52 protein-coding genes (2 of these 52 running past the window's edge) are annotated in these 56417 nt (G+C 66.3%); 23 read left to right on the top strand and 29 right to left on the bottom strand.

Annotation, left to right across the window (positions count from 1 at the left end; all coding sequences use genetic code 11):
- The 4 genes from ACQR1X_RS14570 to ACQR1X_RS14555 form a co-directional block, all read left to right on the top strand.
- A protein-coding gene (locus ACQR1X_RS14570; RefSeq protein WP_316216209.1) for a PepSY domain-containing protein crosses the window boundary here: on the top strand, positions 1 to 357 show its 3' portion. It extends 1074 nt beyond the left edge of the window; 357 of the gene's 1431 nt are visible here — the last part of the coding sequence; its start codon lies off the left edge, out of view; the stop codon is at positions 355 to 357.
- A gap of 137 nt (positions 358 to 494) precedes the next feature.
- Positions 495 to 2090 (top strand): sensor histidine kinase, encoded by a 1596-nt coding sequence (locus tag ACQR1X_RS14565; RefSeq protein WP_316216208.1) that lies wholly within the window; start codon positions 495 to 497, stop codon positions 2088 to 2090.
- 47 nt (positions 2091 to 2137) lie between these two features.
- A complete protein-coding gene (locus tag ACQR1X_RS14560; RefSeq protein WP_316216207.1) occupies positions 2138 to 2335 on the top strand; it encodes a DUF1289 domain-containing protein in 198 nt (65 codons plus the stop codon).
- Between the two features lie 28 nt (positions 2336 to 2363).
- Positions 2364 to 2900 (top strand): TIGR02281 family clan AA aspartic protease, encoded by a 537-nt coding sequence (locus ACQR1X_RS14555; protein WP_434899080.1) that lies wholly within the window; start codon positions 2364 to 2366, stop codon positions 2898 to 2900.
- 75 nt (positions 2901 to 2975) lie between these two features.
- Here the strand turns inward: ACQR1X_RS14555 and dusA are convergent, their stop codons facing one another.
- From dusA to ACQR1X_RS14525, 6 genes are all read right to left on the bottom strand, one after another.
- Positions 2976 to 3995, bottom strand: coding sequence for a tRNA dihydrouridine(20/20a) synthase DusA (gene dusA, locus ACQR1X_RS14550; protein ID WP_434899079.1), 1020 nt, complete (start codon positions 3993 to 3995; stop codon positions 2976 to 2978).
- A 295-nt stretch (positions 3996 to 4290) separates the two neighbouring features.
- Positions 4291 to 6150, bottom strand: coding sequence for a TRAP transporter large permease (locus tag ACQR1X_RS14545; protein WP_434892556.1), 1860 nt, complete (start codon positions 6148 to 6150; stop codon positions 4291 to 4293).
- Entirely contained in the window at positions 6147 to 7163 is a 1017-nt protein-coding gene (locus ACQR1X_RS14540) for a TRAP transporter substrate-binding protein (protein WP_434889836.1), read from the bottom strand. The genes ACQR1X_RS14545 and ACQR1X_RS14540 overlap by 4 nt, the downstream gene beginning before the upstream one ends.
- Before the next feature lie 78 nt (positions 7164 to 7241).
- Positions 7242 to 8255 carry a transketolase family protein gene (locus tag ACQR1X_RS14535; RefSeq protein ID WP_315802999.1) on the bottom strand — a complete coding sequence of 338 codons (1014 nt, stop codon included), beginning with the start codon at positions 8253 to 8255 and terminating at the stop codon, positions 7242 to 7244.
- Positions 8255 to 9103 (bottom strand): transketolase, encoded by an 849-nt coding sequence (locus ACQR1X_RS14530; RefSeq protein WP_434895537.1) that lies wholly within the window; start codon positions 9101 to 9103, stop codon positions 8255 to 8257. Before ACQR1X_RS14530 ends, ACQR1X_RS14535 begins: the two co-directional genes overlap by 1 nt.
- Before the next feature lie 15 nt (positions 9104 to 9118).
- Positions 9119 to 9868 carry an SDR family NAD(P)-dependent oxidoreductase gene (locus ACQR1X_RS14525; protein WP_434895536.1) on the bottom strand — a complete coding sequence of 250 codons (750 nt, stop codon included), beginning with the start codon at positions 9866 to 9868 and terminating at the stop codon, positions 9119 to 9121.
- A gap of 108 nt (positions 9869 to 9976) precedes the next feature.
- Here ACQR1X_RS14525 and ACQR1X_RS14520 point away from each other — a divergent pair, with 108 nt between their 5' ends.
- The 3 genes from ACQR1X_RS14520 (at position 9977) to ACQR1X_RS14510 (ending at position 15407) form a co-directional block, all read left to right on the top strand.
- On the top strand, positions 9977 to 10879 hold the full coding sequence (locus ACQR1X_RS14520; protein WP_316216200.1) for a LysR substrate-binding domain-containing protein: 903 nt from the start codon (positions 9977 to 9979) through the stop codon (positions 10877 to 10879).
- A 178-nt stretch (positions 10880 to 11057) separates the two neighbouring features.
- Positions 11058 to 12533: a tetratricopeptide repeat protein gene (locus ACQR1X_RS14515; protein WP_434895535.1), complete on the top strand. Its 1476-nt coding sequence runs from the start codon at positions 11058 to 11060 to the stop codon at positions 12531 to 12533.
- Between the two features lie 246 nt (positions 12534 to 12779).
- Positions 12780 to 15407 (top strand): spermidine synthase, encoded by a 2628-nt coding sequence (locus tag ACQR1X_RS14510; protein ID WP_434895534.1) that lies wholly within the window; start codon positions 12780 to 12782, stop codon positions 15405 to 15407.
- Between the two features lie 4 nt (positions 15408 to 15411).
- Here the strand turns inward: ACQR1X_RS14510 and ACQR1X_RS14505 are convergent, their stop codons facing one another.
- From ACQR1X_RS14505 to ACQR1X_RS14495, 3 genes are all read right to left on the bottom strand, one after another.
- On the bottom strand, positions 15412 to 16035 hold the full coding sequence (locus tag ACQR1X_RS14505; RefSeq protein ID WP_315802993.1) for a 2OG-Fe(II) oxygenase family protein: 624 nt from the start codon (positions 16033 to 16035) through the stop codon (positions 15412 to 15414).
- A gap of 92 nt (positions 16036 to 16127) precedes the next feature.
- The gene (locus tag ACQR1X_RS14500; RefSeq protein WP_315802992.1) at positions 16128 to 16457 is read right to left on the bottom strand and encodes a hypothetical protein; all 330 of its coding nucleotides are present in this window, start codon (positions 16455 to 16457) and stop codon (positions 16128 to 16130) included.
- 121 nt (positions 16458 to 16578) lie between these two features.
- Positions 16579 to 18603: a hypothetical protein gene (locus ACQR1X_RS14495; RefSeq protein ID WP_316180617.1), complete on the bottom strand. Its 2025-nt coding sequence runs from the start codon at positions 18601 to 18603 to the stop codon at positions 16579 to 16581.
- Between the two features lie 281 nt (positions 18604 to 18884).
- Between ACQR1X_RS14495 and ACQR1X_RS14490 the strand changes: the two genes are divergently transcribed.
- From ACQR1X_RS14490 to ACQR1X_RS14470, 5 genes are read left to right on the top strand one after another with little or no spacing between them, the layout of a single operon-like run.
- Positions 18885 to 19769 (top strand): peptidylprolyl isomerase, encoded by an 885-nt coding sequence (locus ACQR1X_RS14490; protein WP_315803165.1) that lies wholly within the window; start codon positions 18885 to 18887, stop codon positions 19767 to 19769.
- Complete coding sequence (locus tag ACQR1X_RS14485) at positions 19766 to 20746, top strand: HupE/UreJ family protein (RefSeq protein ID WP_434895533.1); 981 nt, start codon at positions 19766 to 19768, stop codon at positions 20744 to 20746. Before ACQR1X_RS14490 ends, ACQR1X_RS14485 begins: the two co-directional genes overlap by 4 nt.
- A 17-nt stretch (positions 20747 to 20763) precedes the next feature.
- Positions 20764 to 21375, top strand: a complete 612-nt coding sequence (locus ACQR1X_RS14480; RefSeq protein WP_434873034.1) for a HupE/UreJ family protein — start codon at positions 20764 to 20766, stop codon at positions 21373 to 21375.
- Positions 21372 to 21992 carry a HupE/UreJ family protein gene (locus tag ACQR1X_RS14475; protein WP_316180613.1) on the top strand — a complete coding sequence of 207 codons (621 nt, stop codon included), beginning with the start codon at positions 21372 to 21374 and terminating at the stop codon, positions 21990 to 21992. The genes ACQR1X_RS14480 and ACQR1X_RS14475 overlap by 4 nt, the downstream gene beginning before the upstream one ends.
- Before the next feature lie 46 nt (positions 21993 to 22038).
- On the top strand, positions 22039 to 22530 hold the full coding sequence (locus ACQR1X_RS14470) for a prepilin peptidase (protein ID WP_434899078.1): 492 nt from the start codon (positions 22039 to 22041) through the stop codon (positions 22528 to 22530).
- A gap of 19 nt (positions 22531 to 22549) precedes the next feature.
- Here the strand turns inward: ACQR1X_RS14470 and ACQR1X_RS14465 are convergent, their stop codons facing one another.
- From ACQR1X_RS14465 to ACQR1X_RS14420, 10 genes are read right to left on the bottom strand one after another with little or no spacing between them, the layout of a single operon-like run.
- Positions 22550 to 23188 carry a hypothetical protein gene (locus tag ACQR1X_RS14465; RefSeq protein WP_434899077.1) on the bottom strand — a complete coding sequence of 213 codons (639 nt, stop codon included), beginning with the start codon at positions 23186 to 23188 and terminating at the stop codon, positions 22550 to 22552.
- Entirely contained in the window at positions 23188 to 23751 is a 564-nt protein-coding gene (gene gspM, locus ACQR1X_RS14460; RefSeq protein ID WP_315802985.1) for a type II secretion system protein GspM, read from the bottom strand. Before gspM ends, ACQR1X_RS14465 begins: the two co-directional genes overlap by 1 nt.
- Complete coding sequence (locus tag ACQR1X_RS14455; protein WP_434899076.1) at positions 23748 to 24818, bottom strand: PilN domain-containing protein; 1071 nt, start codon at positions 24816 to 24818, stop codon at positions 23748 to 23750. Before ACQR1X_RS14455 ends, gspM begins: the two co-directional genes overlap by 4 nt.
- Entirely contained in the window at positions 24815 to 25759 is a 945-nt protein-coding gene (locus ACQR1X_RS14450; RefSeq protein WP_434899075.1) for a general secretion pathway protein GspK, read from the bottom strand. Before ACQR1X_RS14450 ends, ACQR1X_RS14455 begins: the two co-directional genes overlap by 4 nt.
- Complete coding sequence (locus ACQR1X_RS14445) at positions 25759 to 26481, bottom strand: PulJ/GspJ family protein (RefSeq protein ID WP_316180605.1); 723 nt, start codon at positions 26479 to 26481, stop codon at positions 25759 to 25761. Before ACQR1X_RS14445 ends, ACQR1X_RS14450 begins: the two co-directional genes overlap by 1 nt.
- Positions 26481 to 26879, bottom strand: coding sequence for a PulJ/GspJ family protein (locus tag ACQR1X_RS14440; protein ID WP_316180603.1), 399 nt, complete (start codon positions 26877 to 26879; stop codon positions 26481 to 26483). The genes ACQR1X_RS14445 and ACQR1X_RS14440 overlap by 1 nt, the downstream gene beginning before the upstream one ends.
- Positions 26872 to 27336, bottom strand: a complete 465-nt coding sequence (locus ACQR1X_RS14435; protein ID WP_315802980.1) for a prepilin-type N-terminal cleavage/methylation domain-containing protein — start codon at positions 27334 to 27336, stop codon at positions 26872 to 26874. The genes ACQR1X_RS14440 and ACQR1X_RS14435 overlap by 8 nt, the downstream gene beginning before the upstream one ends.
- On the bottom strand, positions 27329 to 27811 hold the full coding sequence (gspG, locus tag ACQR1X_RS14430; RefSeq protein ID WP_315802979.1) for a type II secretion system major pseudopilin GspG: 483 nt from the start codon (positions 27809 to 27811) through the stop codon (positions 27329 to 27331). The genes ACQR1X_RS14435 and gspG overlap by 8 nt, the downstream gene beginning before the upstream one ends.
- Positions 27812 to 27831: 20 nt before the next feature.
- Positions 27832 to 29043, bottom strand: a complete 1212-nt coding sequence (locus ACQR1X_RS14425; protein ID WP_316180601.1) for a type II secretion system F family protein — start codon at positions 29041 to 29043, stop codon at positions 27832 to 27834.
- 8 nt (positions 29044 to 29051) lie between these two features.
- Positions 29052 to 30707, bottom strand: a complete 1656-nt coding sequence (locus ACQR1X_RS14420) for a GspE/PulE family protein (protein ID WP_434899074.1) — start codon at positions 30705 to 30707, stop codon at positions 29052 to 29054.
- Positions 30708 to 30962: 255 nt separating this feature from the next.
- Here ACQR1X_RS14420 and gspD point away from each other — a divergent pair, with 255 nt between their 5' ends.
- The 4 genes from gspD to ACQR1X_RS14400 all read left to right on the top strand — a co-directional run bounded on the left by gspD (position 30963) and on the right by ACQR1X_RS14400 (position 37263).
- The gene (gspD, locus tag ACQR1X_RS14415) at positions 30963 to 33266 is read left to right on the top strand and encodes a type II secretion system secretin GspD (RefSeq protein ID WP_434899073.1); all 2304 of its coding nucleotides are present in this window, start codon (positions 30963 to 30965) and stop codon (positions 33264 to 33266) included.
- The gene (locus ACQR1X_RS14410; protein WP_434899072.1) at positions 33238 to 33786 is read left to right on the top strand and encodes a tetratricopeptide repeat protein; all 549 of its coding nucleotides are present in this window, start codon (positions 33238 to 33240) and stop codon (positions 33784 to 33786) included. The genes gspD and ACQR1X_RS14410 overlap by 29 nt, the downstream gene beginning before the upstream one ends.
- 243 nt (positions 33787 to 34029) lie before the next feature.
- A complete protein-coding gene (locus ACQR1X_RS14405) occupies positions 34030 to 35901 on the top strand; it encodes an alkaline phosphatase family protein (protein ID WP_434899071.1) in 1872 nt (623 codons plus the stop codon).
- A gap of 243 nt (positions 35902 to 36144) precedes the next feature.
- Positions 36145 to 37263, top strand: coding sequence for a hypothetical protein (locus ACQR1X_RS14400; protein ID WP_316216184.1), 1119 nt, complete (start codon positions 36145 to 36147; stop codon positions 37261 to 37263).
- Positions 37264 to 37336: 73 nt separating this feature from the next.
- Here the strand turns inward: ACQR1X_RS14400 and ACQR1X_RS14395 are convergent, their stop codons facing one another.
- Complete coding sequence (locus ACQR1X_RS14395; RefSeq protein ID WP_434899182.1) at positions 37337 to 38206, bottom strand: ferritin-like domain-containing protein; 870 nt, start codon at positions 38204 to 38206, stop codon at positions 37337 to 37339.
- Between the two features lie 205 nt (positions 38207 to 38411).
- Here ACQR1X_RS14395 and ACQR1X_RS14390 point away from each other — a divergent pair, with 205 nt between their 5' ends.
- From ACQR1X_RS14390 to ACQR1X_RS14360, 7 genes are read left to right on the top strand one after another with little or no spacing between them, the layout of a single operon-like run.
- On the top strand, positions 38412 to 40712 hold the full coding sequence (locus ACQR1X_RS14390) for a 4Fe-4S binding protein (protein WP_410051413.1): 2301 nt from the start codon (positions 38412 to 38414) through the stop codon (positions 40710 to 40712).
- Positions 40713 to 40722: 10 nt separating this feature from the next.
- Positions 40723 to 42648 carry a TAT-dependent nitrous-oxide reductase gene (gene nosZ / locus ACQR1X_RS14385; protein WP_316216182.1) on the top strand — a complete coding sequence of 642 codons (1926 nt, stop codon included), beginning with the start codon at positions 40723 to 40725 and terminating at the stop codon, positions 42646 to 42648.
- Positions 42649 to 42651: 3 nt separating this feature from the next.
- The gene (locus ACQR1X_RS14380; RefSeq protein WP_434899070.1) at positions 42652 to 44043 is read left to right on the top strand and encodes a nitrous oxide reductase family maturation protein NosD; all 1392 of its coding nucleotides are present in this window, start codon (positions 42652 to 42654) and stop codon (positions 44041 to 44043) included.
- Positions 44040 to 44960, top strand: coding sequence for an ATP-binding cassette domain-containing protein (locus ACQR1X_RS14375; RefSeq protein ID WP_434899069.1), 921 nt, complete (start codon positions 44040 to 44042; stop codon positions 44958 to 44960). The genes ACQR1X_RS14380 and ACQR1X_RS14375 overlap by 4 nt, the downstream gene beginning before the upstream one ends.
- On the top strand, positions 44957 to 45787 hold the full coding sequence (locus ACQR1X_RS14370; protein WP_434899068.1) for an ABC transporter permease subunit: 831 nt from the start codon (positions 44957 to 44959) through the stop codon (positions 45785 to 45787). The genes ACQR1X_RS14375 and ACQR1X_RS14370 overlap by 4 nt, the downstream gene beginning before the upstream one ends.
- Complete coding sequence (locus ACQR1X_RS14365) at positions 45784 to 46341, top strand: nitrous oxide reductase accessory protein NosL (protein WP_316216179.1); 558 nt, start codon at positions 45784 to 45786, stop codon at positions 46339 to 46341. The genes ACQR1X_RS14370 and ACQR1X_RS14365 overlap by 4 nt, the downstream gene beginning before the upstream one ends.
- Positions 46338 to 47336 (top strand): FAD:protein FMN transferase, encoded by a 999-nt coding sequence (locus ACQR1X_RS14360; RefSeq protein ID WP_434899067.1) that lies wholly within the window; start codon positions 46338 to 46340, stop codon positions 47334 to 47336. Before ACQR1X_RS14365 ends, ACQR1X_RS14360 begins: the two co-directional genes overlap by 4 nt.
- Positions 47337 to 47382: 46 nt before the next feature.
- Here the strand turns inward: ACQR1X_RS14360 and ACQR1X_RS14355 are convergent, their stop codons facing one another.
- The 9 genes in view from ACQR1X_RS14355 to ACQR1X_RS14315 are tightly spaced (at most 39 nt apart) and all read right to left on the bottom strand, a layout consistent with a single transcriptional unit that may run on beyond the window.
- Positions 47383 to 48009, bottom strand: coding sequence for an FMN-dependent NADH-azoreductase (locus ACQR1X_RS14355; protein WP_316216177.1), 627 nt, complete (start codon positions 48007 to 48009; stop codon positions 47383 to 47385).
- A gap of 3 nt (positions 48010 to 48012) precedes the next feature.
- Positions 48013 to 49587 (bottom strand): isochorismatase family protein, encoded by a 1575-nt coding sequence (locus tag ACQR1X_RS14350; protein WP_434881137.1) that lies wholly within the window; start codon positions 49585 to 49587, stop codon positions 48013 to 48015.
- Positions 49588 to 49605: 18 nt separating this feature from the next.
- The gene (locus tag ACQR1X_RS14345; RefSeq protein ID WP_434899066.1) at positions 49606 to 50454 is read right to left on the bottom strand and encodes an MBL fold metallo-hydrolase; all 849 of its coding nucleotides are present in this window, start codon (positions 50452 to 50454) and stop codon (positions 49606 to 49608) included.
- Between the two features lie 39 nt (positions 50455 to 50493).
- A complete protein-coding gene (locus tag ACQR1X_RS14340; protein WP_434899065.1) occupies positions 50494 to 51381 on the bottom strand; it encodes an amidohydrolase family protein in 888 nt (295 codons plus the stop codon).
- Positions 51378 to 52496: a VWA domain-containing protein gene (locus ACQR1X_RS14335; protein ID WP_434899064.1), complete on the bottom strand. Its 1119-nt coding sequence runs from the start codon at positions 52494 to 52496 to the stop codon at positions 51378 to 51380. Before ACQR1X_RS14335 ends, ACQR1X_RS14340 begins: the two co-directional genes overlap by 4 nt.
- On the bottom strand, positions 52493 to 53374 hold the full coding sequence (locus tag ACQR1X_RS14330) for an AAA family ATPase (protein ID WP_315802959.1): 882 nt from the start codon (positions 53372 to 53374) through the stop codon (positions 52493 to 52495). Before ACQR1X_RS14330 ends, ACQR1X_RS14335 begins: the two co-directional genes overlap by 4 nt.
- Positions 53375 to 53380: 6 nt before the next feature.
- Positions 53381 to 54403 carry a xanthine dehydrogenase family protein molybdopterin-binding subunit gene (locus ACQR1X_RS14325; RefSeq protein WP_315802958.1) on the bottom strand — a complete coding sequence of 341 codons (1023 nt, stop codon included), beginning with the start codon at positions 54401 to 54403 and terminating at the stop codon, positions 53381 to 53383.
- Position 54404: 1 nt separating this feature from the next.
- Positions 54405 to 55979, bottom strand: a complete 1575-nt coding sequence (locus tag ACQR1X_RS14320; RefSeq protein ID WP_434899063.1) for a xanthine dehydrogenase family protein molybdopterin-binding subunit — start codon at positions 55977 to 55979, stop codon at positions 54405 to 54407.
- A gap of 12 nt (positions 55980 to 55991) precedes the next feature.
- Positions 55992 to 56417, bottom strand: partial view of a (2Fe-2S)-binding protein gene (locus ACQR1X_RS14315; protein ID WP_316216171.1) — the 3' portion only. The gene runs 54 nt beyond the window's last position; 426 of the gene's 480 nt are visible here — the last part of the coding sequence; its start codon lies beyond the right edge, outside the window; its stop codon occupies positions 55992 to 55994.

Genomic DNA, 56417 nt, shown 5'->3' with positions numbered 1-56417 from the left:
GTCAATGCCGCGGCGTCCCGCCTGCGCGGCGACTGCGCGCGCTCGTCCGAAGTCGAGCCGGGCGACGACTATCCGTTTGTTTCCGATGTGCCGGGCGCGCCGGTCCATCGCGTGATCTGCGGCGACACCTGGTATCAGGTCGACGCCGCCTCCGGCGCAGTGCTCGAGAAGCTCGACCCATCCCGGCGCGCCTATCGGTGGCTCTATCAGGCGCTGCACACGCTCGACTTTCCGGCCCTGCTTGCGCAGGCGGCGCTGCGCACGTTTCTCATCGTCGGCCTCTGCGCGATCGGCCTCGTCTTCAGCATCACCGGCGTGGTGATCGGCTGGCGCCGCCTGCGCATGCAGCTCCGCTGAGCCTCGCCACAATGGTTAATTTAACGCGCGGTTAACGCAAATTTTTCGTTGTCTATAATCCGTCTTAAGGATTTGGGCCCAGTTATAGACAATGCAGAAAGCAGCCCGTACCTCGCGGGCAGGATTTGTGTTGTTTGATGAGTAAACCCGCTGAAAAGCCTGAGGTCGTCGAGCTTCCGGCAGATCCGCCGGCGCTTGCACCAGCAAGCCAGCGCCGGGCCGCGCAGCAGCGGGTGCGCGAGGCGCGCGACCGGTTAACGTCGACATCGGGAACGCGTCCGGCCTTCGACCGCGAGCTGCTGCGCCAATACGCGCAGACCCGCATCTCCGCCTCCTACATCGTCGTGCTGCTGGTGGTGGCAACCGGCCTGATGCTCAGCGTGTGGCTGCATACGATCGCGGCCGGCGCCTGGACGCTCGGCGTGCTCTGCATTCATGCGGCGATCGTGCGCAACTGCTCGAACTTCCTCGCCGACCAGCCGTCGCTGGCGGCGACGCGGCGCTGGCGCACGCGCTTCGTGCTGCTCGACCTGCTCTACGGCGTGTGCTGGATGGCGATCCTGATCCATCCGGCGCTCGCGGCGGTGTCGGGCACGCTGATGATGTTCCTGATGCTGCTGGTGATCGCGGTCTCCAGCATGCTCGCCGCCAACCTGCCGATCGCAGCCGTCGCCGTCACCGCGCCGGTGACGGTCGCGATCACGCTGAGCCTCGCGCTGTCGGGCACGTTCGACAACTACCTGCTCGCCGGGTTCGCCGTCGCGGCCGAAGGCTATTTCGTGCTGCTCGCCCATCAGCTGCACGCGACGACGCTCGCCACGCTCGAAGCACGCGCCGAGAAGGACGCCCTGATCGGCGAGCTCGAGCAGGCGAAGGCGATCTCCGACGAGGCGCGCTACCGTGCGGAGGCCGCCAACGTCGCGAAGTCGCGATTCCTCGCGCAGATGAGCCACGAGCTGCGAACGCCGCTGAACGCCATCCTCGGCTTTTCCGAGGTGATGAAGAGCGAGATCTTCGGCGTGCATGCGGTGCCGGTCTACAAGGAATATTCGGCCGACATCCACAATTCGGGCGTCCACCTGCTCAACCTCATCAACGAGATCCTCGATCTCTCGCGCATCGAGGCCGGCCGCTACGAGCTGAACGAGGAAGCCGTGGCGCTGGTGCACGTGATCGCCGACTGCCACCATTTGCTGAAGCTGCGCGCCACGAGCCGCGGCATCACCATCCACGAAGTGTTCGAGCAGAAGATGCCGCGGCTGTGGGCCGACGAGCGCGCGATCCGCCAGGTGGTGCTCAACCTGCTCTCCAACGCCATCAAGTTCACGCCGCAGGGCGGCGAAATCTGGCTGAAGGCCGGCTGGACGGCCTCGGGCGGACAATATCTCAGCGTCAAGGATACCGGCTCGGGCATTCCCGAGAACGAGATTCCGATCGTGCTCGCCTCGTTCGGCCAGGGCTCCAACTCGATCAAGTCGGCCGAACAGGGTGCGGGATTAGGCCTGCCGATCGCCAAGAACCTGATCGAAATGCATGGCGGCACGTTCACGCTGAAATCGAAGGTCCGCATCGGCACCGAGGTGATCGTCACCTTCCCGCCGGAGCGGGTGATGTCGGCGCTCGCTCCGCTGTCGGACGAGGCGCCGCCGTTGCAGCCGGAGCACGCGATCACCCCCGCTCAGGAGAAGCGCCGGGTGCGCAAGCCGATCATGAATGCCGGAACGGGACTGTGAGATGATTGCACTTGCACGACAGTGGCAGAACCTTTCAAACTCGCGCCATGAGCCAGGATACGCCCTGCATCGCCGTCTGCATGATCGACCCGAAGACGAAGCTCTGCTTCGGCTGCGGACGCACGCTGCCGGAGATCGCCCGCTGGGGCCGCATGTCGCCCGACGAGCGGCTGGCGCTGATGGACGGGCTGCCGTCCCGCATGCACGACGCCGGCCTGCCCGCGCTGGCGCGCCGCCGCGACTGAGCGCCTCCGTGCCAACGGGAGGCGCGGCATGAACAAGGTCGCGCTCGTTTTCGTCACCATGGTGCTCACCGCGGGCGCCGTGATCGTCTACAAGGATCCCGAGCAGGCGGCGCTCGCGAGCGACACCGTGTCGGAGGTTCTGCGCAGCCGCGCGCTCCGCGCCAAGGCGAGCCCTCCGACCAACGCGGTCGAGATCGAGCGCACCAGAGGCGGCGAGTTCGCGCTGCGCGCCAAGATCAACGGCGTCACCGCGCCGATGGTGGTCGACACCGGCGCCACATCGGTGGTGCTGACCTACGAGACCGCCAAGGCCGCAGGCCTGCCGCTCGAACTGCTCGCCTACGACGTCGACGTCGAAACTGCCGGCGGCCATACCAAGGCGGCGCGGCTGACGTTGGATCGGCTCGCGATCGGCAAACTGGTGGAGCGCTCGGTGCCGGCGCTGGTGGTGCCGCACGGCCAGATGAAGACCAACCTGCTCGGCATGAGCTTCCTCGACCGGCTGGAGCGCTGGGAAGTGCGCTCCGACCGGCTGATGCTGCACGGCTTTCCCGACCGCAGCTGAGGAGCTGGGCCTCGTCGCAGCCAGCAGAGAGATCGCGCGCCAGGCCGTCGCCGAACTGCCGCTGGCCTGAGCCGCTCAGGCCAGCGCAGCAACCGCTGGGCGCTCCTCGACCATCGCGACCGCCTCGCGCAGTACCTCGATGCCGGCGTCTGGCTTGACGCCACGCTCGGCGAGATGACGGCGGAATGCGCGTGCGCCGGGCACCGCGTGATAGGCGCCGACGAGATGCCGCGTGATCGCGTGCAGCCGCGCGCCCTGCCCGAGCTGGCGCACGATGTAGGGCTCGAGCGCCGCCAACGCATCCTTCATGGTCCGATGCGGCGCGACCTCGCCGAACAGGACGGGATCGACATCGAGCAGCCGCCACGGCTCCTGATAGGCCGCTCGCCCAAGCATCACGCCATCGACATGCGCGAGATGACCTTGCGCAGCTTCGATGCTGCCGATGCCGCCATTGATGATGACGGGCACGTGCGGCAGCCTCGCCTTCAACCGGTACACCCTGTCGTAGTCGAGCGGCGGAACGTCACGGTTCTCCTTTGGCGACAAGCCGTTCAGCCACGCCTTGCGCGCGTGCACGATCAACGCGTCGGCGCCGCTATCGACGACCGCGTCCGCCAGCGCATCGAGCGCGACCTCCGGATCCTGATCGTCGATGCCGATGCGGCACTTCACGGTGACGGGAATGCGAACGGCGTGCTTCATCGCGGCGACGCAGGCGGCCACGAGCGCGGGCTCGGCCATCAAACAGGCGCCGAAGCGGCCGTCCTTCACCCGGTCCGACGGACAGCCGACATTGAGGTTGATCTCATCGTAGCCGAAATCCTCGCCGATCCTGGCCGACGTCGCGAGATCGCCGGGGTCGGAGCCGCCGAGCTGCAGCGCCACCGGATGCTCGCTGGCATCGAAGCCGAGCAGCCGCTGCCGGTCGCCATGAATGACGGCGCCGGTCGTGACCATCTCGGTATAGAGCAACGCCCGGCGCGACAGCAGCCGATGGAACACCCGGCAGTGCCGATCGGTCCAGTCCATCATGGGGGCGACGGAGAAACGCCAAGCGTTTGATTTTGCAATTTTATCTGAGATATCAGTCATTCAGAAGTCGCGCCGGAAGCATCCCATCAGCGTCCATTTACGCCGATTTCCGCTGATTTCGACCCATTTTTGGTCTCCCGGTAAAACAATGTTGTACCGGAGATCGATCAGGCAGCCGTCGATTGGTGCCGCTGCGGGAGATCCATTGCCGCCCAGCAGAGCGTGGATCTCGCCGGAACGAATCCGCAGGTTGGCGCCGCGCAGGACGTGGGTGCACCGAAGCTCTTTTCGATGTCCTGGGCCTCGAGCTCGCGACTGGCATCTCGGTCCTCACGTTTTCAGCCGACCCGGGGGGTCAGAGAAAGCCGATCGACAGCCACGGCACGAAGGCAACCAGCAGCAGGCCGAGCACGAGCGCGCCGAGATAGGGCCAGATGCGGGTCAGTCCGGCGTTGGGATGGATCTGTCCGATCGAGCACGCCGCGTAGTACCCAAGGCCGAAGGGCGGCGCGAACAGGCCGATGCCCATCGCGAGGATGATCACCATCGCGTAGTGCACCTCGTGCACGCCGAGCAGCTTGGCCGCCGGAAACAGCAGCGGGCCGAACAGCACCATGGCCGGCAGGCCTTCGAGGATGCTGCCGAGCAGGATGAACACGGCGATCGAGATCAGCAGGAAGCCGTATTTGCCACCGGGCACCGAAACCATCATCGCCGCGAGCGCGTGCGAGAAGTTCGACTGCGTCAGCGCCCAGGCCATCGCGGTGGCCGCACCGATGATGAACAGGATCGCCCCCGACAAAGCGGCAGTATGCACCAGCGCCGGATAGAGCCTGCGCCAGTCGAAGCGGCGATAGACGAGCAGTCCGACCAGGATCGTGTAGGCGATGCCGACGGTCGAGACTTCGGTCGCGGTGGCGACGCCCTCGGTGACCGCGGTGCGGATCAGCACCGGCAGCAGCAGTGCCGGCAGCGCCGTGATGAGCGCCGAGCGAATGGTGGCCCAGGTCGGCCGCGGTCGGATCACGCCCTCCGGCTCGACCATGCGGCGCTTGGCGACCACCGCCAGCGCGGCGGCCAGCACCAGGCCGGGCAGGATGCCGCCGGTGAACAAGGCCGAAATCGAGACGCCGGCGACGGAGCCGATAATGATCAGCACGATCGAGGGCGGAATGGTCTCGGCCATCGCGCCCGAGGCTGCGAGCAGCGACACCAGCTCGCCGTCATGAATGCCGCGGCGCTTCATGTCCGGAAACAGCACCGGCGCGACCGCCGCCATGTCGGCCGTCTTGGCGCCGGAAATGCCCGAGACCAGCAGGATCGCGCCGAGCAGCACGTAGGACAGGCCGCCTCTGACATGGCCAACCAGCGACACCAGGAAGCCGACCATCGCTGCCGCCATGCCGGTCATGACGACGAGATGGCCGAGCAGAATGAACAAGGGAATCGCGAGCAAAACGAGGGATGAGACGCCCTCGTCAATGCGGCTGGTGACGACTTCGAGCGGCGCCGAGGTGACCGTGAGGAGATAAGCCACCGTGGCGAGCCCGAAGCAGAATGCGATCGGGACGCCGGCGAGCACGGCCGCGCCGAGCAGGATCGCGAAGAAGACGATCAGATTCCAGTTGCCGAGCGCCTTGAGCGCCGGCGCCGCGCCCCACAACACGAGCGCCGTGGCCGCCAGGATCACCAGCGTGATCGCGATGTCGCGCGAGCCGTGGCGCGCCATGCGCAGCAGGGCGGTGGCCAGCATGAGGCCGATGCCGACCGGCACCGCGCCGGCCCGCACGCTGTCGGGCAGGCCGAGCGCCGGCGTCTCCGCGAACGCCTGTCCGCTCGCATAGTCGATCGCAGGATGCAGCAGGATCGCCAGGAACAGCGCCGGCGCCATCAGCGCCGCGCTCTCCAGCACCGCGCGGGTGCGCGGTGCGACGCGGTCGATCAGCGCGGTCATCCGCATGTGCTCGCCGCGGCTGAGCGCGAGCACGGCGCCCAGCATCGCGAGCCAGAGAAAGGTGATCGACGCGAGCTCGTCAGCCCAGGTCAGCGGCCGGTTGAAGGCGAAGCGCGCCGTCACACCGGTGAAGAGGATTCCGACTTCCGCGACCAGCGCGACGATCGCGGGAATCTCGATCAGCTTCGTCAGCGCCCGCTCGAGGCTTTCGACGACGCCGTGCTTCGTGGAGGCTGCCAGAGACGCGTCGACCGAGTTCATCCGAGCTCTCCCACATTCGACTGCAGGATCTTCCAGGCTTCCTCGCCGAACTTGCCGCGCCAGTCCTTGTAGAAGCTGCTCTTGCCGAGCGCGCCACGGAACGCCTCCTTGTCGACATCCACGAAGGTGAAGCCCTTGGCGGCGAGATCGGCGCGCAGGCTCTGGCTGAGCGCGGCAATGTCGGATCGCTCGTCATCCGCCGACTTGTTGAATTCCTTCGTGACCAGCGTCTGCAGGTCGGACGGCAGTTTGCCGAAGGCAGCGCGGTTGCCAAGAATCCAGTAGGCATCCCAGACGTGGCTGGTCAGCGAGCAGTATTTCTGGACCTCGTAGAGCTTGGCGGTGGCGATGATCGGCAGCGGGTTCTCCTGGCCCTCGACCACCTTGGTCTGCAGCGACGTATAGACCTCATTGAAGTTGATCGGTGTCGGACCGGCACCGAGCGCCTGGAACAGGCTGGTCAGGATCGGCGCCGCCGGCACGCGGATCTTGAAGCTCTTGAGATCGTCCGGCGTCTTGATCTCGCGGGTCGAGGACGTGACCTGGCGAAATCCGTTGTCCCAGGGCTTGGAGAGCGCGATGACGCCGGTCTTCTCGATGTCCTTGCGGATGTGATCACCAAGGCTGCCGTCCATCGCCTTCCAGACCTGGTCGTAGGACGTGAAGGCGAAGCCGGTGTTGACGATGCCGGCGAGCGGCACGCGGGTGGCAAGCACGGAGCTCGCGATGTTGATCGCATCGACGGCGCCGACGCGGACCTGCGAGATCAGATCGGTGTCGGAGCCGAGCTGGTTGGCCGGGTAGAGATTGATATCGAGCCGGCCGCCGCTCGCCTCCTTGATGCGATCGGCCGCCTGCTGCGCCCGCTTGTTGACCGGATGCGACGGATCCTGTCCGGTCGCGAGCTTCATCGTGAACTCCGCTGCCTTGGCGAATCGCCCGGTGAACGGCAGCACCGCAGCCCCCACCATTGCTCCTGCCATGAATCGCCGACGCGTCATTGCCTTGCGCATTCCCGTCCCTCCAGTATGAAATTGTTGTTATGGTCCGGCGCGTCCGCGCGCCGGCGGGTCATGTCAGCGGCTGGTCCGCTATTTGAGCCAGCCCTTGACCTGCTTGACGACTTCCGACAACGAGATGCCGTAGCGATCGTGCAAGGTCGGCAGCGCGCCGGCGTCGAGGAATTCGTCGGGCAAGCCGATCTGCCGGAACGGTACGTGCACGCCTGCGCGCATCAGCACCCCGGCGACCGCCTCCCCCAGTCCGCCGATCACCGTATGGTTCTCGGCGACGACGACGAGACGGCCGGAGCGGCCGGATTCGCGCACGATGGTCTCGGCATCGAGCGGCTTGATCGTCGGCACGTGCAGCACGCCGACGTCGACGCGATCATCGGACAGCGCCTTGGCGGCCTCGAGCGCGCGCATCGTCATCAGCCCGGACGAGATCATCAGCACGTCCCGGCCGTCGCGCAGCAGCTTGGCCTTGCCGAGCTCGAATGTGTAGTCGTACTCGTCGAGCACCAGCGGCACCTGGCCGCGCAGCAGCCGCATGTAGACCGGGCCTTGATGGGCGGCCATCGCCGGCACGACCTGCTCGATCTCATGCGCATCGCAGGGGTCGATCACCGTCATGTTCGGCATCGCGCGCATCAGCGCGAGATCCTCGGCCGCCTGGTGGCTCGGGCCGTAGCCGGAGGTCAGGCCGGGCAGCGCGCAGGCGATCTTCACGTTGCGATCTTCCTCGGCGATGGTCTGGTGGATGAAGTCGTAGGCGCGGCGCGAGGCGAACACGGCATAGGTCGTGGTGAACGGCATGAAGCCTTCAGCCGCCATGCCGGATGCGGCACCGAATAGCAGCTGCTCGGCCATGCCCATCTGGTAGGTGCGCTCGGGGAATTCCTTCGCGAAGATGTGCAGGTCGGTATACTTGCCGAGATCGGCGGTCATGCCGACCACCTCCGGCCGGCTGCGCGCCAGCGCGACCAGCGCGTGGCCGAACGGCGCCGGCCTGGTGCGCTGGCCCTCGGAAGCGATCGAGGCGATCATCGCCGAGGTCGTCAGGCGCGGCTTGCTCAGATCCGGTGCGGGTCTCGTCGATTTCATCACGGCCTCCCGGCGTCGAGTGCGGCAATCGCGAGCTGCCACTCGTGCGGCTCGACGCGAATGAAGTGGTTCTTCTCGCGCTGTTCGAGGAAGGGCACGCCCTTGCCCATCAGCGTGTCCGCCACGATCATGCGCGGCTTCGGCGCCGCGTGGGTCTTGGCGGCATCGAAGGCGGCGACCACGGCGTCGAGGTCGTTGCCGTCGACGCGCTGCACGAACCAGCCGAACGCTTCCAGCCGATCCACCAAAGGCTCGAAGCCCATGACCTGGGTCGAAGGGCCATCGGCCTGCTGATTGTTGACGTCGACGATGCCGATGAGGTTGTCGAGCTTGTGGTGGCTGGCGGACGAGATCGCCTCCCAGACCGAGCCCTCGTCGAGCTCGCCGTCGGAGAACAGCGTGTAGACGCGCGAGCTCGACGTCTTGCGCTTCAGTCCGAGGCCCATGCCGACGGCGATGCTGAGGCCGAGGCCGAGCGAGCCGCCCGACATCTCCATGCCCGGCGTGTAGGACGCCATGCCGGACATCGGCAACCGGCTGTCGTCGCTGCCATAGGTTTCCAGCTCGGCCTCGGGAACGATGCCGGCCTCGATCAGCGCGGCGTACAGGGCGATCGCATAGTGTCCGTTCGACAGCAGGAAACGGTCGCGCTCCGCCCAGTTGGGATCTTCGGGCCGGTAGCGCATGGCGTGGAAGTAGGCGACTGCCAGCACGTCGGAGATGTCGAGAGCCTGGGCGATGTAGCCCTGCCCTTGCACCTCGCCCATGCGAAGCGCGTTGCGCCGGATGTTGTAGGCGCGCTGCGCCAATGTCGGCGCGTTGGCGAGCCGGCTGGTTGCGGTGTCCATCTCTTGAGACCTTGGTTAGTGGATCAGCATGCCGCCATTGACGTCGATGACCGCGCCCGTGACATAGGCGGAGAGGTCCGACGCCAGAAAGGTGTAGATGCCGGCGACGTCGTCGGCGGTGCCGAGCCGGTTGAGCGGAATGCCCTCGAGGATCTTGGCCTTCATCTCGTCGGTCAGCTTGCCGGCCGTGATGTCGGTGCCGATCAAGCCCGGCGTGACGCAGTTGACGCGAATGCCGTCGATGCCGAATTCGCGCGCCATCGCCTTGGCGAGACCGAGAACGCCGGCCTTGGCCGCGGAATAATGCGGCCCGCCGAAGATGCCGCCGCCGCGCTGTGCCGAAACCGACGACATGCAGGCGATCGAGCCCCGCTTGCGCGCGCGCATGTGGGGGATCACCGCTTGCGACAGGAACAGCACGCCCTTGAGATTGACGTCCTGGATGCGATCCCAGTCGTTGGGCGTGATGTCGAGCAGCTTGACCGGCTGGGTGATGCCGGCGTTGTTGATGAGGATGTCGATGACGCCGAATGTGGCGATGACTTGCGCGACGGCGTCGTTGCAGGAGTTGTTGTCGGCGACGTTGCAGCCGATCCCGAGATGCTGGTGGCCGAGCGTGGCCGCCGCGTCGGCGGCCGCCGCCGCATCGAGGTCGAGGATGGCGACGCGCGCCCCTTCGGCGGCGAACCGTCGCGCAGTGGCCAGCCCAATACCGCGCCTGGAAGCTGCGCCCGAGATGATCGCCGTCTTGCCGCTGAGCAGCATCCTTGGTCCTCCCAAAGTGTCGTTGTGTTGGGCTTGACCATGGCGGGCCTGACCGGCGGGGACAAACGCGCAGTTGTCACGGATAGATGAATCTGGTTCACTCATCCGATGCTGTCCAACGTCCCGATTTCGTCAATCAAAGCGTTTGAGGCCGCTGCACGGACTGGCTCGTTTCGCGATGCAGCGAATGAGCTTCACCTGACCCCGAGCGCAGTCAGCCACGCCATCCGCAAGCTGGAGACGACCCTGCGCACGGTGCTGTTCGAGCGCACCGCCCGCTCGGTGCGGCTGACACCTGCCGGCGAGAACCTGATGCGCCATGCCGGCGCCGCCTTCGACCAGTTGCGCCGCGGCCTGGAGGAGGTCGCCGCGCGCGGTCCCCAATTGGTCCGCGTCCATTCGGCGCCGAGCTTCGCTGCGCAGTGGCTGACGCCGCGATTGGCGCGATTTCTCGCCGCCCACCCCAAGCTCGAGGTGCGGCTTGCGGCGAACACCGACTATGCGCGATTCAAGAACGACGATTTCGACATCGATATCGTCTATGGCCAGCCGCATGCGGAAGGTGTCGAAATCGTTCCGCTGGCCGAGGAAACGGTGACGCCGCTCTGCTCGCCGGCACTGGCGGCCACGATCAAGCGGCCTGCCGACCTGCTGGAACGAACGCTGATCCGCTCCGATGTCAAGCAGATCCAGTGGCATCAATGGTTCGCCGCCAACGGTCTCGAGCCTCCCGCTCTTCATGGCATGCGCTTCGACCGCAGCTTCCTGGCGCTTGCGACCGCGACCGAAGGTCTCGGCGTTGCCCTTGAATCCACCCTGCTGGCCGAGCGTGAGCTGGCATCCGGCCGGCTGGTGGCGCCGCTAGCCGGCCGCGCGACCGACGTCCGCTACGTCGGCCATCGCCTGGTATTTCCCCGCAATGCTCACCAACGCACGGCTGTCCGCGCCTTTGCCGACTGGATCACATCCGAGCTCAGTCCGGAACGCGGAGGGCGACGATCGTTCGATTGATCTCGCGCCGTCCCTGCTTTCTTTCGACCGAGCTCGCTGATTGGGGCTCTCGGAGCGCATTGCGTCCCGAGGCTGAAACGCTCACCTTGAGGCAGGCCAAGCAGCCCAGGTTGACCTTTCAGATCATTACTCGGCCGTCGTTTGATCAACTGTTCGGGCAGCGTGTCCTGCGCGGCCAATGGGGGGATACGTCTTTACCGCGGACATCGCGTCGGAGGCAGAGATCAAGGTCTCTTCGCCCGAGGTGGACCTTCCCTCCCCCGCCCCGACCACCGTGCTCGACGTCGCCGCCGCCTCCGCCGCTGAGGCGACGACCGGGCCGGCGAGATCGTCATGGTTGTCGGCCCTCGGCGGACGCATGGCGATCACGGCCGCCGCAGCGCTTTGCGCCATCGTCGGGCTTGCGGCGGCTGCGCCGCTGTTGAGATCGAACCTGATCTTCAAGCGTTCGCCCCCTGTGGTCGCGGTGATGGCGATGGCCGACGCGAGCGGTGATCCGCTTGGCGCGGTGATGGCAACGGAGATCGCGGGACGCCTGACCGACGGGCTCGCCAGGATCAACACCATCAGCGTGATCGCGCCGCGATCGACGGCACCGCAGCCGGAGCTGGCTGCGTCGCTGGCTGCGCCGCCGGATTTCGAGATCCGCGGTGAGCTGCAGCGCAGCGGACCGTCATGGACATTGCGTGCCCGCTTGATCCAGACCACCTCCGGCAAGGTTGAAGCGGTCGCAGCCGTCTCCGTCGACGCCGATGAGCGCGATCCGCTGCTGCAACAGACGCGACTCGCCGCGGGCGCGGGCGACGTGCTGGCACGCCGTCTCAACGAGCTCACCGAAACCGGAACGTCTTCCGCGGACGGCGGCGTCACGGCCGGCGGCGCCCGCGCCGCCATCGAGCAGGCGACCACGTCGATCAACAGCGTGACGCAAGAGCGCTTCAGCATGGCGCAGACGATGTTGCAGAATGCGCTCGCCGACCAGCCCGACAATGTCGACGCGGCGGTTGCGCTTGCGGCGCTGCAGATGCGCGGCATCCAGATGGTCTGGTACAGTCCGGATGCCGCCGCGGCGGCCGAGGCTCAGGCGGCCGCGAACCTGGAGCGCGCCCTGCGCGCCAAGCCGAACTCGATCGCGGTGCTCGAGACCTATTGCCGCTTCCTCAGCGCAACCAATCATTTCGTCGAAAGCCTGGTCATCTGCGCCAGAACGCTGAGTCTCGATCCATGGGACGGCCTCGCGCTGTATCTGGTCGGCCTCGGGCAGCTCCATCTCGGCCGCTTCGAGGATGCGCTGGCGACCTTCCAGCAGGCCGACCGCTATGACACGCCGGCGGTCTCACGCTGGACATGGCTCCTGGGCGTCGGGTGGGCGCACATGATGATGGATCGCGCGGAGGAAGCCCTGCCGTGGCTGCGGCGCTCGATCGCCATCACGGCCGCGTCCGGGCGTCCCTATATGCTGCTGGCGGCCGCCTATCAGAGGGCCGGACAGATCGATGAAGCGAGAGCCGCGATCCAGAAGGGACTGAAGCTGCGGCCCGGCACGACCGCGCTCAACGTTGCGCCGCCGATGAAGAACACCAGTCCGGTGTATCGCGAGGCCGCGGCCAGGATCGTTCAGCTCATGGTCGACGCGGGCCTGCCGGCCCAATAGGGCGACCAGCCCGATCCACGATCCGCACGCGTGGCAGTCTCACCAAAAATCATTGCCCCTGGAATCGTTCAGACGACGCTAGTGCTCCCGCGGCCTCTGTCAAACCACCGTCACGAAACACGAACACAAGGAAACGATCTCGACCTTGGCGGCCCGTGCCGCCGAGCTTGATCCAGCGCTCGGACCAGTACTCCGCACGGCGCGCTGCATCCGAAGACCGATCACGGGAATTGCAGGTACCAAACCTTGACCGAGGCACGCCACGCAGACCCGCGCGACAATGATCTGGTCGCGGAGAAGCAAGGTGCCAGGTCATCCGGCGTCGATCTCGTCGCCCGCCAGAGCACGGCCCGGCTGGGGGCGCTGAAGCTGCTGATTGCGGCATCCGGCCTCGCCGGGCTCGGCTATGAGATCGTCTGGACGCGCCAGCTCGCCCTCGCCCTGGGCACGGAGATGATGGCCGTGCTCGGCGCCATCGCCGGATTTTTTGCTGGGCTCGCGGTGGGCGCCTTCGTCCTCGATGGCCGGATCCGCCGCGTCGCCAATCCGCACCGGCTCTATGCCGTCCTCGAAGCGGTCATCGGCCTGTGGGGGCTATGTGCGATCTGGTTGCTTCCGGCGAGCGCGCGCGCCCTGGCGCCGCTGCTCGGCACGGCTCCCTCCCCCCTCCTGTTGTGGAGCGCGAGCTTCCTGCTGCCGACGCTGGTGCTGTTGCCGGCCACGGTGGCAATGGGCGGCACGCTGACCGCGCTGGAACGCATGACGTCCGCAGCGCACGGCACGCGGTCCGTCAGCGCCGGCGTCTATGGCGCGAACACCGCCGGCGCCGTCGCCGGCACGCTGCTGTCCACCTTCGTGCTGATCCCCGCGCTTGGATTGTCGACGACGCTGCTTTGCCTGGCAGCCGTCAACGCGGCCTGCGCGCTCGCAGCGCTTCGCCTCGGCCGAGCCGTGCAGGCCGACGCTCGCGCGCGTGACGATAGCAGGCATGCTGTCACCGGCCTCCGCCTGACGGCAACTCTGTTCGTCACCGGCCTGCTCGGCATCGCGTTCGAAGTGCTGGTCGTGCGCCTGGCCGCGCAGATGATGCAGGACACGGTCTATAGCTTCGCCTGTCTGCTGGCGGCCTATCTGCTGGGCACCGCGATCGGCGGCATGATCTGGCAGCGTTTGGGGCCCACGGTTGCACGCGGCAGAACCGTTCTGATCAGCCTCACCGCACTCGTTGGCCTCGGCACGGCGATCATGACGCCCTTGCTTGGCGGCTTCGCCGATAGCGCGGCGAGCCTCGGCGTCGCCGGCGAGCTCGGCATCGCGCTGGCGCTGCTGCTACTGCCCGCGATGGCGATGGGTGCCTTGTTCGGCCAGCTCATGCAGGAGGTCCGTGACGGCCGGGGATCGGTCGGCTGGGCCGTCGGCATCAACAGCGTCGGCGCAGCCATTGCACCGCTGGCCGCAGCACAGCTGCTGATTCCCGCTTTCGGCATCTGGAGGGCATTGATCCTCGTTGCCGTCGGATATCTGCTGTTGCTGCAGCCGCAACGCGTCGTGCTGCGGTGGGCCGCGGCGCCCGCTCTGCTTGCGCTCGCGCTGTTGTGCCTTCCCGCCCCCCTGCTCATCAAGGTCCCGCCGGGCGGCAAGCTTCTCGCCGTGCGCGAGGGACCGATGGCGACGGCAAGCGTCGTCGACGACGCCTCGGGGGCACGCTATCTCGAAGTGAACGGCCACTTCCGCATGGGCGGTACCAGCTCTGTGCGGTCCGATTTCCGCCAGGCCATGCTGCCGCTGCTCTTGCATCCGTCGCCGCGCAGCGCGCTCTTCCTCGGTGTCGGCACCGGCGCGACCGTGCTCGGCGCAGCGCAGATGCCGGATCTCGACGTGCGCGCGGTCGAACTCTCCTCCGAGGTCGTCGCGCTGCTGTCCTGGTTCGACAACCCCGCGGCCGAGAAGGAAAGACCGCCGATCGCCGTTGCCGACGCCCGGCGCTTCATCGTCGCCGATAACGGACGCTACGACGTGATCGTGGCCGACCTGTTCCACCCGGCGCTCGATGGCAGCGGCGCGCTGTACACGGTCGAACATTTCGCAGCGATCAAGCGGCGACTGGCGACCGAGGGGGTGTTCTGCCAGTGGCTGCCGCTGTATCAGCTCGATGCGCCTTCACTGCGCGCGATCGTCAGAAGCTTTCTTGCGGTCTTCCCACAAGGATCCGCCTGGCTGAACCATTACAGCGTGCGCACGCCGATGCTGGCCCTGATCGGATCAGGCGTCTCGAACCCGATCGATCCCGAGTTCCTCGCCGCACGGTTCTCCGACCGGAAGCTTCACCCGATCCTTCAACCGCTCGGATTCGACCAGCCGATCGACCTTCTCGGGCAGTATGTCGCCGGCGAGAAAGCACTCGCGAGCTTTGCCGGTCCGGGACCGCGCAACACCGACGATTTCCCGTTCGTCACGTTCGACGCGCGCAGCAACGTCAACGCTCTCTCGGCGGCGCCCTGGCAATTGCTGCTGACGGTCCTCAACCAGACAAAGACAGATGCAGGTGAGCTGCTCGACGGGTCGAAACGCGGAATGTGGGAGCAGCGGCTCGACGCCTATTGGCGGGCACGCAATCGCTTCATTCAAGCCGGCGCGGCGCTGACCGGCGAGCCGCGCGGGTCGGCGCTGATTGCAGCCGCCGCACCCGGCCTCCTCGACTCCATTCGCGCCAGCACCGAGTTCGAGCCGGCCTATGCGCCGCTGATGAGCATGGTGAAAGCGCTGCTCGGATCGGATCGCGCGGCGGCTGAACGCCTGCTTCGGGCGATCGATGCCGCCGCGCCGTCGCGACACGAGGCGCGCGACCTGCGGTCGCGCGAGTTCGAACGATAGCGCGTCAGGACGCGAAGCTGACGCGGTAGCCCCAGCAATCCAGATGATCAGGAATCGCGTTGAAGGCGATGGTGATGCGCTGGTCGCCCTGATTGCGCGGCACCTCATGGTAGAGATAGCTCGGGAACAGCACGAGATCGCCGGGCTCCGCCTCGGGCAGCACATATTTGCCGGCATTGAACGGGCCGACGGCGGCACTGCGGGTATGGTGGCGGAACGAGAAGTCGCTGCCGCCCGGCGGCCGCACGAACACGGTGCGGCTACCAGGATGCGACGGCGTCAGATAGAAGATGCCGGAGATGAAGCTGTTGGCGTGGGCGTGCAGGGTCTGGTTGCCGCCGGTCTCCAGCATGTTCGTCCACATCTCCTTGACCGTCCAGCGCAGCTTCTCGCCGAACAGCAGCTCGCCGAAATCGACCAGCTTGGGCACCGCGAGCTCGGCGATGGTCTGAAACAGATTGTTGGCGCGGGGATCGGCGACCTCGGTGTGGAACAGCTGTCCGGATCGCAGATTGTTCTCGATCTTCGAATTGCGGATGGCAGCCACCGCCGCGTCCTTGAGCTCGACGCTCAACAGCCCGGGCGAACGCAACAACGGTATCGGAAAAAGAGCTTCGATCTGGTCCATGTCTCAAGGCCTTGCATGCGCCGCAACAGGACCGACAAATTGCCGACTTGCATGACAGCCGGATGACGAGAGGCGAGACGCGGTGCCGCCCGTCAGCGCGTCGGCATTTCGTCGGCACGAAGAATATTGAGCCGCTCGCCGGGCTTCAGGCTGTGGGGCCGGTCGCGTACTTCCAGCACGGCCCGCTCGGCCTTCTCGACGCAGTCATCGAACTCGCCATTGCCGGCCTCGACCAGCGCCTGCTGAATGTCCCGCTCGGCGAAATAGCGCGACACGTCGTCCGCCGGCAAGGTCGCCGCCTGTGCGCGTGCCTCGGCCACCGCGGCATCGCATGCCTCCTGCGTCGGTTCCTCGTCATGCGCCGATGCGACAACGGTCGTGAGAGCCAGGATGGCGAGAATCACAGCGGACAAGCGAGGCATCACGTCGAGGAACCCCAGGGCAAAGCAGGTTGCAAAGACGAAGCGCCGGTTCGCAAACCGGCGCTCCGAGGAAGCTGGATCCGGCGGGACTCTATCGTCCCGCCGGATCGATGCCGATCAATCAGTCGCGGTTGAAGGCCCAGCGACCCCAGTGGCCCCAATGGCCCCAATGATCCCAGTCGTGCCAGTGGTGATGATCGTGAGCCAGCTTGCGTGCCAGCTCCTTGTTCTTCTCGACCAGCAGTTCGGGCGCACCGTACGGACGGACGAAGATCGGGTTCGCATAGAACCAGACGTTCGACCAGGCCTGCACGTCGTTGGTCACCTTCTTCACGCCGCCGACCGTGCCGAGGTGCGACGGACATGCCGGATCCGTGCAGCTGACGGTGGCGTTGTTGGCATCGAGCAGCGGATTGCCGGCGCTGTCGGACACGTTCGGCGTGGCCGGCGGGATGTTGGTGCCGCGGGCGCGGATGTAGAAGGGAGTCTTGCCCGCGATGAAGGTGGTCCTGAAGCTGAGCCGGACCGAACCGTCGCGCAGCTTGCGGCTCTGCATCTTGGTCGCCTGGATCTGCTTCGCGATCTTGGCCGAGGGGTTGTAGACGATGGCCGCACCGGCGACGCCGCTCGCATTGGCCACGGCATAGCCCGGGGCGCCCGGCGCGATCGGGCCGGTGATGTCACCGGTGATCAGATCGACGTGGTCGAGCGAGGGCTTGTTCAACGGCTGCTTGATGCCGACCGGCAGCAGCAGCGGATTGTTGAAGCTGTACGGGCTGTTGTTGGACGCCGGAACGGTCATCTCCATCTCGAGCGTGACCTTCTCGCCGGGACGCACGACCAGCGTCTCGCCCATCGTCTTCCAGTCGTAGTCCCATTCACCCTTCGCACGAAACTCCATGTCGGAGTCGATGATGTCGGCGTTGACCGAATAGGAGTTGCCCGAGCGCATGCCGTCGATGATGGACTGCTGGGAGAAGCGCCGCTCGTTCGGCACGTACAGCCTGGTGTACTCGCCGGGGATGAAGTCCGCCGTCGTACCCGGATCGCGCGCGCCATAGACGCCGCGGCTGTGCCAGTCCGAACTCTGGAACAGGAAGAAGTTGCGGCCTTCGCCGAGCAGACCGTCCCATAGCCCGCCAACCTTGGCGGTGTAGACGCCCTGCATGCCGTAGGTGCCGCCGCCGACCGCGCCCGAGCCATAGGAGCCCGAGCCGCCGTTCACGCCGCCCTCGGCCATGTGACCCGGGGCTTCGATACCGAACGCGACCGTCGGGCCGGCATTGTTGAAGTCACGGAAGTGCTCGATGTTGTAGCCGGCCGAGCCGTTCGGGTTGAACGGTCCCTGCCGCTCGGTATGGGTCGGCACCGCGTAGGATTGCAGCGGATGGTTCGCCTGCAGCCAGGCGATGCCGGCAACGGCCTTCTGGTGACCGGCCGTGCCGGAATTGTTGACATTGTCCTTGCCGGCCCAGACCGGGTTGTTGCTGGCATCGACCGGACCGATCGCGTCAGTGTCCCCGCGGTCGAAACGATATTCGAACTCGGCCATCTTGTCGGCATTGCCGTAGCCGCGCGGGTTCTGGCCGGCGATCACGGCGACGTCGCCATGCTCGTGACCGGGCAGGATCCACTCGAGGCCTTCGACCAGCACCTTGTTGTAGGTCGCGGTGCGATTGACGATGGTCGGGTACTCGACTTCCTTGATCGACTGCCAGCGCCACATCTTGGCGTTGGTGTCGGTGCCGTTCGGCGTGCCCTTCAGGCTGGTGATCGTGATGCCGTCGATGGTCTTGCCGAGCGTCTGGCTCCAATACGTCGTGGTGTTGTCGCCCGGGATGTTGGCGCTCGCATCGCTGAAGCGGCAATCGCGGTTACCCGAACCGCCGTGGTTGCCCAGCGTGAACCAGTCGAGATCGAAATTATTGCCGCCAGCAGCCGCGGTGCCCTTGCCGACCGAGCGGTCGATCGCATAGCCGGCTGCGACCGAGCCGTCGGTGCAGGTGTTGTGGTTGTGCATGTCGCCCGCGACATACGGATTGTTCTTGCTCGTTTCCCCCCAACGCTCCCCGGCGTCGGCGCTTTGTGACAGAGCCAGCGAGACCGAGGCCGCTGTCAGCAGGATTTTCTTGGTAGATGGAACCATTATCGTCGCCCCTAAAGAATTCGATCGATCTCCAAACCGAGATGACAACGCGACCGATGCGCCGTCGTCATTCGCGGCGCGACCAAACCAAAACTCGGAGACAGTTTGTTGAAGGATTTATTTTTGCTGGTGCCATCTCCACGGCCATCGCGATCCGCAATCGTTGCGAAATTTTTGTGACACTGACGTTTGCCCGGTGACAACGGCAACTGTGCCGTTGCATATACGCGCCGCGCAACGAGCGCAGCCCGAGTTGTAAAGAACGTATGTCAGCCCCTGCCATGTCGAATGCGGCGCAGACCTTTGAGAGCGCCTCTGCACGCTCCAATCAGCAAGATGGCAACAGCTCTTCCCCAGCGCGAATATCATTCGTGACCGCCCTGCGTGGGCTCGGCAGGGAGCCGCTCCTGCATTTCCTTGTTCTGGGCGGACTGATCTTCGCGGCCGACGCCATCATCCATCCGCCAGCGAAGGACGAGAAGGTCATCACCGTGACCAAGGCGCTGCGCCAGTCCTTCATCGACACGTTCGACGAGGACAAGCAGCGCACCCCGAGCGAGGCCGAGCTGCAGAAGATGGTCGAGGCCTGGGTCGCCAGCGAAATCCTCTATCGGGAAGGCAAGACGCTCGGCGTCGACCGCGGCGACGAGATGATCCGCGACCGTGTCGCGTTCAAGCTGCAATATCTGATCTTCGATCAGGTGCGCGTGCCGCAGCCAAGCGACGAGCAGTTGCGCGCCTGGTTCGCCGACAATCATGCGCGGTTCGACGAGCCCGAGCGTGTCAGCTTCTTCATGACGCCACCCAGCGACGAACCGACGGCGCGGCGCTATCTGGACGACATTCGCGAGCAGCGCGAGTCGGAGGAGCTGCGCGATCAGACGCGCGCGGTTCTCGACCGGCCGGTGCCGAGCCTGGCCGCCGGCTTCGGCGACGGCTTCAGCGAAGGCCTGCTCAAGGCGCCCCTCCAGGAATGGATCCTGCTGCAGTCGAAAGACGGGTGGCACGTGGTTCGTCTCGACGCCCGGACGCCGGGCGCGCCTGCGAAACTCGAGGACATCCGCGCCGAGGCAGCCAAGATCTGGCACACTGAAGAGACACGGAAACGGGCCTGGGAGGCGGTGAGCCGGCTCAAGGCCAACTACACGATCAGGTACGAGCCGTGACCGGCGCGCGCGCCCTGATCGCCATCGTGCTCGCGTTCGCAGCGCTGCTGCCTGGGCGGCCGGCGGCTGCGCATCAGGCGACGATCGCCGTGCTCGAATTTCGCGAGATGCGGCCCGGCGCGTATATCGGGCGATGGACGACCTTGCCGAAGGATGGCGTCAACCGCATCGAGCTCAAGATGCCGCCGCATTGCTACCTGCGCCTGCCGGAACTCAATTGCGGCGACAAGGGCCTCGTCGGACAGATGACGATCGGCAATCTCGGCGAGGACATGTCGGCTGCCATCATCCGCGTGACGTCGCTCGCTGGAGAGACGCGCAGCTACACGATCTCAGCGGCCAATCCGGTCGTGACGGTGCTGGGCACCGATGCGCCGACGCTCGAGACCTGGCTCGAGCTTGCCAAGACCTACGTCAACCTCGGCATCGACCACATCCTGCTCGGCGCCGATCACCTGCTGTTCGTGCTCGGGCTGATCTGGATCGTCCAGGGCGGCTGGCGCCTGCTCAAGACGATCACGGCCTTCACGATCGGCCACAGCGCCTCGCTGGCTGCAACGGCGTTCGGCTTGATCGGCGTTCCCGAAGGCCCGCTCAACGCCTGCATCGCGCTCAGCATCGTGTTCGTCGGCGTCGAGATCATCAAGCAGCAGCGCGGCGAGATCGGGCTGACCGCCCGCTACCCCTGGGCCGTCGCCTTCAGCTTCGGTCTCGTCCACGGCATCGGCTTCGCCAGCGCGCTCGCGGGCCTCGGCCTGGAGCGGCGAATCCTGCCCGCGGCGCTGCTCTTCTTCAATGTCGGCGTCGAAGTCGGGCAGATCCTGTTCGTGCTGCTGGTGCTGGCACTGATCTGGGCGCATCGCCGGCTCGGCGCGGCGCTGCCGCGCTGGGGCGCCGAGCTGCCGGCCTATGCGATCGGCTCGGTCTCGATGTTCTGGTTCCTGGGCCGCCTGGTGCGGGTTCTGGCGGCCGCATGATGATGAATGGGACGAACATGATCGCGCGCAAACTCCTGCACGCCGTGTTGGGTGCGGCTTTGCTCTCGCTGCTGACTGCGAATCCTGGCTTTGCCCATGAGCAGACCGGCGTCGGCGGCGGCCTCGCCAGTGGTCTGCTGCATCCCTTGACCGGGCTGGATCATCTGGTCGCAATGGTCGCAGTCGGCATCTGGGGCGCGCAGCTCGGCGGCGCGGCGATCTGGATCCTGCCGGTCGTCTTCCCGTTGGTGATGGCGTTCGGAGCCGTCGTGGGAATCCTCAAGATCGGTCTGCCCGTCCCGGAGCTCATCATCGCGCTGTCAGCGCTGGTCCTTGGCCTCGCTGTCGCCCTGCGCGTCCGTGTCCCGTTCGCGATTGCGGCTATCATTGTTGCGATCTTCGCCATCTTTCATGGCCACGCGCACGGCATCGAGCTCCCGACGGCGGCGAATCCCCTGGCCTATGGCTGCGGCTTCGTGGTCGCGACCGGTCTTCTCCACGCCTGCGGCATCACCATCGGCGCGCTCGCGCGCTGGCCCGGCGGCGAGCGTATCATCCAGGGCGTCGGCGCATCCATCGCCGCGCTCGGCGGCTACTTCCTGATCGCGAGCCTCGGAGTCGCGGCATGAGGACGTACCACCGGACCGCCCTGCTCGCATCCGTGCTGCTGCTGGCGCAAGCGCAGCTCGCCGATGCGCATATCGTATCGGCCCGGCTCGGTGACTTCTACGCCGGCGCCCTGCATCCGCTGCTCACCCTGCAAGACGTCGTGGTCTGGGCCGCGCTGGGATTGCTGGCCGGCTCGCTCGGTGCGGCGAGCGGACGCTGGCTGGTCGTGGTGTTTCCGCTCGGCCTGTGCGCGGGGCTGGCGCTCGCCGCCGGGTCGGGGCTCGCCCCGGCTTCCCCGCTCGTCGACGCCGCGACCATTCTCATTCTCGGGCTGCTGCTGGCCGCGGCCTTGCGCATTCCCGTGACATTGCTGAGCGCGATCGCATTCATGCTCGGGCTGATGCGCGGCGCGGCGAATGCCGGCGAGCTCGTGCCGCAGACCGACCGTCTCCTGTACGCCGCCGGGCTCGCCAGTGCAGGCTATGTCGCCATCACCCTCGTGATGGCGCTCGCGCTCACCTTCCGGCGTCCTGAAACCGAGCCGGTATCGAGCTGGCGCGGAATCGCCGTGCGCGCGGTCGGTGGCTGGGTCGCCGCGATCGGCCTGATGATGGCGGGACTATCGCTCGCGTCCTGAGCAGGCCTATGCTCGGGCGATCCGACACCGCCAATCCCCGCCTCGCGTGACCGACGCCATCAATATCGCAGCCATTGCCGTGCTGCTCCTGACCTGCGCCGGCCTGATCTGGACGGATCTGCGCAGCGGGCTGCTGCCCGACTGGATGAATGCGCTGGTCGCCGCCAGCGGCTTCGCAAGACTGGCGACGCTCGTCGACCTGCCCGAGGCGCTGTGGAATTGCGCCGCAGCCCTCGCGATCGGCTTGGCGCTGCTGCTGCTGCGGCTGCTCTACGCAATGGCCCGCGGCCGCCAGGGACTGGGCCTCGGCGACGTCAAGTTTCTGATGGCTGCAACGCTTTGGGCCGGCCTGCCAAATCTGCCGATCCTGCTGCTCATCGCCACGACGACGGCACTCGCTGCGGCGCTCGCTCTCTTCGTCATGGGACGACGGCTGACGGGCCAGACGGCGCTGCCGTTCGGCCCGTTCCTCGTCCTCGGCCTGCTGGCCGTCCTCGCTCTGCAGGCCACCGGGGGCGAACTGCTCGCGACCTTCTGAATGCCGTGAGTTGGTGACTTCAGCGCGCCCGCCGCGCCATCCGCTCGCGTCCGCCCGGCGGCACGGGCGGGGTCATCGGTGCCGCCTGCACATCGCCGCTCGCCATCGTGCCGAGCTGAGGCATCTGCAAGGTGATGGTCTCCGGCGCCTTCAGCAGCGAGGCCTCGCGCGGCCGTAGCGACTGCAGCACCCATCCCTCATGGGAAGCTCCGACCCGCAAGCGTAACGATTCCTGCGACGACGCATCGACGAAGATGCCGAAGCTCTCCTCGTCGCCGATCACCGTGCCGACGAGCTGCAGGTTTGGCCGTTCCGGCTCCCTCGGCGGCGCAGGCGGCGGCGCCCGCATCACCGTGACGGGTGCGGCAACCGGCGGCGGCCGCCGCGACGCCGAGAAGATCGGACGATCACGTGTCGCCGAAAGGGTACTGATCGGAACATCCCACAGCGGGTTGGCACTCCTGCCCCCCGGAGCTTCTGCGCTGGGAGCTTCTGACATGGCGGCCGGCGGTTCGGAGGCGCCGGGCGCGGGCGCGGCCTGGACGGGCGTGGCCGGCTCGAGACCATCCGCCGTCTCGCTCCAGGCACGGCTGAGCGAAGCTGCAAGCACGCACACGGTGGCAAAGGTGACGAGGCCCGAGCCTACGAACGATCGCATCACGATTTTCCTTGCCATTGACCCGACACGGTGACCAGCACGGTCAATCGTCCCACGCCGCCGGCTGCGGCGGCCAGCGGCTGCTGCACATGCAGTTGATCGACGAAGAGAAACGGCAATCCGGCCTCGAGATCATAGAGCAGCTGCTGCAACGCCGGCTGTTCGAGCTCGCAGCTTGCCACCACGCTGATCAGGTTGGTGTTGGCGCGTGCCGCCGGCAGCTCGACCTGGGTCGACAGCACGCTGCCGCCGACCTTGCTGATCGCCTCCGTGAGGCGCTGGACCAGCGCCGCGCCCGCGATGGTGACCGTTCGTCCCTCCACGAACACCGATCCACCCGGAGCCGTCGCGCTGCCTGCGGCGGAATTGCCGGCTGGCCGTTTGCGTCCGGAAAACTGCGCCAGTTGCGCGTTGGTGTCATTGAGCTGGTCGCGCCTGGCGACGAGATCGACGACCCCGGCGGCACCAAGCCAGAGCAGTGCGACAATGGTCGCCGCATAGAGGATCGCAGAAACGGCCGGTGAGTTCACGAACATGCGGCGCAGCGATGTCGACCAGTTCATGCCCGCTCTCCGAAATAGGCGTTGATGCGCGCCTCGATGTGGAAGCGCTCGCCCGCTTCGCCGGCGGTGCGCGTCGTCGGCGCGTAGAAGGTGGCGCGGCTGAACTGCGGCGACTGCTCGATCAGCCGGATCAGCGCGGGTGCATCCTGGGTCAGGCCGGATATCTGCAGCCGATCGTTCTCGACATGCATCTCGACGACATACGTCCCGTCGGGGAGGATCTTCGACAACGTGTCGAGCACGATCACGCTGGCGGGGCTGGTCTGCTTGCGCTTGGCGAGCAGCCCGTCGGCGGCGGTGGCGCCCATCGCGGGCCGCAGCGCCGCACGCAGCCGCGTGACCTGCGCCTGTGCGTCCTCGATCTCGCCATCGAGATATCCACCGATCAGCGTCGTCGCGATCAGCAGCACCGCCGTGGTCGCAGCGACCGACAGCCAGCTGAGCTTGAGCACGCGCCCGAGATCACGGCCGCCGGCAAGCGACGAACGCAGCGACGTCTTGAAGATCTGGATCGGACCGCCATCGGTTGGGCCGACGTCGGCGGTGATGACGAGCTTGGCAATGCCGACCTGATCGGCAAAGGCGAGCAAGGGCTGGACCAGAGCGCGCGGCGTTGCCGCGAGCGTCAACGCGATCCGATCACTGGCTGCGCGCGGGGCGCTGTAGCCGTAGAGGACCTGTCCGAGATTCCACGGCGTCAACCTGCCGATCTGGGTCCGGATCATGCCGTCCAGAAAAGGCTCCGCCTGCTTGGGAAAGTCGAGAGGCCGGATCAGAACGTTCTCGGTGGCCAGATGGATGTCCAGCACAGCACCGCGCAAGGTTCGCAGCCACTCCGGCGAGAGCCCGACCTGCGCCGCTCCCAAAGCCGGATTCAGCCGTGCCGCCGCCAGCATCGGTCTCGCCTTCGGCGGCGTCTGTACCGTCATGACGATCGCTTCTGGCTGATCGTAGCGGATCACGACTCGCGGGCGTCTGAGCTGCCGATCGGCGACGGCCTCGATCGCTGTAGCGACGCTTTCCGTCCACACCGTCAGTCCGCGCTCGATCGCTTCGGTCAGCTTCATGGCATCCTCCGCGCCTGAATCGCTCCCCTCGGCTGCGGTCCCTCGTCCTGGCGCGCCAGCAGCCGATAGGGCTCCTCGCCTTCGCCGGGAACGATCACCGCCGTCGCAGTGTGACGAAGCCCGCCCGCCGGACCGACGACGATGCGCAGCCGATAAGCCTTGCTTTTGCCCTTGGCGGCGTCCTTCGCAGCAGGCCCCAACATCTTGGCGAGCGTATCGGCATCCTGTGACAACGACGCCCGTGCGTTGAGGAAATCCTTCAGGATCAGCGGCGTCATTCCCGGCAATGCGGCAACGACCTCCGGCGCCGCGATCGTCGGATCGATTCCCGGAGAACCGTTGAAGACGGTGACCAGCGGAAGCACCCGATCAACCAGCGATGCGGGAAGGCCGAGGACGAGCGACAGCTCGCCGACATGCGCGAATGGCGCCAGGCGCGGCACCCGCTTGAGACCGGCCGCCGCATAGCGCGCCTCCTCCGCCTGCGCCTTGGCTGCATCGGACGGCTTCGAGCGCCACGCGACAACCCGCTCGGCATGATCCTTGGCAGCATCCCGGTCGACGCCCAACGTGACGAAGAGATTTTCGAGCATGTCCTTGGAGGCGGTGTTGAGATCGATCCGCGCCGCTTCGTTGACGAACGAGACCGCAATGTCGTTGCCTGCAAGCGCCAGGCGGAAACCGCCCTGCCTCGGCCGCTCCTCGTCCTTGGACAGCAGCAGACGATACGCCGACAGTTCGATGGCCGCCGAGACCAGCGCATCGGCCTCGACCGCCTCGTCCTCGAGCCGCAGCAGCCGCGCCGAGCTGCCGAGTTGCTGCGAGACGACAACGACCAGGGCCGCCAACGCCGCAAGCATCCACAGCGCCGCGATCAGGATGAAGCCATCCTGCGCGCCGCGCCTCTGGGCAGAACCTCTGGTAAAGGAGCGAACCAGCATTAGTCGATCGGCTCGCTCTTGTTCAGCTGCGGCGGCTCGCCCGCACCCGCCGACGGATTCGCGGTGCCTGCCGCTCCGGGATCCGCAAAGCCGCCGCCCGGCGCATCGACGTGAATACGGACTGCGCTGACGAGAACGGCGGCACCGCCACGGCTGTCGTCATAAACCGTCATGCGCACGGCGGATGGTAGCTTGGTCGCATCGCGCCACTCCGACGTCCACGCCATCGTCCCGTCGGCATAGGCGAACGACATCCGGAACGGCGCCGACAGCAGCACCACGGGATCGCGGAACCGGAAATGCTCGGTCACGGGCTGGCCGACCGGCACGGGCTCGAACATGGCACGCGATCGCCGCAGAGCGCGTTCGCCCCTGCTCCCTTCCTCGCCGATGCGCACGATGTCGAGACCATGTCCGGCATTGGGGCCGAGTTCGGCGCGCACGAACATCGCCGAGACCTCGTCGCCCACGAACAACGGTCCCTTCTGCTCGCGATTGGCCGAGACGAACTGCACGGCAGCGAGATCATCGCCGACCCGCCGCAGCGCAGCGGCCACCATCTCGGCGCGCTGGACGCGATCCAATCCGCGCTTCCACGCCGGCAGCCATTGCGACGTCACCGCGGCAAGCGCCGACAACACGATGCCGGCGATCGCGAGCGCGCCGAGTGCCTCGATCAGTGCGAAGCCCTGCTCTCGGGATCGATCGGATCGGGCGGTCATCATCGCGCTCCTCGCGCCAGGCGAACCGTCTGCACATCGGCGACCGCGCCCGAGCCGGTCTTGACGCGCAAGGTCACCGCCTCCGGGATCCAGCCGGTCTGTCCCGCCGGCTCATTCCAATCGCCGCCGAGCGGCCTGACCTGCAGCACCACCGACCCGGAGCCGGAGCGCTGATCGATGCTGCCCGGCTGCAGCCGGCCGCGATCGGCCAGCATCGTTGCCAACGCCAGCCTCATGTCGGTGACCAGAGTGACATGCTGTTCGAGCTTGCGAACGATGGCCGCGTTGCGCGACACCACGGCGCCGATGGCGATGATCGACACGCTCACGATGGCAAGCGCGACGAGCACCTCGATCAGCGAAAATCCGGCTTCACTCCGGCGGTCGATCTCAACCATTGGCGAGCACGCGCGAGACAATGTCGATCCTCCCCGTCAGCCAGTTCACCCTGATCTCCAGGCTCAGATCGGCGCGCGACAAGGTGATGGCGCCGCCGCAGGACAGCCCGTCAGGAAAGAAGGTGATGGTCGCCAGCACCGGCCGATGCTGGCAACTGCGCGGCAACGTCGCCAGGAATGCGACGTCGTCGGGCAGCTTCAGCGCAGCCGCGCTGCTGCCGGAGCGGATCAAGCGGCGCGACGTGTCGATCTCCGTGTCGACGCGCGCGCCGGTCCGCATCGATGAGGCACGGTCCGACTTCAGCAGTGTCGCCGCCTGCAACGCGTAGGCCTGCAGCCGCGGCCGCGACGTCTGCCGCGGCAGATAAGGCAGCGCGACGGACGCCAGCAGCGCGACGATCGCGAGCACGCAGACCATCTCGAGCAGCGTAAAGCCGCGCTGGCCGCCGTCATTCACTGCGCGCGCTCGTCTGCGTCGGCGTTCCCAGCACGATGTCCGCCGCCGTCCCGCTGCCGCCTTCCTGGCCATCGGCACCGTAGGACAGGATGTCGTACGGGCCGTGATCGCCCGGTGCGCGGTAGACATAGGCCGTATTCCACGGATCCTTCGGCACTGCCCCGCCCTTGAGATAGGGACCGTTCCAGGCGCTCAACCCGGCCGGCCGTTGCGCCAGCGCCGCGAGGCCTTCCGAGGTCGAGGGGTAGCGGCCGGCATCGAGATAGAACAGGTCGAGCGCCGCCGAGAAGCTCTGCAACTGGATCCGCGCCGCCTTGGTCTTGGACTCGCTTAGATAGTTCAACACGCGCGGGCCGATGAGACCCATGATCAGCCCGATGATCGTGATCACGACCAGCATCTCGACCAGCGTGAAGCCGCGCTCGTGTTCACGGTCGGCACTCTTGGCCGGCTTGCTCTGCGTGTCCGATCTCATGTCATTCTCCTTGGTAGCCATCAGCCGACCAGTTGCGTCACAGAAAGCAAAGCCGTCATGATCGAGACGATCAGGCCGCCGACAACCACGCTGATGAGCAGAATGGCGGCGGGGCCGACGATGCCGACGACGCGATCCAGGCCGCGCTGCAGCTTGGCTTCGTAGAACTCAGCGATCCGTGTCGACAGCGTCGGCAACTGGCCGGTCTCCTCGCCGAGCCGCAGCATGCGCAGCGCCATCGGCGGCAGCATGTTGTCGGCCGACAATGCCTGGGACAGCTTGCCGCCGTGACGGACGCGATCCGCGGCTGCCGACCAAGGCGCACGCGACGACGTCACGGCCATCACATCGACGAGAATGCGAAGGGCCGCGCTCAGATTGACGCCGCAGCCGAGCAGCAGGCCGAGATTGCGGCAGAACAGGCTGGTCCGATAGAACAGCAGCAGGCTGCCGATGCCGGGCATGACGGCCACGACGCTGGCCAGGCCGGCGCGAACCGCGGGCTGACGCAACAGCCACCAGCCTGCCGCGAGCAGCGCCGCACAGCCGAGTGAGATCGCGGCTGCATTGGCGCGCAGCAGATCCGACAGCGTCATGAAGAAGCCGAGCGCCGTATCGGTACGGCCACCGAAGTCACGCAACACGGCCGAGAAATTCGGCAGCACGGCCACGAGAAAGAACAGCATCACGCCGATCGCCGCGAGGAACACGAAGGCAGGATATTGCATCGCGTCGGTCAATTTGCGGCGCGTCGCCTCCGACCGCTCGCGTTCGCCGGCCAGCGCGGTCAGCACGTGATCGAGTGTTCCCGACGATTCGCCGACGCGCATCAGCGCGACATACATCGGCGAGAACAACTGCGGCTGGGCGGCCGCGGCATCGGCGAAGCTTTCACCGGCCATGATCGCCGCACGCAGCCGCGCCACCACGGGACGGAGGCGGCCGATATCGGAATCGCCGGACAACAGATCGAGCGCGTCGTCGAGCCGCGCGCCGGCCTTGAGAAGCAGGGCCAGGTCGCGCGTGAACGTGGTCACTTCAGTCGCGGACGGAGCGCCGAACGAGAGCCCGGACGCAGCGCCGGTCCGCTCCTTTTTCTCCTCCACGGTTTCGATCGGCAGAAGTTGCAGATACGAGATGCGCCGTTCGACCTCGCTGCGCGACGGCGCGACGAGAGATCCGACGACGATTTCACCGGACTGCGTCAGAGCGCGATAGCGGTAGCTCGGCACGATCCACCTCACCGCGCCACGAGGACACGAAGCAGCTCGGAGGCCGAGGTGACGCCGGCGCGGCACTTGGAGACGCCGTCGTCGAGCATCGTCGTCATGCCTTCCCGGATCGCCAGCCGATCGATCGCGAGGCCGTCGGCACTGTCCGCGATCAGCTCGCGCAGGCCGGTGGTCAGCTCGAGCAGCTCGAACACGCCGACCCGGCCGCGATAGCCGCTCTGGCCGCATCGCTCGCATCCCCTCGGGTGCCAGGTGATGTCGCCGGGGACGAGGCCGAGATGACCAAGACGAGGATCCTGGCGGCATGTCTCTTCATCGAGCGCCTCCGGCGCCTTGCAATGATCGCAGAGCTGACGCACCAGCCGCTGCGCGATCACCGCGCGCAAGGTCGAGCGCAACAAGAAGCCTTCGACACCAAGATCGAGCAGGCGCGGCACCGCCGCGGCCGCGGTTTCGGTATGCAGCGTGGTCAACACGAGATGGCCGGTCAGCGCGGCATGGACCGCGACATGCGCCGTCTCGCTGTCTCTGATCTCGCCGACCATGATGACGTCGGGGTCCTGACGCACGAAGGAACGCAGCGCGCTCGCGAAAGTCAGCCCGATCGCCGGCTTGATCTGCGACTGGTTGATGCCGGGAATCTCGTACTCCACCGGATCCTCGACGGTGAGGATCTTGCGCTCCGGCGTGTTGAGCAGCGACAGGATCGTCGCCAGAGTCGTGGTCTTGCCGCTGCCGGTCGGCCCCGTGATCACGATCATGCCGTGGGGCAGCGTGATCAGGCGCCGGAGTGCGGCGTCGTCGCGAGTGGCGAGACCGAGACGGCTCGCGACGAGCTGCGAGCGATCCTTCGGCAGGATGCGCAGCACCGCCGATTCGCCGTGCTGGGTCGGCATGATCGCAACGCGAACGTCGATCTCGGCGCGGCCGGCGCGGATGCGCGCGGCGCCGTCCTGCGGCAGCCGCCGCTCGGCGATGTTCAGGCCGGCGACGATCTTGATGCGCGAGATCACCGCCTGCGGCAACACGCCCGCGGGCGCCGCGATCGGACGCAACAGGCCGTCGACGCGCAGCCTGACCACGAGCCCGGTCGAGAACGGCTCGATGTGGATGTCGCTGGCGCGCATCTCCACGGCCTTCTCGATCAGATCGTTCACCGCGCGGACGACCGGCGCGCCGCTGGCGAGATCGCGGAGACTCTCGATGTCGTCGTCGCGCAGCTCCTGCGCCGGCGAGATGTCGGGCTCGCCGGAATCCTCTAACCGCTGGTCCAGGACAACGGCGATATCCTCATGCGAGGCGACCTTGAAGAGAGTCTGCGGGCCGAGCACCAGCTCCGCGGCCCGGCGCACGGCCTGATCGGTCGGATCGGCCATCGCGAACACGGCGGCGCCGTCAGAATCCTTGTAGGGATAGCCGAGCACCTCGCGGAGGAAGCGGTCGGAGAACTCGCTCACCGCGGGCAGTGCCGCCAGCAGTTCGCGCAGTGCGACGCGCTCCAATCCGGTGAAGCCGGCGACCTCCTCCGCGAAAACGTCGGCGGTCAGGCCGAACCTGTCCCAGAGCGCGATCTGCGTTTCGGCCGCAGCTCCGCCTTCGCCCGCCGCCTGGGGATGGCGCTCGCGAAGATAGGCATGGAATTGGGTCGACAGTGTACCGCTCATGGCGTGATCCGGGTGGCGCCCGTGCCGGCCCATCGTCTCGGCACGCCGCTACTGGTGACCCACGTTATTGATCGCGAACATGACGGCCGTACGAATGCCGGAGGCGCCGACATTTCCGACACACACGCGGCGCAAAGGTCGGACGGCAGCCGCCAATTATACATAAGTGTCATATTGGACCGTTATGCAGGCTGCGCGGTCAAACCGAGGCGCTGCCCCGTTTCGGCCGGTCAACACGAGTAGATCGGTAAGTCCATGTTTGGTATCGGCAATCGAAGCCAGTCCGCTGCGGTTGTCAGACATGCCTCGTTGCTGGCGATCGCGGTGCTGCTCGCCTCCTGCAACATGGCAACGCTCAATTCCCAGGCCAGCGCGCCTGCCGATGTCGATGTCATCGACAAGGTGCGCTCGCTCGACATCCTGCCGCGCGACAATGCACCGGTCGCATCGATCCAGGGACGCCCCGAGGTCGAGCGCGCGAGCGCGCGGACCTATCAAGGGACCACGGTTCAGGAGGTCGCCGAGGTCAGACCGCTGCCGGCGGCGGACGGCAAGGGCTATGATCTCAATTTCGAGAACACGCCGATCGCAGTGGTCGCGAAGGTCGTGATCGGCGACATCCTCGGCGCGGGCTACGCGATCGATCCCCGCGTGCAGGGCAGCGTCAGCCTGGTGTCGGCGCGGCCGGTGCCGAAATCAGACATCCTGTTCGTGCTGGAGAGCGCGCTGCGCCTGTCCGGCGTCGTGCTGGTCCGCGAAGGCGGTGGCTACAAGCTGACCCCGCTCGGCGACGCCATCGGAGCCGGACGCGTCGACGGCGAAGCCGACCGCGCCGAGCCCGGCTACGGCGTCTCCGTCGTGCCGCTGCAATATGTCGGTGCGCAGACGATCCTCAAGCTGATGGACAGCTTCGCGACCCGCGCCGGCAGCGTGCGCGCTGACACCACCCGGAACCTGCTTCTGATCCAGGGTACAGGAGCCGAGCGACGCTCCGCGATCGAAACCGTGATGAGCTTCGACGTCGACTGGATGCGCGGCCAGTCCGTCGGCATCTTCCCGGTCAGCAATTCGGCGCCAGAGCCGTTGATGGCGGAGCTGGAAAAGATCATGGACTCTGGTGAGAACGGATTGAGCCAGAATCTCGTCAAGCTGCAGGTCGTCAATCGCCTGAACGCGATCATGGTCGTGACGCGCAAGCCGGCGCTGCTGCAGAGCGCGGCGACCTGGATCCGCCGGCTCGATCAGGCCGACTCCGGGCGCACCAGCGTCCACGTCTACCGGGTCCGCTACGGCGACGCGCGCCAGCTCGCCAAGGTGCTCACCGACATGTTCGGCGGCGCCGGCTCGTCCTCCACCGACAGCGCCGACGGCCAGGCCGCGCCGGGCTCCGACGGCACCACGACCTCCGTTGCCGACCGGCTGTCCTTCAACACCAATGCGACGGGATCCTCGAGCGCCAGTGCCAATCCGTCGAGCCGGACCCAGGGCGCAGGCGGCCTGTCCGGCATGCAGGCGTCGAGCACGTCATCATCCAGCAGCACGCCGACTTCGACCGGACTGGAACCTCGCGCTGGCGGCAATGGCGGGCAGTCCCTGATGCCGAACGTGCGCATCACGCCGGACACGGTGAACAACTCGCTGCTGATCTACGCCGACCGCGAGAGCTACCGCATCATCTCCGGCACGCTGCAGCAGCTCGATCAGCCGGTGTTGCAGGTCGGCATCGACGCGACCATCGCCGAGGTGACGCTCACCAACGAACTCTCCTACGGCGTGCAATCATATCTTTCGAGCAAATTCCTCGGGCTCGGCACCGATCGGGGCTCCATCAGCAACACGCAAGCGACTTCGGTCGCGACGGCCACGGCCTCAGCCGCGACGACGGCGCTGATCAACCGCGCTTTGCCCGGATTCAACTTCCTGATCGGCAATGAAGCGTCGCCCAACATGATCCTCGATGCGCTTCACACCGTGACGAGCGTGAAGGTGCTCTCGAATCCCTCGCTGGTCGTGATCAACAACCAAAGCGCCACCTTGCAGGTCGGCGACGTCGTGCCGGTCTCGACTGGCAGCGCCACCGTGCTGTCGTCGAGCAACACGGTGGTCAACACCATCGACTATCGCAACACCGGCATCATCCTGCGCGTCGTGCCGCGGATCGCCGCCAACGGCAACGTCCGGCTCGAGATTGAGCAGGAGATCAGCAACGTCGCCGCGCAGACGGCAGCGAGCCTGACGCCGACGGTGTCGCAGCGCAAGGTTAAGAGCGCGATCTCCGTCGCCAACGGCCAGACCGTGCTGCTGGCCGGCCTGATCAGCGAACAGCAGAACGGCAATCGCAACGGCATTCCGGGTTTCGACGAGATCCCGGTGCTTGGCGACGCGTTCTCGCATCAGGACAAGAAGGGCACGCGCACAGAGCTGATCATCTTCATCCGGCCGCAGATCATTCGCGACGGCAGCGATGCCCATCAGGTGGCCGAAGAACTCCGCTCCAAGCTCCGCGGATCGGTTGGAGCCAGCATCACGGATGATTTGCGTGTCCGCACCACCCGCTGATCCCCGCCAAATGACCCGGCCGACGATGCGGTGCCTCGCCGTCGTCTGCACCGCAGCCGGCCTGCTGCTCGGCGCAATCACATCGCCCGCGCACGCCGATTCGGTTAGTGCCGCACGCAGTGCCTATGCGCGCGGCGACTTCGTCCACGCCATACGCGTGCTGACGCCGCCGGCGCTGCGCGGTGATCCGCGCGCGCAGGCCATGCTCGGCTTCATGTATGAGAACGGCTTCGGGACCCCGCAGGCCTATGAGGTCGCCAGCGATCTCTATTGCCAGGCCGCCGCCGCCGGCAATCCATTCGGCCAAGCGATGCTTGGCCTGATGTATGACAAGGGACATGGCGTTCCACAGGACGTCGTGCTCGCCTACAAGTGGCTCAACCTCGCCGCCGGGCACGCCAAGTCGACACAGCGCAGCTACTTCCTGCGGCTTCGCAACGCCGTGGCCTCGAAGATGTCGGCCAGCCAGATCGCCCAGGGCCAAGCCCTCGCGCTGGACTGGGTCCCGGGCCAGCTCTGACCGGCATTGCCGGTTCATGGCTCGGCGAAGGCGGGCTCCCTGCAGCAATGGAGTGAAGACGGCGCGGCACGCGATGGCTGGCGCGGTGGGGCGCATTTGTCTCCTGCATTCGCGCTGCTCGGCGCATTTCACAAAACCGAAGCAAGACCGACACCACGTTGCAATTTGTTGCCGCGATAAATTGCCGCAGGCGAGCCTACATCAGCACGTGCGCGCCGCTACCCCACTCCGTCTGGAGATGTCATGACCAGAACAGTCACCCGGTCCAAGGCGCTCGCCCTTGCGACCAGCGCCGTCTTTACCGCGACCAGCGTCGCGCCAGCCTTCGCCGGAGCGGCGACGAGCACACCGATCGAGCACGTCATCATCATCGTCGGCGAAAACCACACGTTCGACAATCTATTCGGCACGTACAAGCCGAAGCCGGGGCAGACGATCGACAATCTGCTCAGCAAGGGAATCGTCAACGAAGACGGCACGCCGGGCCGGCACTTCAAGAAGGCAGAGCAGCGGATCGGCCGCGACGAGGTTCGCTATACTGCCGAGACCGCGTCCACGGGCGCCTATGCGACGCTGCCGCAACCCTACACCACCTATGGAATCGGCCTGCCGCAGAACGTCCTCGACACCCGCTTCCCGGCCAATCTTCCCAATGGGCCGTATCAGATATCGAAATACGTCTCATACGCCGCTTATACTGGAGATCCGGTACACCGCTTCTTCCAGATGTGGCAGGACATCGACGGCGGCAAGCACGACAAGTTTGTATGGGTCGAACAGACCATCGGCACCGGGTCGAACGGGCAGCCTTATCCGTCCGGCGGGTTCAACCCGATGGAAGGCGCCATCTCGATGGGGTTCTACAACATGAACCCGTTCACCGACGCCTCCGGCAAGGCCCAGCCGGGTGACGCGCCGTTCTTCAAGCAGCTCGCCGACGAGTACGCGATCAGCGACAACTATCACCAAGCGATCATGGGCGGCACCGGAGCCAACTTCCAGGCCCTCGTCACCGGCCACGCTGCGTTCTTCACCAATCCCGAGACGCTGAACGGCACCCCCGCCGTGCCCTACGCCAACCAGATCGAGAATCCCGATCCCGTCCCCGGCACCAACAACTACTACAAGCAGGACGGATACAGCGGCGGATCCTACGTCAACTGCTCCGACCCAAGCGCGCCCGGCGTTGCCGCCGTCAACGAGCAGCTGTTCAAGAACGGCGTCACCAGCAACAACTGCGCGCCGAACCACTATTACCTCGTCAACAACTATAGCATGTTCTGGAACCAGACCAGCGCCAAGCCGAACGCGCTCGGCTCGGACAAGTTCGTGCTGCCGCCGCAGAGCGCGCCGACCATCGCCGACGTGATGACGGCGAAAGGCGTTTCTTGGAAGTACTACAGCGCCGACCGCGGTGACGACACCACCACCTTCGCCAGCAGCGTCGACGGCGTGCCGCTGCTGTTCCACTCCTATTGCGGCATCTGCGACCCGCTCACGGGCTTCAACAAGATCATGAAGACCCCGGCGGAGGAAGCCAAGCTGCAGAACTACGGCGCCTTCGTGAAGGACGTGCAGAACAACACGCTGCCGGCGGTGTCGTTCGTGCGTCCGTTCGAGGCGCTCGCCGGTCATCCCGCCGATTCGACCACGGATCTCTACGAGAAATTCCTCGAGGCGCTGATCAATCGGGTCAAGGCCAATCCTCAGCTCTGGGCCAAGACTGCGATCTTCATCACGACCGACGAAGGCGGCGGCTACTACGACTCCGGCTATGTCCAGCCGGTCGACTTCCTCGGCGACGGCACCCGGATCCCCTTCATCCTGGTCTCGCCGCTGGCCAAGAAGGGCCATGTCGACCACACCTATTACGATCATGTGTCGCTGCTGAAATTCATCGAGCGCAACTGGCGGCTGCCCACGATCTCCGCCGTCAGCCGCGACCGGCTGCCCAACCCGATCCATGACCGGGATGACCACCGCTATGTGCCGAAGAACCGTCCGGCGATCGGTGACCTGATGAACCTGTTCGCCTTCGACGACGATGGCGATCACGATCATGACGGCGGATGGCACCACCACAACCACGACGAACACTCCGGCGACGATCGCTGATCGACCGAGCGTCAACGGCTGACATCATTGCCGTGAAAAGCGGCCCGCCGCAGACGATGCGGCGGGCCTTTTTGGGTCGCCAGCTGCAACAATCTCTCAGTGACGCACCGATCCGCAACATCGCCAATCCATCAGCGGATTGTCAGCTGATCGTCACGCCCCCGTTATCGACCCTCCGCATCGTCCCGCCGCCGCTTGAGTGAAGCGGCGCGATACAACCGAGGTCTTGGGGGATCTTGCAGAATGTCACTTCGATCATCATTCAAATCTGCCTTTCACGAACTGCTCACATTGTCGGTCACGGTGTCGTTGCTCGCGTTCGCCGCTGCCGCGCCAAGCCTCGCGCACGACCACGGCTTCGACGACGATGACGACAGCTACGCCATCGGCCTTTGGGGCGACCTACCCTACTCCACGCTGCAGGCCACCGTCGGCGTCCCGAACCTGATCGCGGACATGAACGCCCACCGGCTGAAGTTCACGGCGCATGACGGCGACCTGAAGCAGGGCTCCAATTCCGCCTGCGACGCCGGCCTCTATGCCCAGGCGCTGGCGTTCTTCAACAGTCTCGAGGCGCCGGCGATGTTCACGCCGGGCGACAACGACTGGGTCGATTGCGATCGCCCCTCGAATGGCGGCTTCAACTCGCGCGACCGGCTCGACTACGAGCGCAAGATATTCTTCTCGACACCGTTCTCGCTCGGCCAGCGCAAGCTGCGCCAGGAGGTGCAGACCGATCCGCTGTGCCTCAGCGCCAATGGCACCAAGGTCGGTTGCGTCGAGAATCGCCGCTGGACCGTCGGCCGCGTGACCTATGCGACGCTCAACATCCAGGGATCCTGCAACAATCTCTGCGACACCAACCCCGATCCGGACGAATACAATGCGCGCAATACGGCCGTGATTCTGTGGATGCAGCAGACCTTCGCTGAAGCCAAGAGGCGCAATTCCGCTGCGGTGATGTTCATCACCCAGGGCAACCCGGGCTGGGACCAGGCCGACCCGACGCGTGCGCCGCTGCGCGATCCCAAGACGCTCGCCGAAACCGACGGGCAGCCCGATGGCTTCGTCAGCTTCCTGACTGCGCTGCGCACCGAGGTCGAGGCGTTCCGCAAGCCGGTCGCCTACGTCCACGGCGATTCCCACTACTTCCGGATCGACCAGCCGTTCCTCAACGCTGCCGGCCAGCGGCTTGAGAACTTCGTTCGCGTCGAAACGTTCGGCGACAATCAGGGCAATGGCAACAACGACGTGCGCTGGCTCAAGGTGACCGTCGATCCGCGCAGTCGCGACGTGTTCTCCTTCCAGCCCGTCACGGTGCCGGCGAACCGCACCGCCGTGCCGGCGCCGACCCGCAACTGAGCCTCATGATGACCGGGTCGTCCAGCCTGGCTGGGCGACCCTCGTCTTTCGCCGAGCAGCGCTGCAGTCGGACTCAACCGAGCGACCGCAGCCAGGCCAGCCGCGCGATCGCCTGCGACGCCAGCCGCTGCATGAGACCGAGCCGGTCCGATTCGGTCGCTCGCTCCCCATGCTCCAGATACGCGTCCGCCAGCGCTTCCGCCAGCACGGCTGCATCGGCTTGCGCGAGCCCAGCCGGCAGGCGCAACAGGCCCGCAACGTCCGATGCCATTGCCGCGGCTTCGCGCGCAAGCTCGCCCACGCGATCTGCCGGGCGGCCTGCGGCGCGCGCCGCCATCGCGTCGAGCAGCTCGGCGAGTCGTCGCTCCAGCCGGCCGGCGTCGATCGTGCCGGCGTCCGACGCCACCGACGCCGCGCGCCTGGCGTCGGTCTCAAGATGATAGGCACGGCGCCGCTCCTTGCGCAGCGTCGCGACATGACCGAGCTCCTCCCGCGCCATGGCCTCGGACGCCCTCTTGACCTCGGGAACATCGTTAAATGCGGCGAGATAGGACCAGAACGCAAAGGCCCGTTCCTCGTTGCGCACCGCCATCGACAGCGCGCGGTAAGGCGTCATCAACCGCGAATCCTGAATTTCGCGCGCGGCGCCGGGCTCAAAGGTCTCCGGCGGCTGCCAGCGCACCAGCGACGCATCGGGGGCGCGCCCCGTACGCGCTTGCGACCATTGCTCGACACTGTCGACATGCTCGCGCTCGGCCGCGGCCAGCCTCGCGAAGACGTCGGCCAGATCGAGCCGGCCTTGACGCTGCATCTCTCCGGACAGCTCGTCGTAGCGATCGGCCGCCTCCTGCTCCATCGCATTCGCGAGCGCGAACAGCTCGTCGATCGAATGCAGGTTCCCGGCCGGTTCCGACTTGAGCGAGAGCGTGCGTGACAACAACATATAATAGTCCGCCTGATTGTCCGGGCCTGTTTGATCCAGCGCAACGTCCGTCGGATTGCGACCCACTAGACAACCGGCACGATAAGGAGTCAATTTAGCCTGACTCTATCTCAGGGATTGTCAATGGCGACGATCCTTCCTTCCCGAAACAGTCCTGACTGGAATACGGCTCCTTCGTGGGCCGGCCGTTCCGCTTGAGGTGATCATGGTTGCGAGTGATGTCGCCACCAATCGGTGGCGCATGCCTGCTATCTTGGTAGCAATCCTCATCGGGCTCTGCGCCATCGCGGCCCCGCGCGCAGCACATGCGGCCGGCGATCTCGCAACCTACCTCTCGAAGATCACGCCGGGCGATCTCTTCCCCAATGCGGACCGTTTCGGCGTGCCGCAAGGCGAGCCGCCGATCATGCCGGTGTATCGCGGCGATCAGCTCAAGGGTTACGTCTATCTCAACTCCGATTTCGCCAATTCCGTCGGCTATTCGGGCAAGCCGATCCACATCCTCGTCGGCATCGATCCCAAGGGCGTCATCACCGGGCTGAAGCTGGTCGATCACAAGGAGCCGATCGTGCTGATCGGCATTCCCGAGCCACGCATCGTTGCCGCACTCAACGGCCTGCTCGGCAAGGACATGATGCCGATTGCGCAAGGCGCAGAACACGCGCCGCAGGCCGACATCGTCTCAGGTGCAACGGTCACCGTGCTGGTGATGCACGACAGCATCGTGCGCGCGGCCACGCGCCTGATCCGCAGCGGCCGCATCGGTGCCGGCGCTGCGGCGAGCGCCGCCGCGGCACAGCCGGGCGTGACCAAGACGGTCGATCCCGACAAGAGCGAGATCCGCGACTGGAGCAGCCTGCTCGGCGACGGCTCGGTGCGGCGCCTGCACCTCAGCATCGGCGACGTCAACGATGCGTTCGCCAAGTCGGGCAATGCGGCGGCCGCGCAAAATCCGGAGCCCGGCGATGCCGGCGACACCTTCGTTGATCTGTATGTGGCCATGGTCAGCGTGCCCACCATCGGCCGCAGCCTGCTCGGCGACGAGGGCTATCAGCGACTCAAGCAGCGATTGCAGCCCGGACAGCAGGCGATCGTCGTCGCCGGCGACGGCATCTACTCGTTCAAGGGCTCCGCTTATGTCCGAGGCGGCATCTTCGACCGCATCGAGGTGCTGCAGGAGGGCGGAAGCACACGGTTCCGCGACAAGAACCACATGCGACTCGGTGCGCTGGCCGCCGCCGGCGCCCCTGCCCTGCGCGAGATCGGACTGTTCGTCACGCCGCCCGAATTCACGCTCGACCCGACCGAGCCATGGCAGCTCCAGCTCCTGGTGCAACGAAGCACAGGCAGCCACGACAAGGCGTTCCTGACTTTCGATATCGACTACACGGTGCCCGACGCCTACTTGAAGCAGCAGACGCGCCCCGCTGTGCCGGCAGCGAAGGCGACGACCGCACGTCCCGCCCCGGCCACGGCGCAACCGGTCGCCGACGACACCGAAGAGCCGTTATGGATGCGCATCTGGCGCTCGCAGATGGTCGCCATCGGCATCACCGCGCTGGCGCTGGCCGTGCTCACGGGGATCTTCTTCTTCCAGAACGTTCTGGTGCGCCGTCCCCGGCTCTACACCTGGGTCCGCCGCGCCTATCTCCTGTTCGTGCTGGTCTGGCTCGGCTGGTACGCCAACGCCCAGCTCTCGGTCGTCAACGTCGTCACCTTCGTCAACGCGCTGCTGACCGGCTTCCATTGGGAGTTCTTCCTCGCGGCGCCCTTGATCTTCATCCTGTGGGCGGCAACGGCGGCTGGACTGCTGTTCTGGGGCCGCGGGCCGTTCTGTGGCTGGCTCTGTCCGTTCGGCGCGCTGCAGGAGCTCACCAACACAGTGGCAAAATGGCTCAAGGTGCCGCAGATCACGGTACCCTGGGGTCTGCATGAGCGTCTCTGGCCGATCAAATACATCATCTTCCTCGGCCTGTTCGGCCTGTCGCTTTATTCGGTCGCGCTCGCCGAACAGGTCGCGGAGGTCGAGCCGTTCAAGACCGCGATCATCCTGAAATTCTCGCGCAGCTGGCCGTTCGTGCTGTATGCCGCGGCGCTGCTCGGCATCGGCCTGTTCATCGAACGCTTCTTCTGCCGCTATCTCTGCCCGCTGGGCGCGGCACTGGCGATTCCCGGACGCATCCGCACCTTCGAATGGCTGCGTCGCTGGAAGGAGTGCGGCTCGCCCTGCCAGCGCTGCGCCAAGGAATGCCCGGTGCAGTCGATCCATCCCGAGGGACACATCAACGTCAATGAATGCATCTACTGCATGCATTGCCAGGAGCTCTACTACGACGATCAGCGCTGCCCGCACATGATCCAGGTCCGGCTCAAGCGCGAGAAATTCGAGGCGATGTCATCGCCGTCGATGCGCGCCGCGAAATCCGGTCCGAAGACCGTGATCACCCATGCCGGCCAGCCGATGGCGGCGACGGCCCCCTCCAACGATCTCACCCATCCATCATAAGGAGACGACGATGGCGCAAGACGACGACCAGACAAAAATCAGCCGCCGGCAGATCGTCGGCACCGCCGCACTGGGCGCGGCCGGCGTAGCCGGCAGCATTGGACTTGGCAAGAGCGTCGAGACCGCGCCGGCCGCCGCGCAACCACGTTCGGCCCAGGGCGCCGGCAAGGCGGAGGTCGCCCCCGGCGAGCTCGACGAATACTACGTGTTCTTCTCCAGCGGCCAGACCGGCGAGCTGCGGATCATCGGCATGCCGTCGATGCGCGAGCTGATGCGCATCCCCGTCTTCAACCGGTGCAGCGCCACCGGCTGGGGCCAGACCAACGAGAGCCGCAAGATCATGACCGAGGGGCTGCTGCCGGAGACGCGCGAGCGGCTCAAGGACAGGCTCGGCATCTGGATGAACGGCGACTGCCACCATCCGCACATGTCGTTCACCAATGGCACATATGACGGCCGCTACATCTTTATCAACGACAAGGCCAACACCCGCCTCGCCCGCATTCGCACCGACGTGATGAAATGCGACAAGATCATCGAGCTGCCGAACCAGTACACCATCCACGGCATGCGGCCGCAGAAGTTCCCGCGCACCGGCTACGTGTTCTGCAACGGCGAATATGAGGTGCCGCTACCGAATGACGGCAAGGTGCTCGACGACAAGTCGAAATACTGGTCGATGTTCTCGGCCGTCGACGGCGATACCATGAAGGTTGCCTGGCAGGTGATCGTCGACGGCAATCTCGACAACACCGATTGCGACTACCAGGGCAAATATGCCTTCTCCACCTGCTACAACTCGGAAAAGGGCGTTACCTTGGCCGAGATGACGGCAAGCGAGCAGGACTGGGTGACGATCTTCAACATCAAGCGCATCGAGGAAGCCGTCAAGAAGGGCGACTTCAAGGAGATGAACGGCGTTCCCGTCATCGACGGCCGCAAGGGCTCGCCCTACACGCGCTACGTTCCGGTCTCGAACAGCCCGCACGGCCTCAACACCGCCCCCGACGGCATCCATGTCGTCGCCAATGGCAAGCTGGCGCCGACGGTCACGGTGATCGACGTCCGCCTGATCGACAACCTGTTCGACGACAAGATCAAGCCGCGCGACGTCGTCGTGGCCGAGCCGGAGCTCGGCCTCGGGCCGCTGCACACCGCCTTCGACGGCCGGGGCAATGCCTACACTACGCTGTTCCTCGACAGCCAGGTCTGCAAATGGAGCATCGATCTCGCCAAGCGAGCCTTCAAGGGCGAGAAGGTCAACCCCATCATCCAGAAGCTCGACGTCCACTATCAGCCGGGCCACAACCACGCCTCGATGGGCGAGACCAAGGAAGCCGACGGCAAATGGCTGCTGTCCTTGAACAAGTTCTCCAAGGACCGCTTCCTGAATGTCGGGCCGCTGAAGCCGGAAAACGACCAGCTGATCGACATCACCGGCGACAAGATGGAGCTGGTGCACGACGGCCCGAGCTTCGCCGAGCCGCACGACGCCGTCATCGTGCACCGCTCCAAGCTCGAGGGCCGCGTGACCTCGATCTGGAAGCGCGACGACCCGTTCTTCGCCGACGCCCGCAAGCAGGCCGCAGCCGACGGCGTCACACTGGAGAGCGACGCCAAGGTGATCCGCGACGGCAACAAGGTGCGCGTCTATATGTGGTCCAGCGCGCCCGCCTATGCGCTCGAGAAGTTCGAGGTCAAGCAGGGTGACGAGGTGACCGTCTATGTCACCAACATCGACGACGTCGAGGATCTGGTGCACGGCTTCTGCATCGTGAACTACGGCGTCAACATGGAGATCGATCCGCAGCAGACCTCGTCGGTGACGTTCATCGCCGACAAGCCCGGCGTGTACTGGTATTTCTGCACATGGTTCTGTCACGCCATGCACATGGAAATGCGCGGACGCATGCTGGTCTCGCCGCAGAACGCGTGAGCGATGCGGCGCATGCGCCATATCAAGACTCTGGGGCTTGCGGCGCTCGTCGTCGCCGGCCTGCCCTTCCGCGCAACAGCGGCGACACGACAGATCGCGGCCGATATTGCCGACTTGCAGGACGTCCTCGATCGCGCCGCCGACGGCGATGAGATCGCGCTGGCCGCAGGCACCTATCGCGGGCCGCTGCGGATCTCCCATCGCCTGACACTGACAGGCGCGCATGGCGCGGTGATCACCGGCGATGGGCATGGGAGCGTCATTACCGTCACGGCACCGGGTACCGTCATTCGAGGCTTCGTCCTCAAAGGATCCGGTCGCTCGCTCGAGAAGATGGATTCCGGCATCTTCGTCGACCAGGGCGCGCACGACACGCTGATCGAGAACAACCGGATCGAAGGCAATCTGTTCGGCGTCTATCTGCACGGATCAGCCAATGCCATAGTCCGCCACAACAGCATCATCGGCCTGCGCGCGACGCTGCCCGGCGGCACCGGCAATGGCGTTTCGGTCTGGAACGCGCCGGGCGCCAAGGTGATCGACAACGACATCCGCTATGGCCGCGATGGCGTGTTCGCCATTACCAGCCGCAACAACACGTTCAGCCACAACCGCTTCAGCGAGCTGCGCTTTGCCGTCCACTACATGTACGCCAATGACGGCGAGATCACCGGCAACGTCTCGGTCGGCAACATCATCGGCTATGCGATGATGTTCTCGAAGAACCTGGTCGTGAAGGACAACGTCTCAGACCACGACCGCGATCGCGGCATGCTGTTCAACGCGACCAACGGCTCGCAAATCTCCGGCAACAGCGTGATCGGCGGCTTGCAGCCGGCGGAGCGCTGGGCGACCGCCGAGAACCGCGGCACCGACGAAGGCGTGCCGCTGACCGACAAGAGCGTGTTCACACCGAGCGGCGGCGTCCGTCCCGGCCCCGAGAAATGCGTGTTCATCTACAACACGAACAATAATCGTATCACCAATAACTGGTTCGAGGGCTGCGAGATCGGCGTGCACTTCACCGCCGGCTCCGAAGGCAACGACATCCGGGGCAATGCCTTCGTCAACAACGCCAGCCAGATCAAATATGTCGGCACGCGCCATCTCGACTGGTCGAAGAACGGCAGCGGCAATTACTGGAGCGACAATCCCGGCTTCGACCTCAACGGCGACGGCGTTGCCGACACCGCCTACCGGCCGAACGATCTGATCGACCGCGTGCTGTGGACCGCGCCGGCCGCCAAGGTCCTGATCAACAGTCCGGCCGTGCAGGTGATCCGCTGGGCACAGGCGCAGTTCCCGGCGATCCTGCCCGGCGGGGTGGTCGATAGCCATCCGCTGATGTCGCCACCGCCGGCGCGCCGCACTGCCGCCGGGAGCAGCGCCCGATGAGCGCGACCGTCCATATCGCCGACGTGGTCAAGCACTACGGCAAGGTCGAAGCCGTCAAGGGCGTGTCGTTCGATCTCGCGGCCGGAGAGATGGTGGCCCTGATCGGCCACAACGGCGCCGGCAAGACCACGCTGATGAAGATGATGCTCGGCCTGATCCGGCCGACCAAGGGCACGATCGCGCTGCTCGGTGAAAACCCGGCCGCGGGCGAGTTCTCCTCGCGGCGTCGGCTCGGCTATCTGCCGGAGAACGTCGCCTTCGATGCCGCGCTCACCGGCCGCGAGACGCAAACCTTCTACGCCCGCCTCAAACGCGAGCCGGTGAGCGGCGCACTGGCGCTGCTCGATGTCGTCGGGCTGGGCGACGCTGCCGGGCGCCGCGTCAATACCTACTCGAAGGGCATGCGCCAGCGGCTTGGCCTGGCCCAGGCGCTGATCGGCCGGCCACGCGTGCTGCTGCTGGACGAGCCGACCACCGGTCTCGATCCCGAGCTGCGCCAGACGTTCTACGAGGTGATCCAGAAGCTCGCCGCCGAGGGCACGACGCTGCTGCTGTCATCGCATGCGCTGACCGAGCTGGAGGAGAGGGCCGGCCGTGTCATCATCATGAACAAGGGCCTCAAGGTCGCCGACGGCACGCTCGACGAACTGCGCCGCCTCGCGCGACTGCCGACTCGGATCCGGGTCAAGGTCGCTGACCTGCCGCTATCCGGCCGGCCCTCGTGGCTGCCGGAGGCGACCTCCTATCGTCGGATCAACGGCCACATTGTCGAGATCGACGCGGCGCCGGACGAGAAGATCGCTCTGCTGCGCCGTGCGACGGCCGAGGGCACCGCCGTGCAGGATCTCGAGCTCATCCCGCCCAATCTCGACGAGCTCTACGCGCATTTCCTGCGCCACGCGGAGCGTTCGCAATGAATGCCGTGATCACCATCGCCGCGAAGGAAATCCAGCAGGCGATCCGCAACCGCTGGGTGCTGGCGTCGACCCTGCTGCTGGCAGGGCTCGCGCTGTCGCTGACCTTTCTCGGCAGCGCACCGACTGGCACCGTGGGCGCGCGCGCACTCGACGTCGTCATCGTCAGCCTGTCGAGCCTGACCATCTTCCTGATCCCGCTGATCGCGCTTTTGATCTCGCACGACGCCATCGTCGGCGACATGGAGCGCGGCACCATGCTGCTGCTGCTGAGCTATCCGGTGGCGCGCTGGCAGGTGCTGCTCGGCAAGTTCCTCGGTCATCTCGCGGTGCTCGCCTTCGCGACCTGCCTCGGCTATGGCGCCGCTGCGGTGGCGCTGCTGATCGCCGGCAGCCACTTCGACAGCGACGGGCTCACCGCCTTCGCCGCGATGATCGGCTCCTCCGTTCTGCTTGGCGCGGTGTTCGTCGCGATCGGCTATCTGGTCAGCGCAGTCGTGCGCGACCGCGGCACCGCAGCGGGTGTCTGCATTGGCCTGTGGCTCGCGCTCGTCCTGATCTACGACATGGCGCTGCTCGGCCTTCTGGTCATCGACCAGGGCCGCAACGTCTCCGGCGGCCTGCTCAGCGCGCTGCTGCTGCTCAACCCGACCGACGCCTACCGGCTGTTCAACCTGACCGGCTTCGCCAATGTCAGCCTGTTCTCCGGCATGGCCGGGCTCGCCGGCAGCAGTACGCTGTCGGTTGAGGTGCTGCTCACCGCGTTGGTGCTGTGGACGTTGGTGCCGCTCGCAGGCGCCGCGCTGGCCTTCTCCCGGAGAGAGCTATGAAACGCCTCGCTTACGCCGGCGCGCTCATCGCCGCCTTTGCGCTCGCCGCCTGCAACGACAAGCAGGCCGCCGCGCCGCCGCCGCCGGTCAAGCTGACGGCGGAGGCGATCGGGCATTATTGCGGAATGAACCTGCTCGAGCATTCCGGTCCCAAGGGACAGATCTTCGCCGCCAGCCTGATCGAGCCGGTGTGGTTCTCCTCCGCGCGCGACGCCATCGCCTTCACGATGCTGCCAGACGAGCCCAAGGACATCCAGGCGATCTACGTCTCCGACATGGGCAAAGCCGCGAGCTGGGACAATCCGGGCGCCGACAATTGGGTCGAGGCGCGCAAGGCGGTGTTCGTGATCGGCAGCCGGGTCAGGAGCGGCATGGGCAGCGACGAGGCGGTGCCGTTCTCGGATCGGAGCGCGGCCGAGCGATTCGCTGCCGAGCACGGCGGCCGCATCGTCGGCTTCACCGGGGTGCCGCGCGACTATGTGCTGAGCTCGCCCGACGACAACGCCGGCGCGATCGAGCCGGGCCACAAGGACACGCCTGGGGTGCAACGATGACAAATCAGCTCTCGCGTCGGCGCTTCATCCGCATCAGCGCCGCATTGGCGGGCCTCGCGGTCGCTCCTTCCAGGGCGCATGCGGCCGACAGCACAAGCGGACTGGTCGAATGGCGCGGCACGCTGCTCGGCGCCGTCGCCACGATCAAGCTTCATCACCGCGACCGGCAAGAAGCCGAACGGCTGATCACGGTCTCGATCGGCGAAGCCCGGCGGCTCGAGCGCCTGTTCAGCCTGTATCTGGAGCAATCGGCGCTGGTGACGCTGAACCGCACCGGCGTGCTGGTGGACCCCGCGCCCGAGCTGGTCGACATCCTCACACGCTCGCAGCGCTACGCCGCGATGACCGACGGCCGCTTCGACCCGACCGTGCAGCCGCTGTGGACGCTCTACGCCGATCATTTTTCGCGCCCGGATGCCAATCCCGACGGCCCGCCGCAGGCGGCCGTGCAAGAGGCGCTGACGCGGGTCGGCCATCAGCGGCTGAGCGTCAGTCGCGATCGCATCGTCATGCCGCGCGGCATGGCGCTCACCCTCAACGGCATCGCGCAGGGCTATGTCACGGACAGGATCGTCGAGCTGCTGCGCGGCGAGGGCGTACAGCACAGCCTGGTCGACATGGGCGAAGCCCGCGCCATCGGCGCACGGCCGGACGCACGGCCCTGGGAGGTCGGGATCGCCGACCCTGACAATCCCGATCGGATCGCCGCGATGCTACCGATCATCGATCGGGCCGTATCGACGTCAGGCGCCTATGGCCTCCGCTTCGATCCACAAGGCCGCTTCAATCATCTGTTCGATCCGCACAGCGGCGGCTGCGCGCAGCGCTATCGCAGCGTGACCACGGTCGCCGGCAATGCAACGGCGGCGGACGCGCTCTCGACCGCGTTCAGCCTGATGTCGGAGCCCGAGATCCGTGCGCTGCTGCCCCGCACCGAGATCGAACGTGTTCACCTGATCGACGAGGCCGGAGCCGCAGTCGACCTCGTCGGCTGAGTCCGTCTCGTCTGCCGTCGGACCGCAATCGGGAACGTCACATCAGCTAGAATCGTGCGGCCATCTCGACGAGCCGCCTGTGCGCCCGCTCACGTGCGGCGGCGGTGTGCGTCGCCGGTCCGCTGGTCGGCCCGATCGCCACGAAGTGGAGGTCGCGAAGACCCATGAAGCGCAGCGCCTCGCACAAATAGGGCGTCGCGAGGTCGGTCCGCCCCCGGCTGATGCCGGTGGTGAAGTCGCCGCCGCTGGCGAGGATCACCAGCGTCGGACGATCCTTCAGGAGCGGCAGGTAGCCACGCGACGGATCGAAGCGAAAGGTGAGGCCCGGCTGATTGATGATGTCGAGCCAGTGCTTGAGTTTGTAGGGAATGCCGAAATTCCACATCGGCGTCGAGATCACGACGCGCTCGGCCAGATCGAGCCGCACCGCCATGCGTTCGGCCGCCGCGAACGCCTCGCGCTGGCCGTCGGTGAAGGTGCGGCCGCCCATGCGGGCATACTTCGCCTGCAAAATCTCACCGTCGAACTCCGGCAGATTCTCGCGCCACAGATTCATCTCGTCGACGTCCCATCCCGGCCGGGCCTGCCTGAAGCGGTCCAGGAAGGCGCGCGCGCCGGCGCTGGATTCCGAATCCGCCCGCGGCGAGGCGACGAGATGCAGCAGCTTTGGCATGCCTCACCCAAGTGCCCTGATCACCGCGTCGGCCGTGGTCACGACAGCAACATTCTGCATGGCGAAGTTGATCGACGCATTGTGCCAGTCCGCGTTCATGGTCGAGCAGCAATCCTCCGGCACCACCATGAAGTAGCCCTTGTCCGCCCCGGTCCGCGCGGTGTGCTCGACCGACATGTTGGTCCAGGCGCCGGTGTTGATGATGACGTCGCGCCCGGTGGCCTTGAGAATGGTCTCGAGCCGCGTGCCCTCCCAGGCGCTCATCCGCATCTTCTCGACGACGAAGTCCCCGCTCCGCGGCTCCAGCCCCGCGACCGGCGCGGCCCCCCAGCTGCCGCGCACCATCGCCTTGCTGTCGACCAAACCCTCGAACAACGGCGCGTTCAGGGTCACGCCGGGGGCGCCGGGCTCGACCACGAACCAGACGTGAATGATGACGACGCCGCGCGCGCGGGCGGCCTCAGCGAGCCGCCGGACATTGTCGATAACACGCTGCTGCCTGGCGTGCCCCGGCGCTCCGGACTCGGCGAAGGCGCCGCCATCCATGATGACATCGTTCTGCAGGTCCTGGATGATCATGGCGCAGCGGCGCGGGTCGAGCTGCATGTCGCCAGCAGCGAGCTGCGGGGCCGAAGACGCGGTGGCCGGCGCGGCGTTGCTGCCAGTCCGCCCGCTCATATACGTCTCGTGGCGCGGACCGATCTTGGTTGCGATCGCGTAGACCGAATGCGTCGCGGTCAGATAGAGCGTGCGGAAATCAGCCCCGCCCCAGGCGAGGTTGGCGACGAGCTCCGGCACGCGGACCTTGCCGAGCAGCTCGCCGCCGGGCGCGTAGACCCAGACGCCGCCGGGAGCGGTGACCCAGACATTGCCGCGCTGATCGCATTTCATACCGTCGGGCACGCCGGGCTCGAGCTCGGAACGGATGCCGCTTGCAAAGATGCGTCCGTTCGACAGCGCACCATCGCCGCCGACGTCGAACACGCGGATCACCGCCTGCACCGTGTCGTTGACGTAAAGCAGTTTCTCGTCCGGCGAAAAGCACAGTCCGTTGGGCTGGTCGAACAGATGGCGGTCAACGAGCAGCCGCGGCGGCCCGCCGCCCGGCGCCACCCGGTACACGCCCTGGAAGCCGAGCTGGCGCGGCCGTTCCACGCCATAGACCGGCATGCGGCCATACCACGGATCGGAGAAGTAGATCGCCCCGCTCGAGTGGACGCACACGTCGTTGGGGCTGTTGAGTTCCTGGTTCTCGAAATGCGACGCCAGGATCTCGCGGCGGCCGTCGGGACGCTCGCGCACCAGCGACGACGTCGCGTGTTCGCAGACGATCAGGTTGAGCTCGGCATCATAGGTCATGCCGTTGCACTTGTTCGAGGGCCGCCGCATCTCGACCACGCCGCGCTTCGCATCCCAGCGGCGGCGGACATCAGCCGGCATGTCGGAGAACAGCAGGAACTGCTCGACGGGATGCCAGATCGGCCCCTCCGTGAACTCGAAGCCGGTCGCCACCTGCGCCACCGGCGCGTAGGGGTCGACCAGGGTCTCGAACTCAGGGCGCAAGGTCACGTGTGTCATCGTTGTGCCTCGTGCGGATCACGCCGGGAACCAGTGCCGCTGCGGCAGCGACTGCACGATCGGACCCGGCACCTGGTCATGCAGCCGCCCCGTTACGACGCCGCCTTCGATCTTGGCGGGACGGTCATGCACCGGCAGCAGATAGCGCGAGCTCGACAACAGCTTCTTGACCGCCGCCTTCTCGGCACGCTTGGTGGTACCGTGATTGCCGGTGGTGCGCGGCTCGCCATCCTGGATCTCGTTGAACGGCGTCACGATCTGGTCGTTGAAATCGTAGATGACGTCGCCGCAGATGGTGGCGATGCCGTCGGCGGTGTGGACGTGGATGTTCATCGAGCCCTCGGTATGGGCGTTCGCAGCATCGCAGTAGACGCCCGGCATCAGCTCGACCGGGCCGGTGAGCTCGAGGTCGAGGAAGCGCAGCGCGCTCTTGGTGTGCAGCCGGTCGATGAGATGCTTGATGTCCGGCGCCGGATATTGCGGATGCATCAGGCCGGAGACGGAGTATTCGAGCTCGCGGCGGTTGAGCACGACCGTCGTGTTCATCGGGAACAGGTCGTCCTTGCCGGCATGATCGATGTGCAGATGGGTGTGGCAGACATAGCGGACGTCGCCCATGCGGACGCCGTGGCGCGCCAATTGGTTCTCGATCATGTTCTCATGGTACTGCAGCCCGCGCATGCCCAGCGTCTCCATGATCTGGTTGGAGCGGTAGCCGGTATCGACCACGACCGGATACGGGCCGCCCAGGATCAGGAAGCCGAGCGTCAACACCCGGCGGGTGCGGCCGCAATCACGACCGAGCACGAGGAAGCTCGATTCGAGCTCGATATCACCATAGTCGAGAATCTTGATTTCCAGCGCCATGAGCGTTCCCTGTTGCTTTTGTTGTCGTTGCAGGCGGTATCATCCCAGCCGATAGACGCGCTGCGCCGTCCCTCCCATGACCTGCGCGCGCGCATGCTCGTCGAGGTCCTGGATGGCAGCCTCGTAGGCCGCGACCAGTGCGCGATAGTCGGTCCAGAGCTTCTCGATCGGAAAATTCGAACCGAACAGGCAGCGCTCGGGCCCGAACATTCCGATCGTCTCCCGCACCACCTCGACAACATGCGCCGGATCGTTGCGGCGAATGAAGGTGCCGAGGCCCGAGAGCTTGCTGACGACGTTGCTGCAGTTCGCCAGCCGCTGCATTCCGGCTCGCCATTGATCGCGACCATGTGCGGACAGGTCCTCCGGCATGCCGGCGTGCTGAAGGATGAAAGTCACGGACGGACAGCTCTCGGCAAGCGCCGCGGCGCCAGCCATCTGCGGCGCGAAAACCTGCAGGTCGAAGGACCAGCCGTAGTCGGCGAGCCGCGCGATGTTGGCGCGGATATGGGTATCGCTGCAAAGGTCCGGGGACGAAGCGTAACGATAGAGCGGGTTCTCATGCCAGTGGAGCTGCATCCGGACCCCGCGGAGCAGCGGGTAGCGCGCCAACCGGTCGAACTGCGGCCGCGCATCGTCGACGCTCAGATCGGCATAGGCGACGATCGCATGCGGAAAGCCATGCTGCTCAGAAGTTCGCTGCACCCAGGCGGCCTCGTCCTCGAAGCCGTCCTTCGCCCAGTTGGTCTGCACATAGACCGACTTCCTGACGCCGCTGCCGGCGATGTCGTCGAGATATTCCCCGATCGCGTAGTCGCGCCGGATCGGCTCGTAGGGGCCAAAAATCCGCGGCTGCATCGGCCCGACCAGCCAGGGCAGATCGGCCTGCCGCCAGATGTGATGATGTGCATCGACGTATCCGGTCATGCCGCCCTCCTCTGTGCCAGCGACAGCACATGCGCGACGATGGCCTCGTCCGACCCGCCGGCTGCGATGTCGTCGACGAATGGCGCGATCGCCTGCAGCGCCTCGGTTTGAGGCTTGAATCCGGGCCCCGTCGCGAGCGGCGTCAGCCAGCTCAGGCGCCAGGCGCGCAGCGACAGCTTCCACACGGCGTCACGGAGCACGTGATGGTCACCACGCTCGAGCCCATCCGAGATGACCAGCACGGCGGCGCCCCGCGCGTAGGTCGAGAACCGCGGCACCGCGAGGAAGGCCTGCAGCGCCTCGCCGATACGCGTGCCGCCGTCCCAGTCGCTGACGAGATGAGAGGCAGCGAGCAGCGCCTGCTCGCGCCGCTTGAGCCGCAAGGGCCGCGTCACACGTGTCAGCCGTGTCCCAAGCGTGAACACCTCGGCCTGGGGTACGGCCTGCACCAGCACGTGGGCGAGCCGCATGTTGTCCTCGGTCCGCGCCTTCATCGAGCCGGAGACATCGATCAGCAGCAGCAATCGTCGCAATCGAGGCCGTCGCTTCAGCCGCCGCAGCGACAGCACCTCACCGTCGCGCCTTACGCTCTCACGCAGGGTCCGTCGCAGGTCGACGAAACTGCCGCGCCGCGCGCGCATGCGCCGATGGCCGCGCCGCTTCGGCAGCTTGGCACGCGCCTGGCGCGCGAGACGCTGCAGGACGTTGCCGCCTGTGGTCGCAGCCAAGCGGCGCGCGACCAGCGCCTCGGCACGCGTGGCCGCCAGACCGGACTCGTTCTGCTCCTCGGCGATATCGGGATCGACAGCGCCGCTCCCTTCCTCCTGGAGACGCACGACATCATCCTGCCTGTCGCTCTCGCCGAAGGCCGTCGCCTCGGCAACGCCGAAATGGATGTCGAACAGCAGATTGTAGGTCGCAAGCCGCTCGGGCGGCGGCGCCAGGGTCGCCGTCCCGGCCCGCCGGATATCGTCGATGCTGGTTGGCCCCACCAGTTCGATCGCAGCGAGAAAGGCGGTGGTCTGCTCGGGTGCGATCGCGAAGCCGTTCCGCCGCAGCAGCGCAGCGAACGTCACGAAGATCTCAGTCGCCTGCGGCAGGCGGGGCTCGCTCATGTCATCGCCTCCGCGAGCATCGCGTCGAGCCGCGGCGCGATGAAGGACAGATCCTCCTCATCCTTCAGCGCGACGCCAATCGCGCGCTTGAACGCATCGGGCCAGCGTGCGCCGGTCTGGTTGAGCAGCGTCGCCGCCTCCGCCCAATCAACCGCCTCGGCAATCCCGGGCGCCTTGCTCAGCGGCTCGCGCCGCAGCTTCGCCACTGCAGCCACCACGGCCCGCGCGGTCGCTTCGGCAACACTGGAGGCCCGCATCATCACGATCCGCGCCTCGCGCTCCGCATCGGGATAGTCGATCCAATGATAGACACAGCGGCGGCGCAGCGCTTCGTGCAGGTCACGAGTCCGATTCGAGGTCAGCACCACGATCGGCCGCTCGGCGGCACGGATCGTGCCGCGCTCTGGAATCGAGATCTGGAAGTCGGAGAGGAATTCGAGCAGGAACGCCTCGAACTCCTGGTCGGCGCGATCGATCTCATCGATCAGCAGCACCGTCGAGTCGGGCGCACGCAGGCAGGCCAGCATCGGCCGCTCGATCAGGAACGTCTCACCATAGATGTCGATGCTCTCCTCGCCGGCCTGGCGGATCGCGAGCATCTGGCGCGGATAGTTCCACTCGTAGAGCGCCGCCGCGGCGTCGATGCCTTCGTAGCATTGCAGCCGGATCAGCTTGCGGCCGAGCACTGCAGCGATCGCCTTCGCCGCCTCGGTTTTTCCGACGCCGGGTGCGCCTTCCAAGAGCAGCGGCTTGCCCAGCGCGAGGGCGAGATAGGCCGCGGTCGAGAGCCCGTCATCGGCGAGATAGTAGGCCGCCCGCAGTGCCTTTTCCAGCGCCTGCGGCGAGTCGATGCCGACGATGTTGCTGCGGACCACCATGCTGCGTCACCGCCGCGTCTGTGGCCGGGCGCCACCCTGGGCCCTGATCGCGCGCAGCACCTTCTCCGGCGTGATCGGCAGCTCGTCGATGCGCACGCCGACGGCGTTGAAGATCGCATTCGCGATGGCAGGGAGCACCGGATTGGCGCACATTTCGCCAGGGCCCTTGCCGCCGAACGGCCCGTCGGGCGCCGGCCGCTCCAGCACGGCGATGTCGTGCGGACAGATGTCGCCAGGTCCCGGCATCAGGTATTCGACGAAGTCGCGCGGTCCTTGCTTCGGGTCCGGGTAATACGGCTCCGTCGTCTCGTAGAGCGCGTGGCTCATGCCCATCCAGGCGCCGCCGACCAGCTGCTGCTCGACGAGGCGGGGATTGAGCGCGCGTCCCAGCTCATAGGCACTGTCCATCCTGACCACACCGACCTCGCCGGTCTCGTCATCGACCTCGACCTCGGCAACGAGACACGCATGCGCGTAGCAGGTCGCCGGGGACATTTCGCCGGTCTCAGGATCCACCTCCGACAGCGGCACCAGGAAGATGCCACGGCCGGAGATCGTCTTGCCCTGACGGAACTGCGCGGCGATGGCGACGTCCTTCACCGAGATCGAGCGATGCGGCGCGCCCTTGACGTGAATGTTGCCGCGGCCATCGGTCTCGAGATCGCTGGCGTTGACCTCGAGCTCCTCGGCCGCCGCCTCCATCATGACGCCGCGCGCCTCCTTGGCGGCAGCCATCACGGCATTGCCGACGCGATGCGTGCCGCGCGAGGCGAACGAGCCCATGCAATGCGGGCCGGTGTCGGAATCGGCGGTGTCGACATAGACGTCCTCGACCGGCACGCCGAGCGTCTCGGCGCAGATCTGCCGCGTCACCGACTTCATGCCCTGTCCGAGATCGATCGAAGACAGCGCCACGGTGAACTTGCCGCTGGGATTGGAGTGCACCAGCGCCTGGCTCGGATCGCCGCCGAGATTCATGCCGATGGGATAGTTGATCGCCGCCATGCCGCGACCGCGGTGCCTCGTCATGTCAGCGCCTCCTCGTGCCGAATACCGACGAGAACCGCGTCGCGCCGTGTGCGGGAGCCGGTGCCGGGCCCTGTGGGGGTGGTGACGGTGGCTCAGGAGGTGGAGAAACCGGGAGCCCTCGGTCGTAGCTCGTGCGCTGCTGCGCCGGCGCAGGCCGCGCGCTCACCGGCTCACGCGGCGTGGAGGGAACGGCGGCCCGCGCGCCGCCGCCGTCCTTGCGCGACGACATGCGGCGGAATTCCTCGCGGATCGGCCATTTGGCCTTCTCGGCCGCAACCTGGACGCATTCGATCAGGGCGGTGTTCTTGGCCTCGCGGCGATGCGCCTTCATATCGCCGTCGCGATAGGCGTTGAGGATACGAAACTCCATCGGGTTCATGCCGATCAGATGCGCGAGCTTGTCCATCTGGCATTCGAGCGCGAAGTCCATACCGGTGATGCCGAAGCCCCGCATCGCGGTGGCCGGCGTGCGGTTGGTGAAGATACAGTAGATGTCGCCATGGACGTTCGGGATCGTGTAGGGCCCCGGCAGGTGCGCGGCACATTTGACGACCGCGTAGCTCGACAGCCGCGTATAGGCGCCAGAGTCGAAATAGCCGCGGATCTGGCGCGCCACGATGCGGCCGTCGCGCATGACCCCGTCCTTGATGTAGATGCGCTCGGCGCCGCGGGGCGGCCCGAACTGCATCTCCTCCTCTCGCCCGAGCACGTAGCGCACCGGGCGCCCCGTCAACATCGCAGCGAGAATGGCGAGCGGCTCGGTCAGCGTGTCGACCTTGCCACCGAAGCCGCCACCGACCGTGCCGCCGATGAAGTGGAATGTGTTCGACGGCAGATCGAGGATCTTGGCGCAGGTGTCGAGCGAGAAGAACAGCGCCTGGGTCGAGGTATAGACCACGTAGCGGCCGTTGGTGTCGGGCGCGGCGATCGAGCCGTTGGTCTCGACCGGCGCATGCTCGATCGGAGACATCTGGTAGCGCTGTTCCAAGACATGATCGGCGCCGGGGAAGCCACGCTCGACGTCGCCGAAGCGCAGCTTCTGATGATCGTAGCGCTCGTGATAGGTGAATGTGTTCTTCGGATAGGTCTCGTTGACGACGGGCGCCCCCGGCTTCAGCGCCTCCTCGACGTCGAACACCGCCGGCAAGGTCTCATAGTCGACGCGTACCCTGGCCGCCGCCTCGGCCGCCGCGCGCGGCGTCTCGGCGACCACGGCGACGATCGGCTCGCCGCGGTACCGCACCTTGTCGACGGCGAGCGTCGGTTCGTCGTCCTTGCCGAAATTGATCAGGCTGAGCAGCGTGTTGAGATTGCGCGGCACGTCGGCGCCGCGGATGATCCGCCGCACGCCCTCGCTCCGCTCGGCCTCGCTGGTGTCGATGCGGCGCAGCCGCGCATGCGGCTGCGTGGATCTGACGACCTTCAGATGCAGCATGCCCTGCAGCTTGTGATCGTTGAAATAGGTCGAGGTTCCCGTGACGTGGCCCAGCATGTCCTGGCGCTGGGTGCCCTTGCCGACCTCGTTGAGATTGTCGTCGCGCTCGTCGGCGAAGATGTCCTTGCGCAATTCCAGCATGGCAATCTCTCCTCACGCGCTCGCGCGCAGCGACGCAGCCGCCGCCAACACCGCATTGATGATCGGCTCGTATCCGGTGCAGCGGCAGATATTGCCGGAGATGGCCTCGACGACCTGCTCGCGGCTCGGCTGCGGGGTCTTGTCGAGCAGGGCCTTGGCCGCCATGATCATGCCCGGTGTGCAATAGCCGCATTGCGCGGCGAAGCCGTCGGCGAACGCCCGCTGCAGTGGATGCAGGTTCGGCCCGGCCTTGATGCCGTCGAGCGTTTCGACCACACGGCCCTCGACGGACTCCGCCAGGGTCAGGCACGAGAGATGAGCATCGCCATCGATCAGCACCGTGCAGGCGCCGCAGCCGCCCTGGCCGCAGCCGAATTTCGGCGTGACGTCGCCGATCATCTCGCGCAGCACGACCAGGAGGTTGGTGCCACCTTCGAC

It is taken from the genome of Bradyrhizobium sp. HKCCYLRH3073 (assembly GCF_051167995.1).
Taxonomy (GTDB): Bacteria; Pseudomonadota; Alphaproteobacteria; order Rhizobiales; family Xanthobacteraceae; genus Bradyrhizobium.
This window is presented reverse-complemented; position numbering and strand designations above follow the sequence as displayed.

Bases quoted from the DNA above. Each gene is read 5' to 3' on its own strand.
- ACQR1X_RS14395 (WP_434899182.1), bottom strand. From the start codon at position 38,206: ATGTTGTTGTCACGCACGCTCTCGCTCAAGTCGGAACCGGCCGGGAAC.
- ACQR1X_RS14420 (WP_434899074.1), bottom strand. From the start codon at position 30,707: ATGAGCGGTACACTGTCGACCCAATTCCATGCCTATCTTCGCGAGCGC.
- gspG (WP_315802979.1), bottom strand. From the start codon at position 27,811: ATGAGATCGGACACGCAGAGCAAGCCGGCCAAGAGTGCCGACCGTGAA.
- ACQR1X_RS14375 (WP_434899069.1), top strand. From the start codon at position 44,040: ATGAGCGCGACCGTCCATATCGCCGACGTGGTCAAGCACTACGGCAAG.
- ACQR1X_RS14440 (WP_316180603.1), bottom strand. From the start codon at position 26,879: ATGGTTGAGATCGACCGCCGGAGTGAAGCCGGATTTTCGCTGATCGAG.
- ACQR1X_RS14330 (WP_315802959.1), bottom strand. From the start codon at position 53,374: ATGGTGGTCCGCAGCAACATCGTCGGCATCGACTCGCCGCAGGCGCTG.
- ACQR1X_RS14530 (WP_434895537.1), bottom strand. From the start codon at position 9,103: ATGGACACCGCAACCAGCCGGCTCGCCAACGCGCCGACATTGGCGCAG.
- ACQR1X_RS14495 (WP_316180617.1), bottom strand. From the start codon at position 18,603: ATGGTTCCATCTACCAAGAAAATCCTGCTGACAGCGGCCTCGGTCTCG.
- ACQR1X_RS14535 (WP_315802999.1), bottom strand. From the start codon at position 8,255: ATGAAATCGACGAGACCCGCACCGGATCTGAGCAAGCCGCGCCTGACG.
- ACQR1X_RS14370 (WP_434899068.1), top strand. From the start codon at position 44,957: ATGAATGCCGTGATCACCATCGCCGCGAAGGAAATCCAGCAGGCGATC.
- ACQR1X_RS14340 (WP_434899065.1), bottom strand. From the start codon at position 51,381: ATGACCGGATACGTCGATGCACATCATCACATCTGGCGGCAGGCCGAT.
- ACQR1X_RS14475 (WP_316180613.1), top strand. From the start codon at position 21,372: ATGAGGACGTACCACCGGACCGCCCTGCTCGCATCCGTGCTGCTGCTG.
- ACQR1X_RS14455 (WP_434899076.1), bottom strand. From the start codon at position 24,818: ATGAAGCTGACCGAAGCGATCGAGCGCGGACTGACGGTGTGGACGGAA.
- ACQR1X_RS14380 (WP_434899070.1), top strand. From the start codon at position 42,652: ATGCGGCGCATGCGCCATATCAAGACTCTGGGGCTTGCGGCGCTCGTC.
- ACQR1X_RS14360 (WP_434899067.1), top strand. From the start codon at position 46,338: ATGACAAATCAGCTCTCGCGTCGGCGCTTCATCCGCATCAGCGCCGCA.
- ACQR1X_RS14555 (WP_434899080.1), top strand. From the start codon at position 2,364: ATGAACAAGGTCGCGCTCGTTTTCGTCACCATGGTGCTCACCGCGGGC.
- ACQR1X_RS14515 (WP_434895535.1), top strand. From the start codon at position 11,058: ATGGGGGGATACGTCTTTACCGCGGACATCGCGTCGGAGGCAGAGATC.
- ACQR1X_RS14480 (WP_434873034.1), top strand. From the start codon at position 20,764: ATGATCGCGCGCAAACTCCTGCACGCCGTGTTGGGTGCGGCTTTGCTC.
- ACQR1X_RS14500 (WP_315802992.1), bottom strand. From the start codon at position 16,457: ATGCCTCGCTTGTCCGCTGTGATTCTCGCCATCCTGGCTCTCACGACC.
- ACQR1X_RS14390 (WP_410051413.1), top strand. From the start codon at position 38,412: ATGGTTGCGAGTGATGTCGCCACCAATCGGTGGCGCATGCCTGCTATC.
- ACQR1X_RS14405 (WP_434899071.1), top strand. From the start codon at position 34,030: ATGACCAGAACAGTCACCCGGTCCAAGGCGCTCGCCCTTGCGACCAGC.
- ACQR1X_RS14345 (WP_434899066.1), bottom strand. From the start codon at position 50,454: ATGGCGCTGGAAATCAAGATTCTCGACTATGGTGATATCGAGCTCGAA.
- ACQR1X_RS14490 (WP_315803165.1), top strand. From the start codon at position 18,885: ATGTCGAATGCGGCGCAGACCTTTGAGAGCGCCTCTGCACGCTCCAAT.
- dusA (WP_434899079.1), bottom strand. From the start codon at position 3,995: ATGACTGATATCTCAGATAAAATTGCAAAATCAAACGCTTGGCGTTTC.
- ACQR1X_RS14350 (WP_434881137.1), bottom strand. From the start codon at position 49,587: ATGACACACGTGACCTTGCGCCCTGAGTTCGAGACCCTGGTCGACCCC.
- ACQR1X_RS14325 (WP_315802958.1), bottom strand. From the start codon at position 54,403: ATGACGAGGCACCGCGGTCGCGGCATGGCGGCGATCAACTATCCCATC.
- ACQR1X_RS14525 (WP_434895536.1), bottom strand. From the start codon at position 9,868: ATGCTGCTCAGCGGCAAGACGGCGATCATCTCGGGCGCAGCTTCCAGG.
- ACQR1X_RS14545 (WP_434892556.1), bottom strand. From the start codon at position 6,150: ATGAACTCGGTCGACGCGTCTCTGGCAGCCTCCACGAAGCACGGCGTC.
- ACQR1X_RS14465 (WP_434899077.1), bottom strand. From the start codon at position 23,188: ATGCGATCGTTCGTAGGCTCGGGCCTCGTCACCTTTGCCACCGTGTGC.
- ACQR1X_RS14320 (WP_434899063.1), bottom strand. From the start codon at position 55,979: ATGCTGGAATTGCGCAAGGACATCTTCGCCGACGAGCGCGACGACAAT.
- gspD (WP_434899073.1), top strand. From the start codon at position 30,963: ATGTTTGGTATCGGCAATCGAAGCCAGTCCGCTGCGGTTGTCAGACAT.
- ACQR1X_RS14400 (WP_316216184.1), top strand. From the start codon at position 36,145: ATGTCACTTCGATCATCATTCAAATCTGCCTTTCACGAACTGCTCACA.
- ACQR1X_RS14355 (WP_316216177.1), bottom strand. From the start codon at position 48,009: ATGCCAAAGCTGCTGCATCTCGTCGCCTCGCCGCGGGCGGATTCGGAA.
- ACQR1X_RS14365 (WP_316216179.1), top strand. From the start codon at position 45,784: ATGAAACGCCTCGCTTACGCCGGCGCGCTCATCGCCGCCTTTGCGCTC.
- nosZ (WP_316216182.1), top strand. From the start codon at position 40,723: ATGGCGCAAGACGACGACCAGACAAAAATCAGCCGCCGGCAGATCGTC.
- gspM (WP_315802985.1), bottom strand. From the start codon at position 23,751: ATGAACTGGTCGACATCGCTGCGCCGCATGTTCGTGAACTCACCGGCC.
- ACQR1X_RS14540 (WP_434889836.1), bottom strand. From the start codon at position 7,163: ATGCGCAAGGCAATGACGCGTCGGCGATTCATGGCAGGAGCAATGGTG.
- ACQR1X_RS14505 (WP_315802993.1), bottom strand. From the start codon at position 16,035: ATGGACCAGATCGAAGCTCTTTTTCCGATACCGTTGTTGCGTTCGCCC.
- ACQR1X_RS14565 (WP_316216208.1), top strand. From the start codon at position 495: ATGAGTAAACCCGCTGAAAAGCCTGAGGTCGTCGAGCTTCCGGCAGAT.
- ACQR1X_RS14410 (WP_434899072.1), top strand. From the start codon at position 33,238: ATGATTTGCGTGTCCGCACCACCCGCTGATCCCCGCCAAATGACCCGG.
- ACQR1X_RS14445 (WP_316180605.1), bottom strand. From the start codon at position 26,481: ATGACCGCCCGATCCGATCGATCCCGAGAGCAGGGCTTCGCACTGATC.
- ACQR1X_RS14520 (WP_316216200.1), top strand. From the start codon at position 9,977: ATGCTGTCCAACGTCCCGATTTCGTCAATCAAAGCGTTTGAGGCCGCT.
- ACQR1X_RS14560 (WP_316216207.1), top strand. From the start codon at position 2,138: ATGAGCCAGGATACGCCCTGCATCGCCGTCTGCATGATCGACCCGAAG.
- ACQR1X_RS14335 (WP_434899064.1), bottom strand. From the start codon at position 52,496: ATGAGCGAGCCCCGCCTGCCGCAGGCGACTGAGATCTTCGTGACGTTC.
- ACQR1X_RS14450 (WP_434899075.1), bottom strand. From the start codon at position 25,759: ATGCTGGTTCGCTCCTTTACCAGAGGTTCTGCCCAGAGGCGCGGCGCG.